The following is a 45,301-nucleotide window of genomic DNA, read 5'->3' as shown; positions in this document are numbered from 1 at the left end:
ACACTTAAGGCCGGTGACTGGATGACATCAGAGCGACATTGGCGCGCATACTACTAATAATTCTCATATCTGGGCGTAATGGGCTAACCGAGAAAATTTCGTGGCTGCTGCTTGGGGTGTTTATGAAATGTTCGGGTTAGATCTCGCCGTCGGCTGCCATCTGCATGTAGCTGTCGTTAAACCGCAGTTTCACGTTGGCTTCGTCGCCCATGATTGAACCATCCGGAAATTCGATGCCAACGAAATCCGGGCTCATGGCGCCCTGGCCAAGCAGGCCCTTGTCGAAAGAGAACTGGCGAACGCTGTCCATGGCTTCTCGGGCTTCCTCGCTGTTGATGAAGTCCACCGACATCTGCGGTTCCCAGAACATCTTCATGCCGGCCAGTTGGGCTTCATAGCCGGCTTGGTCGGTACCGGACAATTCACCCAGAAAGGCTCTTGCCTCCTGCCCTTTCTCGGAGTCTGAGGCCAGAATGCTCATGGTTTCATACCAGGCGCCGACAAGGGCCTTACCCAGGTTCGGGTTGTCTTCCAGGGTCTCGGAGTTCACCAGAGTCAGATCCTTGATGTGACCCGGAATCTGGCTGGAATCGAACTGTTTGGTGGCGCCCGGGTAGGCTGCCACCTCTGCCAGCAGCGGGTTCCAGGTGGCGACATGACGAACGTCGTCGGTCTGGAAGGCGGACACCAGGTCGGCATCAGAGATGTTCACCACGCTGATATCGCGCTCCTCCAGCCCAACCGTGTTCAACGCACGGACCAGGAGATAGTGGGAAACGGACAGCTCCACCAGATGCACGGTTTCGCCTTCAAGGTCCTCAATCGACTTGGCGTCCTTCGACACCAGGCCATCGTTGCCGTTGGAATAGTCACCCACGATCAGGGCGGTGGTGTCCACGCCTGAGGCCGCCGGAATCGAGAGGCCGTCCATGCTGGTGGCCACCACGCCGTCAAACTGGCCGGCGGTGTACTGGTTGATGGATTCGATGTAGTCGTTCACCTGCACGATATCCACTTCGATATCGTACTTGTCCGCCCACTTCTTCATGATTCCGTAGTCTTCGGCGTACTGCCAGGGTACCCAGCCGGCGTAGATGGTCCAGGCAATGCTGAAGGAGTCCTTTTCCTCAGCGAGAGCCCCCATGGCCAGGGAAGCGGTCAACACGCCGGCGGCCAGGCGTTTGCTCAGGTCAGTTGTTTTCATGGTGTCTCTCCTCGGGTCTTGCCCGTGTGTGCAGGTTTGGTCTTTTTCAGTTTGTGATGGTTGCTGGCATTACTCGTTTGTCTCTTCCACGATCACCACCGGCGTTCCGGGTGATACTGCCTGGCCGGCTTCCCGGCGCACGTCTACCACGCGACCGCTCACCGGGCTCAGTAGCTCGATTTCCATTTTCATGGATTCGATGACGGCCACCGGTCGCTGGGCCTCGATGGTGTCGCCGGGCTGGACCAGGCATTCCCACAGGTTGCCGGCCACGTGGCTTTCCACGGCGTGTTGGCCGGCTGGCAGGTTGGCGATATCGCCCTCGCCGGTGTCCTCGATGGGCGCCTCGGAGCTGAAATTGATCTGGCCGGATTCGATCCAGCGTTGCAGTTCCTCGTCGAAGGCCTGCTTGCGCTTGCCGGTGAAGGTCTGGATCTCGTCGTTGTTGTCGGCCAGAAACTGCTCGTAGTCCTTCAGGTTGAAGCGGGTTTCTTCGACCCGGATCGGGTAGTCGCCGTTGGGGAAGTCCCGGCGGATCTGTTGAAGCTCCTCGGCGCTGACTTCATAGAAGCGCACCTGATCGAAGAACCGGAGCAGCCAGGGTTTGCCGGGCTCGAACAAGTCCGTCGTGCGGTAGCGGTTCCACATCTGCAGGGTGCGACCGACAAACTGGTAGCCACCGGGCCCCTCCATGCCATAGATGCACAGGTAGGCGCCGCCGATGCCCACGGAGTTTTCCGCGGTCCAGGTCCGGGCCGGGTTGTACTTGGTGGTCACCAGCCGGTGCCGTGGGTCCAGCGGCGTAGCCACAGGAGCGCCCAGGTAGACATCACCCAGGCCCATCACCAGGTAGCTCGCATCGAACACGGTCTTTTTCACCTCGTCGATGCTGCCCAGCCCGTTGATACGGCGGATGAACTCCAGGTTGCTCGGGCACCAGGGTGCGTCCTTGCGCACTGACTGCATGTATTTGGCAATGGCGGTCTGGCAGGCCTCGTCATCCCAGGACAGGGGCAGGTGCACGACGCGCGCCGGCACATCCCATTCCGGCTGCTTCTCCAGTTCCTTTTCGGCGCTGATCAGCAGATCCAGCAGAGTACGCTGGTTCAGTTTCTGGCTGTCGTAGTGCACCTGCAGGGAGCGGATGCCCGGTGTCAGCTCCAGGATGGCGTCGTGATTCTGCTCACGCAGCCACAGCATCAGGGCGTGGGCGCGAAATCGCAGGCGGATATCCAGCTCCATGGGGCCGTATTCCACCAACACGTAATTGTCGCCGGCAGCCCGGTACTCCACGCCGGTTTCGTGTTCCTCGGGCGTCAACGCATCGAGGATCGGCGTCTCTGGTTTCATGGGGGTGATATGGGCGGTGGCCGACGTCAGTGTGGCCACGGATTCATCCAGCGCTGCCCGCAGGGCAACCGCCTGATCCTGGCTCACCGGCACAAACTGCACCTTGTCGCCGGCCTTGAGCTGGCCCAGCTTCCAGAGGTCGGCACTGATCACCGTCACCGGGCAGACGAAGCCGCCCAGGCTGGGGCCATCGGGGCCCAGGATTACCGGCATGTCGCCAGTGAAATCCACCGTCCCCACGGCGTAGGCATTGTCGTGGATGTTGGAGGGGTGCATACCCGCCTCACCGCCGTCGCTGCGGGCCCATTCCGGTTTCGGCCCGATCAGGCGGACGCCGGTGCGGCTGGAGTTGTAGTGGATCTCCCATTCGCTGGCGAAGAAGGTGTCGATGTCCGCGCCGGTAAAATAGTCCGGCGCACCATGGGGGCCGTAGGTGACGTGCAGCTTCCAGGTTTTACCGATGGTCGGTTTCAGGTCGGCGGGCAGGGTGGTTCTGGTCGTCGGTTCCGCATCCGGCAGGGCCAGCACATCGCCGGCCCGGAGCGCCCGGCCGCAATGGCCGCCAAACTGCCCGAGCGTAAAGGTGCTGCAGGAGGTCAGGTATTCCGGGCAGTCCAGGCCGCCACGGAACAGCACATAGGCCCGGGCGCCGTCGGCCGTCGTGGCGCCCAGTTTCAGGGTGGCGCCAGCGGGCACGTAAATCACCTGCCAGAAATCCACCGGCTCGTCGTTCAGGGTGGCCTCCAGCGTCGCCCCGGTCAGGGCAATCTGGGTGGCGCGGTTGAACGTGAGTATCGGGCCCTTGAGGGTGATTTCCAGCCCGGGTGCTCCCTCGGGGTTACCCAGCAGCCTGTTGCCCAGACGGAAGGAGTAGCTGTCGAACGGACCGGACGGCGGCACGCCGATTTCCCAGTAGCCGATGCGGCCCGGGTAATCCTGAATGGTGGTCAGGGTGCCGCCGCTGAGGACATCCACCGTGGCTGGCCGGTAATCGAATTCGTTGAGGGTACGGGTGAATAGCCGGCCTTCGGCAAAGCGCGGGTCGTCCAGCACCTGGCGCACGTACTTGAGGTTGGTTTCGATGCCATACAGCTGGCTGGCATCCAGAGCCTGCATCAGCCGCTGGCGGGCCGACTCGCGATCCTGTTCGTGCACGATGACCTTGGCCAGCATGGGATCGAACAGCGCCGAGACTTCTGTACCCGGCTGAATCCAGGTATCGATCCGAAGACCGTCCCCTGCAGGCCAGGTCACGTTGGTGAGCAACCCGGCACCGGGCTGGAAGTCCTTGTTGGGATCTTCCGCATAGATCCGGGCCTGGATGGCGTGGCCGGAGGCGGTGAGGTTACCGCCCAGTTCTGCCAGGTCCGGCAAGGTGCCGGCACCCAGTTCGACCATCCAGCGCACCAGGTCAACACCGTACACCTGCTCGGTGACGCCGTGCTCTACCTGCAGGCGAGTATTCACTTCCAGGAAGTAGAACTCGGTGGTGTCCGGATCGTAGATGAACTCCACGGTGCCGGCACTGCGGTAGGCGATGCTTTCGCCCAACTGGCGGGCGGTAGCGTGCATGCGGTTACGAACGTCGTCGGTCAGTCCCGGGGCCGGGGCCTCCTCAATCACCTTCTGGTTGCGGCGCTGGGCGGAGCAGTCACGCTCACCCAGAGCCAGCACCTGGCCTTCACCGTCGCCAAACAACTGCACTTCGATATGACGGGCGTGTTCCACAAATTTTTCCAGGAACACACCGCTGTTGCTGAAGTTGTTCTGGCTCAGGCGCTGAACCGATTCAAAGCTCTTGCTCAGATCTTCGGCGCTGTAACAGCGGGACATACCAATGCCACCACCGCCGGCGGTGCTCTTGAGCATCACCGGGTAGCCGATGTTGTCGGCAGATTCCAGGGCCGCGTCCAGATCGGTCAGCAATCCGGTGCCCGGAAGCAGGGGTACGCCGGCGTTCTCTGCGAGGGCCCGGGCGGTATGTTTGAGACCGAACTGTTCCATCTGTTCCGGTGTCGGTCCGAGGAATACCACACCTTCGGCGTCACAGCGCCGGGCGAAACCGGCGTTTTCGCTCAGAAACCCGTAGCCCGGATGAATGGCCCCGGCACTGCTCTTGCGGACAACCTCAAACAGCTTGTCCTGGTCCAGATACGTCGCGGCCGCCGAGCCTTCGCCCAGTGAGTAGGCCTCATCCGCCTGGCGCACGTGCAGGGAATCTGCATCCGCTTCGGCGTAGACGGCTACCGAGGTGAGCCCCATGGCACGCAGGGTACGTATCACCCGGCACGCGATGGCGCCACGGTTGGCGATCAGGACCTTGTTGGGGTTGTTGAGGGTGCCGGTCAGCTCCATACCAGCACCTCGATCGGTGTCGGGTTCCAGCCGTTGCAGGGGTTGTTCAGCTGCGGACAGTTGGAAATCATCACCAGCACATCCATCTTGGCTTCCAGTTCCACGTACTTGCCGGCGTCGGAAATGCCGTCGGCAAAGGTCAGGCCGCCGTCTGCGGTCACCGGCACGTTCATAAAGAAATTGATGTTGTGGGTGATATCCCGCTTGGACATGCCCAGTTCCTCGTGTTCGGTGACCGCTACCAGCCAACTGTCCCGGCAGGCGTGCATGCACTTTTTCTCAAGGGCATAGCGGGTGGTGTTGCTTTCCGCCGCGCAGGCGCCGCCGAGGGTGTCATGCCGGCCGCAGGTGTCGGCGGTGATCTCCAGCATCACGTTGTTTTCCGAGGACATCAGCTTCGAGCCGGCGGTCAGGTAGACATTGCCCTGCTCGCGGATGGTGTCCACGGCGCTGTAACGCTCGGTCGGATTGTGGGCGTTGTAGAACAGGGTGTCGGCGGCCTGGTTGCCTTCCAGGTCCAGGATGCGGACGGTTTCGCCGGCCTTCACCACTTTCAGGAAATACTCGCCCGCCGGTACGGTTTCGCGGAAGGCGGCGTTTTCAGGTTTCAATGCGCTTTGCTTGATCATCTCCGGCCTCCGTTACTGGAACAGGTGGTACAGGGCGTTATTGGCGAAGGCCCGGGTGGCCTCCGGTGAGGACGTCTTGCAGGGATCGGCATCGGTGACCGGTGCCGCCCTGAAGAGCTGGTAACGCACGGGATGGCTGGGGTACCCGGTGGCCGGATTCATCGGGTGCGGGCAGGTGTGCAGCACCACGATGGTGTCCATCTCGAAACGCAGGTCGACGGTGGCGCCGGCGTGGGAGTGATCGCTGACAAAGGCCATGTTGCCGTCGTCGTCGGTCTGCACCTTGCTGAACCAGTTCAGGTTGGCGGTCAGGTCCTTCTTGCCCAGACCGTATTTGGCCAGTTCGTTCAGGAAGCTGGTGAAGCCGTTGCGGTGGTAGTGGTTGTGGGCCTGCTGATAGGTCTTCCTGCCCCAGCGCTGTTCCACCAGATCGGCGGTGCAGGTGCCGGCAACGGTGTCGTGCCAGCCCAGGTCGTCTCGGATGATGGAGGCGAACACCCGGCCCATGTCGGAAAGCAGGACATGGCCACTGGTGAGCAGGAAGGTGTGCTGGTTTTTCAGGGTGTCCGGCATGTTGTAGCGCTCGAGCGCGTTCTCGGGGTTGTACATCAACATGCCGACGTTGGCACCGCCGGTTTCGTCAATCAGGCGCAGCACGTGGCCGCGGCGCATGATGAAAGACCAGTGGGATCCGCCGGGAATCAGATCGTCGTAGAGGGGGGTTGCGGTTTGCAACATGGCCTTTTCCTCCTGGTTAGGGCATTTAAAAAGCGAGAGGCGTCAGTAACTGAGCGATCCTCCCGGGCTTTTGTCCCGCCGTGTAACCTTGGAAAAGGTCGTCAACTCTCGGACCAGCCGTCTGCACGGATTGATGGCAGACCGGAACCCTAGTTGACCATTGGTCAGATTGTGGCGCTTTGATTGTGGTTTCAGTAACCGACTTCTCGCTGCGTAATGGATCAATTGCAGAGACTGTGCCAATCAGTAAGTTTCTGGTTTTAATAAGGTTTTGTTTTTTGAGCTCAACGCAGGTTGCTTCCTGCTTGGGCGTTCGCACTGTTTTTGTGCATCGGTTGGCGCGTCTGCAGTGCGGATTTCTGGCGGGTGTATTGCGCTTCAGGTCGCTGTTGGCATGGCGTTCCGGTCATCTACTACCAAGGGAGGAGTTTTTCGCCTCCATCGCATCATTCAACTTTCCGGGTTTGGCGTCTACATTGAATGGGTAAACGCGAAAGGCCGCGTTGCCTTGCGACAAACACAACAAGAGGTCGAAACCATGATCTACGCACAACCAGGAAAGGATGGCTCCGTCGTTTCTTTCAAATCCCGTTACGAGAACTTCATCGGTGGCGAGTGGGTTGCCCCGCTGAAGGGTCAGTATTTCGAGAACATCACACCGATCACCGGCGACGTTATCTGTGAGATTCCCCGCTCCGGCGCCGAAGACATTGATCTTGCCCTGGACGCGGCACACAAGGCCGCACCAGCCTGGGGCAAGACCTCTACCACCGAACGCTCCAACATTCTGCTGAAAATTGCCGACCGCATTGAGCAGAACATCGAGATGCTGGCGGTTGCCGAAACCTGGGACAACGGCAAGGCAGTGCGTGAAACCATCAACGCCGACCTGCCCCTGGCAGTGGACCACTTCCGTTATTTCGCCGGCTGTATCCGCGCCCAGGAAGACACCTCCAGTGCTATCGACAACAACACCGTGGCCTATCATTATCACGAGCCACTGGGTGTTGTAGGCCAGATTATCCCATGGAATTTTCCGCTGCTGATGGCAGTGTGGAAGCTGGCGCCTTGCCTGGCGGCGGGTAACTGTACCGTGATGAAGCCGGCCGAGCAGACCCCGGCCAGCATCCTGGTGCTGATGGAACTGATTGGCGACCTGCTGCCACCGGGCGTGGTTAATATTGTCAACGGTTACGGCATTGAAGCCGGCGAGGCCCTGGCCACCAGCAAGCGCATCGCCAAAATTGCCTTCACTGGCTCCACGCCGGTGGGCTCGCACATCCTCAAATGTGCCGCCGAGAACATCATTCCCTCTACCGTCGAGCTGGGTGGCAAGTCCCCCAACATCTACTTCTCCGACGTGATGCAGGCTGAGCCGGAATTTATCGACAAGTGTGTGGAAGGCCTGGTGCTGGCATTCTTCAACCAGGGTGAAGTTTGCACCTGTCCCTCCCGTGCCCTGATTCAGGAAGACATGTACGACGAATTCATGGCCAAAGTCATCGAGCGCACGAAGGCCATCAAGCGTGGCAACCCGCTGGATACCGATGTTCAGGTGGGTGCCCAGGCCAGCAAGGAGCAGTTCGACAAGATCATGTCATACCTGGAAATCGGCAAGCAGGAAGGTGCGGAAGTGCTGACCGGTGGTGGCCGTGAGGAAATGGAAGGTCAGTACAACAACGGCTTCTATGTCCAGCCCACGTTGCTGAAAGGCAAGAACGACATGCGTGTGTTCCAGGAAGAAATCTTCGGCCCGGTGGTGGGTGTAACCACCTTCAAGGACGAGGAAGAAGCCCTGGCCATCGCCAACGACACCGAGTTTGGTCTGGGTGCCGGCCTGTGGACCCGCGACATCAACCGTGCTTACCGCATGGGCCGAGCCATCCAGGCAGGCCGTGTGTGGACCAACTGCTACCACCAGTACCCGGCCCACGCCGCCTTCGGTGGTTACAAGAAGTCCGGTGTTGGTCGTGAAAACCACAAGATGGCGCTGGACCACTACCAGCAGACCAAGAACCTGCTGGTCAGCTACGACATCAACCCACTGGGTTTCTTCTGATTCTCTGAGCGGTAGGCGGGCTTCCCCACACGGGCCCGCCTGTGAGTCGGCACATCGGATGTGCACCTTGACCTCTTTTGGCCCTTCCCAGGGCCTTTTTTTCGTTCCAGCAGCCTGTCGGGCTTAAGGCTGCTAGGCAACGGGCAAGTCCGACTGCGGACTTATTACAACTTGGGGAGGCCCAAAAACAGTGCCAAAGTACCATATTGATCTCCTATCCCTGTCAACTAGGATGAGAAGTGGGTTATCGGCAATGTCGTTGATTCACCCGCAATGCGCTAACAATTACGACAACAGAGGTAAGCATTATGTGGACCAAACCAGCCTATGAGGATCTGCGCATCGGTTTCGAAGTTACCATGTACTTCGCCAACCGCTGAGTGCTGAAGCGGCCAGCCTGAGTGGCTGGCCGTTTTACTTCCGGAGTGTCCAATCATGTTCATCCACGTTCTGGGCTCCGCCGCCGGCGGTGGCTTTCCCCAGTGGAACTGCAACTGCGCCAACTGCGACGGCTTCCGTCAGGGCACCCTGAACGCCCGTGCCCGCACCCAGTCTTCCGTTGCCGTCAGTGAAGACGGCGAGCACTGGATCCTGTTCAACGCCTCTCCCGATATTCGCGCCCAGTTGGCTTCTTTTGAAGCCATGCAGCCGGCCAGGGCGCTTCGGGACACCGGCATCGATGCTATCCTGTTGATGGACAGCCAGGTGGATCACACCACCGGTCTGCTATCGCTTCGCGAGGGGCTGCCCATGGACGTCTGGTGTACCGAGCAGGTACACGAGGACCTCAGCGGCGGCTTCCCCCTGTTTACCATGCTCAGGCACTGGAATGGCGGCCTGAACTGGCGCCGGGTGGCGGCCTCTGAACAGTCGCCGTTTACGATTCCCTGCGCACCGTCCATCGAACTGACTGCCATTCCGCTGCTGAGCAACGCGCCGCCGTATTCGCCGCGCCGGGATAACCCGCACCCGGGGGATAACATCGGTATTTTTCTTGAGGACACCCGCACCGGGCAGACAGTGCTCTATGCGCCGGGCCTCGGAGAGCCGGACCCGCGCATCCTGGACTGGATGAAAAAAGCCGATGTGCTGCTAGTGGACGGCACCGTCTGGCACGACGACGAGATGATCCGCCAGGAAGTGGGCACCAAGACCGGGCAGGCCATGGGGCATCTGGCCCAAAGTGGCCCCGGAGGCATGATCGAGGTGCTCGACACCCTGCCGGCCAGCCGCAAGATCCTGATTCACATCAACAACACCAACCCGATCCTGAACGAGGACTCGCCGGAGCGCGCGGAACTGACGCGCCACGGGATTGAGGTGTCCTGGGACGGAATGCATATCGACCTGTCGGGGCCGCCATGAACGCCAAAGCCAACACCGCCATGAACCGCACGGATTTTGAACAGGCCCTCCGGGACAAGGGGCAGTATTACCACATCCACCACCCGTACCATAAAGCCATGTATGGCGGACAATGCACGCCGGAACAGATTCGTGGCTGGGTGGCCAACCGGTATTACTACCAGATCAGGATTCCCCAGAAGGACGCCGCGATCATGGCCAACTGCCCGGACGCCGGCGTGCGCCGGCTCTGGCTGCAGCGGATTCTGGACCACGACGGCCACGACGGCGATGCGGGTGGTATCGAGGCCTGGCTGTCCCTGGCCGAAGCGGTGGGTCTGACCCGGGAAGAAGTGATCGACCAGCGCCATGTGCTGCCCGGTGTCCGGTTTGCGGTGGATGCCTACCTGAACTTTGCCCGCCGGGCCACCTGGCAGGAGGCGGCCTGTTCCTCCCTGACCGAACTGTTCGCGCCGGAGATCCACCAGTCCCGACTGGACAGCTGGCCGGGCCACTATCCGTGGATTGACGAGGGCGGCTACCGCTATTTCCGCAAGCGGCTGTCGGAGGCGCGCCGGGATGTGGAGCACGGCCTGACCATCACCCTGGACCACTTCACCACCGGCGCCGGGCAGACCCGGGCCCTGGAAATTCTGCAGTTCAAGCTGGATATCCTGTGGACCATGCTGGATGCCATGACCATGGCTTACGGCCACCGTACGCCGCCCTACCATACGGTGACCGACCAGCAGGTCTGGCACCGGGGGCTGTAATGGGGGTTGCCATGCACCAGGTTCCGCGTTTTCGCCGTGGCTTCCGCTTCCAGTGGGAACCCGCCCAGGAAAGTTACGTTCTGCTGTATCCGGAAGGTATGGTGAAGCTGAACGGCAGCGCCGGTGCTATTCTCAACGAGGTGGACGGCCAGCGCAGTGTGGCCGACATCGTTGCCACCCTGGAGCAGCAATTCCCGGATGCCGGACCGCTCGGCAAGGACGTGAGTAATTTTCTGCAGGATGCGCAGCAACACCACTGGATCGACCTGTCATGAACACCTCGCACGCACCCACACCGGTCAACCCCCATAAGGCGGGGCCGCCCCTCTGGCTGCTGGCGGAGCTGACCTATCGCTGCCCGCTGCAGTGCCCCTACTGCTCCAACCCGCTGGACTTTGCCCAGACCGAACGGGAGCTAAGCACCGACGAGTGGGTGAGTGTGCTACGCCAGGGCCGGGCCATGGGCGCCGCCCAACTGGGCTTTTCCGGCGGCGAGCCCCTGGTGCGCCAGGACCTGCCGGAGCTGATCGCCGAAGCGCGACAGCTGGGTTACTACACCAACCTCATTACCTCAGGCCTGGGGCTGACCGACGCCAAGGTGGCTGCCTTTGCCGAGGCCGGACTGGATCATATCCAGGTCAGTTTCCAGGCCTCGGACCCCGAGCTGAACAACGCCGTGGCCGGCTCCCGCAAGGCCTTTGACCAGAAGCTGGCCATGGCCCGGGCGGTCAAGGCGGCGGGCTACCCGATGGTGCTCAACTTCGTGATCCACCGCCACAACATCCACCAGATGAACGACATCATGGCCCTGTGTGAGCACCTGGGGGCGGACTACGTGGAACTGGCGACCTGCCAGTATTACGGCTGGGCTTTTGAGAACCGGGAAGGGCTGATGCCCTCGAAAACGCAACTGGTGCAGGCGGAGCAGGAAGTGAACGTGTACCGTAAACGCCTGGACGCCACCGGCTCGGCCATGAAGCTGATCTTCGTCACTCCGGACTACTACGAAGAGCGCCCAAAAGCCTGCATGAACGGCTGGGGCAACCTGTTCCTGACCATAGCCCCGGACGGCACTGCGCTGCCGTGCCACAGCGCCCGCCTGCTGCCCATCGACTTCCCCAATGTCCGGGACCAGGATCTTCAAAGCATCTGGTACGACAGCCCGGGCTTCAACCACTACCGGGGTGACAGCTGGATGCCAGAGCCCTGCCGCTCCTGTGATGAGAAGCAACAAGACTTCGGAGGTTGCCGCTGCCAGGCCTATCTCTTGACCGGCAATGCCGATAACGCCGACCCAGTCTGCAGCAAGTCCCCTCACCATGATCGAATCCTGGCCGCGAGGAACGCTGCCGATCACGCCACGGCCGGCCTTACTGGACTCATCTATCGAAATGCGGACAACTCCCGACTGTTCTTCCGGGGCTGAGCATTGCCTTGAAGCCCGGGGATGTTGCCGATCAATAAGATGAGAGGGAAGTGCTGATGATGTACCACGCTCATGAAAATGCCCGTGCCGCGGTTGGTGATAGTCGTGCCCATGTCTGGCCATTTCCCAATATTACTGTGAGGCACGGTGCAGGAGTCTCACTCTCCATAACCTCGTACAGGTGACCAATGTTTCGAGCAAAGAACAATCCAGGCGCGTGTCGTCATCCAGTCCGACCGAAACAGGTCGTCTTGTGTTTGTTTTGGCCCTTTGCCGCCGAGGCGGAGCTCGCGGTGGATGAAATATACTCCCCCCGGATCACGGCAGGTGATCTCGAGATCGGTGTGGTTGGCGCGTTTCTGGACAGTCAGGGAAGCGAAGACGACAATCTCCGGTTTGATCAGTGGGAAATTGGTTACGGGATAACGGATCGCTTCAGTGCCGAACTCAACTTCAACGCCATTAAGAGCCCCGGGAGTGCCTATTCACTGGACGAATATGAAATTGAATTGGTTGGGAATTTTTTTCAGGACCATGAGAGCGCTGCGGGATTGTTTCTTGAACTATCAAAAGAACACCGGGGAACAGCCAGTGAGATAACCATTGGGCCGCTCTATGAAAGACAGTTAGCCGATCACTACCAGGTTCTGACCAATGTTCTGGTCGGCCGTTCATTTGGTGAAGACGACGAGCAGCTTGAGCTGACCGGCTCGATACAGGCTGCCTATACGAAGTCTGAAACTTTTCAGCCGGCACTGGAGTATTACGGGGCCCGAAACAACCATTTGCTGGGGCCCGCAATCCTGGCTGAGGTCAGGGTGGGCTCCAGCCTCCTGGAACTCCAGGCGGGCGTTGCGTTTGGCTTGAACGCGGAGTCCGACGATGTGATCTATCGCTGGGAACTGGGAATGGAGCTGTAATGACCTGCCCGGGTTCCCTCCCTAACCATTATTGCGGCGACAGCTGGATGCCGGAGCCCTGCCGCTCCTGTATCGAAATGCGGACAACTCCCGGCTGTTCTTCCGGGGCTGACGGCCCCTTCTGTGCATCCACGCCCGCAAGGTCAGCGCCTGACAATACCCCTATGAGCGCCTATGAGGCCTGTGCGGCCCACACTCAAAGAGGCGGGCTCGCGGTTTCTGCGGCCGGTGTTTTCTGGTTACAGAGCGATCCGGCCGAAGGCAACGCTAATCTCTGGTATCTGTCCGAACAGGGGCCCGCTCGCCTGGGCCCGGACGGGTTGGGCATCCGTAGCCGGGTGAACGGTTACGGCGGCGGCGCGCTGGCGGCTTCCGATACCGGTGTGTTCGTGGTCGGTGAGGATCAGCAGATCCGGTTTATCGATCTGGCCGACGGCACCTGCTCCTTGCTTACCGATGATCCCGGGGCCACCTATGGCGGACTGATCGCCGATGCGCCCCGGCAGAGGGTGCTGGCCGTTCGCGAGGCCGGTGGCGAGCAGCAGCTGGTGGCGGTCTCTGTGGACGGTGAGCTTCGGACTCTCCATTCCGGTCAGGACTTCTACAGTGCGCCCGCGCTGTCTGCCGACGGCAGGAAGTTGGCCTGGACAAGCTGGCAACTGCCGGACATGCCCTGGGTTCGCAGCCGGCTCTGGACAGCGGGCGTAGTGCAAGATGGTGGCCTCCGTGAGTGCCGCCACTGGCCGACGCCTTCAGAAGCCTCCGTTCAGCAACCGGTCTTCGATCGCGCCCGGTTGTGGGTGCTATCTGATCACGCCGGCTGGTGGCAGCCTTGGTACCTCGACACCCTGATCGGTGACGGACTCTGGCACTCGGGCCAGTCTGCCGAGCTGGACCATGCTAACGCGCCCTGGCAACTGGGGGAGTGCCATCATTGTCCGCTTGCCAATGGCGGCTGGGCTCGGGTGCAGTATCGCAACGGATCGGGAGAGCTGTGGTTGCTGTCACCGGAAGGCGGTGACGCTTTCCGGGTGGCCCGGGACTACAGCGATTTTCGTTACCTCCGGGCCTCCGGCGGTAGCCTGTATTGCGTTGCCCGATCAGCGACCCATCTGGATGCTGTCCTGCAGATCGAACTGCAAACCGGGCAGGCCAGGATTCTGGCGGGTGGCGAGAACCCCTTGCCGGGTTCAAGGCCTGCGCTGCCGCTGGATATTGAAGTGCCGGCACTTGAGCACGGCGAACAGCCGGTCCATGGTTTCTTCTACACACCGAAACTGGCCTCGCCGGAGTTGCCTCCGCTGATTCTCATGGCCCACGGTGGTCCCACCTCCGCTGCCTACCCGGTGTTCAGTCCCCAGGTGCAGTACTGGTGCCAGCGAGGCTTTGCGGTTGCCGAAGTGAACTATCGCGGCAGCAGTGGTTTTGGCCGTAAATTCAGGCTTGCCCTTGAGGGGCGCTGGGGTGAGGCAGATGTTGAGGATATGGAGCGGACCGCGGATCACCTGGTGTCTGTCGGCCTGGTGGACGGCCGCCGGGTGTTTATCCAGGGGCGGAGCTCCGGTGGTTACACGGCCCTGATGGCCATGATCCAGAGCCGGAAATTCACCGCCGGCGCCAGCATGTTCGGGGTGACAGACCCGCTGCGGCTGAGGGCCATGACCCACCGCTTCGAATCCGGATATCTGGATTGGTTGTTGGGGCCACCAGGAGCTAACCCCGAGCGCTGGCGCGAACGAACGCCGCTTTACCACGCCGACTGTATTGCCGCGCCCATGATCTTTTTTCAGGGTGGGCAGGACAAAGTCGTGGTGCCTGAACAGACCCGCGCCATGGTTGATGCCATGAAGGCAGCAGGACGCACATCGGAATTGCACTGGTTTGAGCAGGAGGGCCACGGTTTCCGGCATCAGGCGAACCAGGCGGACATGCTGGAAAGGATGTTCAGCTTTTATCGGAGGCATGGCCGCAAGGCCAATGAACGGGCGGAGAACATGAGTTAAACTCTCGGCTACGCCTATAACAACAAACGGTCGAGTAGAGTCTGATGAGCCACGACATCTCCGCCCTGCGAAAGTTCGTATCACCGGAAATTGTCTTCGGCGCCGGCTCCCGGAAGTCGGTGGCCAACTTCGCCAGTAACTTCGGTGCCCGGCATGTGTTTCTGGTGTCTGATCCGGGCGTGGCCGCGGCAGGCTGGGTCAACGAGATCGTAACCCTGCTGACCGACGCGGGAATTCGCTCTACCGTATTTACCGGCGTATCACCCAATCCCAGGGTCGACGAGGTGATGACCGGAGCCGAGCTGTACAAATCCAGTGAATGTGATGTCATCGTTGCCATCGGTGGCGGCAGCCCGATGGATTGCGCCAAGGGCATCGGTATTGTTGCCACCCACGGCCGCAATATTCTGGAATTCGAGGGCGTGGACACCATCACCAACCCCTCACCGCCCCTGATCCTGATCCCGACCACCGCGGGCACATCGGCGGATGTTTCCCAGTTTGCGATCATTTCCGACCCGAACCGCCGGTTCAAGTTTTCCATCATCAGCAAAGCCGTGGTGCCAGATGTGTCCCTGATTGATCCCGAAGTCACGGAAACCATGGACGCCTACCTGACCGCCTGTACCGGCGTGGATGCCCTGGTTCACGCCATTGAGGCGTTCGTGTCTACCGGCAGCGGGCCATTGACCGACACCCATGCCCTGGAAGCCATCAGGCTGATCAACCGGAATCTGGAACCCCTGGTGGAAAATATCGCCAATCCTTACCTCAGGGAACAGATCATGCTGGCCTCCATGCAAGCCGGGCTGGCGTTTTCCAACGCAATTCTGGGGGCGGTGCATGCCATGTCCCACAGCCTCGGCGGGTTTCTGGATTTGCCCCACGGGCTGTGCAACGCGCTGTTGCTGGAGCACGTGGTGGCCTACAACTTCCAGTCTGCGGAGGACCGTTTCCGCCGGGTGGCCGAGGCCATGAATATCGATACCCGGGGTATGAGCAAGCCGGAGATCAAGAAACGGCTGATGCAGCGAATCGTTGAGCTGAAACGCAAAGTGGGACTGGAAGCACGCCTGGCCCAGTTGGGAGTCAGCGTTTCGGATATTCCCCACCTGTCCGGCTTTGCCCTTCAGGACCCCTGCATTCTCACCAATCCCCGCAAGTCGTCGCTCAGGGACGTTCAGGTTGTCTATGAAGAAGCGCTCTGACGTTCAGGACGACGAACACGACAGTGGCTACGAAGTTGGCGATCTTCTTGGCCTCGGCAGCCAGTCGGTCCGCAAGAACTATTACCCGGCATTGCAGGAGCGGATTGAGGAGCTGGAGCAGGAGCGCAACCGCTACAAGTGGCTGTTCGAGAACGCCCTGCATGGCATCTTCCAGGCCAACCTGCGGGGTGGCTTCCTGGCCTGCAACCCCGCCATGGCGCGAATTTGCGGTTATGAAAGTGCCGAGGCCCTGACGCAGCGGGTTATCCGGCTGCGGGAACAGCTGTTCTGCAGTGCCAGTGAGTTCGATGCCATTCGCCAGGAACTTCTGAATGAAGGCCGTTTGAGCGCCCGGGAGACACGCTTCCAACGGGCGGACCGCAAGCCGGTCCATGTGGCCGTCACCCTGTTGCGGCGGCCGGATCTCGGGCCAGAAGTGGTGGAAGCCTTTGTGGCCGACATCACCGAGCGGGTGCTGGCCCGGCAAAAACTGGAACAGCTGAATGCGACTCTTGAGCGTCGGGTGGAAGAACGCACCGAGGCGCTTCAGAACGCCAACGTCGGCCTGCGCTACCAGATTGAGGAGCGGGAGAAGGTCGAGCGGGAACTGGTGGTGGCCATGGAGGCAGCCAGGGAAGCCAACCTTGGCAAGGATAAATACCTGGCAGCGGCCAGCCATGACCTGCTGCAACCACTGAACGCCGCCCGGTTGATGGTTTCCGCGCTTCAGGAGAGCAGCTTGCCGGAGCAGGAAACCCGGATGGTGCATCAGGTACACCGGGCGCTCGAGGGCGCTGAAGACCTGCTGGCGGATTTGCTGGACATCTCGAAACTCGACCAGCAGGCTATGAAACCGGATCTGGTGTATACCGATGTGGCCGCCCTCGCCAGGTCGCTGGCTGAGGAGTTTGAGGCGGTCGCCGCCAATAAAGGACTGGCCTTCCGGGTTCGGACCATCCCGGTCGTGGTCAAAACCGACCAGCGCATGCTGACGCGCATTCTCCGCAACCTGCTCAGCAATGCCTTGCGTTACACCCGAAAGGGGGGCGTTGTATTGGCCCTGAGAGCACGGGGTGACCAGTTGCGGATCGAGGTCTGGGATACTGGGGTGGGCATAGCGGAAGACAAACTCCGGGATATCTTCACGGAATTTCACCAGTTACTGCCCCATGACACCGGTGGCCGCCAGGGCGTGGGCCTGGGGCTTGCCATTGTTGAGCGTATGGTCCGGATTCTGGGTTATGACATTGACGTGTCTTCCAGGCCCGGGCGCGGCTCCCGGTTTGTGCTGACTCTGCCGCTGGAGCCGGCGCGAGCCCTGCCGGAAATGCCCCGTGCGGGTGCGCTTCAGGGTTTTTCCGATGGCTTCGGCGGACTCTCCATTCTGGTCATCGACAATGAGCCGGCGGTCCTTGAGAGCATGCAGGTACTGCTGGAACGCTGGGGCTGTGAGGTGCTCACCGCCGGCAGCAAGGTTCAGGCACTGGAAGTGCTGGAGCACGCCGACCGGATTCCGGCCATCATCCTCGCCGATTACCATCTGGACAACGAGCTGACCGGCTACGACGCCGTTCACGGGGTTCGTCGTTACCTTGGCCGGGACATCCCAGCCGCCATCATCACCGCAGACCGCAGTGACGATACCCGTAAACTTTTGCGGGCCCAGTACCTGCCGATCCTGAACAAACCGGTCAAGCCCAACCGGCTCAGGGCCCTGATGACCAGCCTTCTTGCCTCTGCCTGAGAATCTCCCTCCCGTGCCTGACCAGGGAATTGCCGCACAAAGCAGGGCATTACCGCACAAAGCAGGGCATTACCGCACAAAGAAAGATCCGCCGGACTACACTTACCAAAGGCAGACCTGAAGGGAGATTAGCCATGAGTATTCCGGAAAACAGCCTTACCAACCATGAAGTCACTGTATGCCTGGCCGGCGGTGCCGTTCTGGGCCCGTTCAACGCCACCTGGAACCAGGATTCCGGGGGCGACGTGCGGGAGCTGGTACGTGAATACGATGGTTTCCTGCAGGGTGAAAAGCAGCACCGGTACAAGTTTCACCTGCACGATACCTACACCAATACCGTTCATACCCTGATCCTGAATTTTGAGCAGGTAACCGGCATTTGCGACCATGTCCGGTTGAGATCCCAGGGCGGCGGCTGAGACACAGCCGGCAGCGTTACGTAAACGCCGGAGGGGCCAAAGTGCAAACGGACGGACAGGAGGGAGCATGAGCGAATACAGAACGGAAACCGACAGTCTCGGAGACATCCAGGTTCCCACGGACGCGCTCTGGGGCGCGCAGACCCAGCGTGCGGTCGAGAATTTCCAGGTCAGTGGCCAGCCGATGCCCCAGGCGTTCATTGCCGCAGTGGCGCAGATCAAGCGTGCGGCAGCGGAGGCGAATACCAGTCTCGGACTTCTGGACAACGATCTTCGGGACGCGATTGCAGAGGCTTGCCAGAATCTGGTGGACGGCGCGTACGCGGACCAGTTTCCGGTCGACCGGTATCAGACCGGTTCGGGGACCAGCACCAACATGAATGTGAATGAGGTGATTGCCAGCATCGCCCGCAACGCCGGTTACGAGGTGCATCCGAATGATCATGTCAACATGAGCCAGAGCTCCAATGATGTGATCCCAACGGCCATTCACGTCAGCACAGTCGCCGCCGTGAAGGAAAAACTTCTGCCGGCACTCTCGCACCTGCGCGGCGTGATCTATGAGCAGGAGGCGGCTTTCTCAAGCCAGGTAAAAACCGGACGAACCCACCTGATGGACGCCATGCCGGTTACCCTGGGTCAGGAACTGAGAACCTGGCGGGAGCAGCTTCTGGCCGCGGAGAAACGGGTGGAAGCGGCAGCGGACGAACTGTTGGCCGTGCCCCAGGGTGGTACCGCGGTAGGCACCGGTATCAACGCATTACCGGAATTTTCCGGCCAGTTCATCAAGTTCCTGCGTGCCAATACCGGCTACTCTTTTACCTCACTGGAACACAAGTTTACCGGCCAGAGTGCGGTGGATGGTCCGGTGGCGCTTTCTGCCCAGCTGCGCGGTGTGGCGATTGTGCTCACCAAGATCGCCAACGACCTGCGCTGGATGAACAGCGGGCCGATTCATGGCCTGGCCGAAATCAGCCTGCCGGCGCTGCAACCGGGCAGCAGCATTATGCCAGGTAAGGTGAACCCGGTGATTCCGGAATCGGTGGCCATGGTCGCAGCCCAGGTCACGGGCCTGGACAGCGCGGTGGCCATGGCCGGACAGTCCGGAAACTTCCAGCTCAATGTGATGCTGCCCCTGGTGGCCGGTAACCTGCTGGACATGACGGACCTGCTTACCAATGCGTCGATTATGCTGGCGAACAAGGCGATCCGGGATTTCACAGTCAACGCTGACAACCTGAATGCCGGAGTGGGACGGAACCCGGTGCTGGTAACCGCGCTGAATCCCGAAATCGGTTACAGCCTGGCGGCGGATATTGCGAAGGAGGCCTACCGCACCGGGCGACCGGTGATCGATGTTGCCGAGGAGCGCAGCGGTCTGAGCCGCGACAGGCTTGAAGAACTCATGGATCCGCTGAAGCTGACCCGGGGCGGCATCGCCTGACCGGTTATATGACCGACTGTACCAGAGGGAGCCCACGCGCTTGCTGATATCCCTGGAGCTGTTTGTCATGCTGGTGCTTGCCAATGGGGCACCGGTAGTTGCTGCCGGCCTGCTCAAGGGCATTTGGTCGGCGCCGGTTGATGGTGGCCGCCTGTGGAAAGACGGCCGCCCCATCCTGGGTAAAAGCAAGACCTGGCGGGGTGTAGTGTCTGGGGCCCTCGCCTGCGGGCTGTTTTCACTGATCACCGGGTTGGGATTCATTTTCGGGTTTATGTTCGGCGTTTTCGGGCTCATTGGTGACATGCTGAGCAGCTTCGTCAAGCGGCGGTGGGGCCTGGCTTCCAGCGCCAGGGCCCTGGGTCTGGATCAGATCCCCGAATCGCTACTGCCCATGTTGCTGGCAATGTGGTGGTTGCCTGTCAGTGGCTGGGTGGTCATTGGTGTGGTGGTGCTCTTTACCCTGTCGAACATCTTCGCTTCACCGTTGCTCTATCGCATCGGCATCCGCCGGCAGCCCCATTAATCCGGCCCTCGCGTCAGGGTATGGATGGTGACCTCCGGAGGGCAGTTCAACCGGGCGTTCACCACCGAAGTGCCGGAGCCGGGTGAGGTGTAACCCTGCATGCCATTCATCCGCCAGTAACCGCGCCCAAGGCTGCGCGGGCAATTAGAATCCAGGGTGACGGGAATGCCACCGGGCAGGCAGATCTGGCCGCCGTGGGTGTGGCCGCACAGAAATACGTCATAACCGGCGTGGGCGGCTTCGCGCCATATCTCCGGGGTGTGACTGAGCAGAATGCTGGTTCCCCCGGCCGGGATGTTGTCGCCGGCCCGATGCAGGTTGTGCACCTTGAAGAAGTGGGCATCGTCCACGCCCGCCAGGTACAGGGTCTGGCCCTTACGTCCAAGGGGGGCCATTTCGTTCATTAATAGCTGGTAGCCCATGTCTTCCAGTGCCGGCACCATGCGGACACTGTCGTGGTTGCCGAGCACGGCGTAGGCTTTGCCCCGGATGCCATCACGCAGTCGGGACATGCCGTCGAGGGCATCTTCGATGGGCCCGCACGTGAGCTTGCGGTAGTCACCGGTCAGTACACACAGATCGTAGTCCAGGGGCTCGATCTCGCGCAGAACTGCCTGCAGGTTGGCCTCGTCCATGTCCACATGCAGATCCGTCAGGTGCAGAATGCGGTAACCTTCAAAGGCGGCTGGCAGGTTTGGCAGGTGGAATCGATTGTGCACCGTGTTCAGGCGCCGGCTGTTGTTCTGGCCACGACCCCACATCCCCACCATTATCAGGCAGGTACGGATAAAACCGGGAGCCGTGGCCCAGTTTTCCAGATGGAAGGAGCTGTGATCCTGCCCGAAAACCTTCGCTTCGGCTTCCCGTTCAATGCCGAGTCTCTGGCGGGCATGAACGGGGCCAAGTCTCAGGCTCAGGCGGTATTCCAGGAGTTCGTCCTGGTTTTCCGGTGTGCGGGCCCTTGCCGTCATTTTTCTTCCTTTGTATGCCGAGCCGGGCATGGCCGATGTGCAAAGTGGCAAACCCTGTCTGTCATTATGGTTGGCCCTCAATGGTATGCAACCAAAACGACACAATGTTCATGTTTGATGCCAGAGCCGTGTTCAATACCCGATAACGAATATAAACAAGGTACTAATGATAGAGAGCGCAGGTAGTGAAAGGCTGTCTTCCCGGCAGTTGGCAAATCTGCCAATTTCCAGCCACAATCCATTCCTTACAGGCAGACAAACCCGAACGCAGAGGTCACCATGACGACATCGTGCAGTATTACAGGTCTGAGCGTACCCCGAAGCCGTTTTCCGGATCCCGGGCAGGATCTGCCAGCAGCCGGGGGTGAGCAGCGAGTCGTTCTGGCTGGCGGTTGTTTCTGGTGCGTCGAGGCGGTGTTCCTGGCCATTGATGGCGTAACCCGCGTGCAGTCCGGTTATGCCGGTGGGCATTCCAGCTCAGCCAATTACGAGGCAGTGTGCACCGGTACCACCGGGCACGCCGAGGTGGTGGATGTTCACTATGATCCGGCAAAGGTCGGTTTTGGCGAGCTGCTCAAAGTGTTTTTCTCCGTGGCTCATGACCCTACCCAGCTCAACCGTCAGGGCAATGACCGTGGCAGCCAGTACCGTTCTGCCATTTTCTACCAAACACCGGAGCAGAGACGGGTAGCAGAGGCCTATATCCACCAGCTCAATCAGGCCGGCGTCTATCCGGATCCGATTGTGACCACGCTGGAACCGCTGGAAGCGTTTTACCCGGCGGAGGAGTGCCACCAGAACTTTGCCGCCCGGAACCCGCACCAGCCCTACATTATGGCCGTCGCCGCGCCGAAAATGGAAAAACTGGTGGACAGTTATGGTGACCGCCTGAAACCTGAGTACACGGGCAACGGCACAGACAGCATGGCCTGAGGAGGCACATATGGGAGTTTCCGCTGCAGGTTATGACCTGACACCACTGACCAAGGCACAGGTTGAGGAGAAAGCCGCGGACCTGTCGGCTGATGAAAAACGTGTGCTGCTGGACCACGGTACCGAGCACCCGTTCTGCGGCACATTGCTGGACAACAAAAAAGCCGGCGTCTACCACTGTCGGCTCTGTGACCTGCCACTGTTCAGTTCCAGCTCCAAGTTTGATTCAGGGACCGGCTGGCCGAGTTTCTTTCAGCCCCTTGATTCAGACCATATCCGCTATATCGAAGACACCAGCCTGGGCATGAGCCGTACCGAAATCCGGTGTCCACGGTGCGATAGTCATCTGGGGCACGTCTTTCCGGACGGTCCGCCACCGACCGGGCAGCGCTACTGCCTGAACTCGGTCGCGATGGTGTTCAGGGAAAACGTATAAACCTTGCAAACGGGGGCGGTTCCGCCCCCGGAATCTTACTTATCCCCACCTGTGGCCCTGGCGACGTAATGCGCCACGGCCCTGATTTGTTCCGAGGACAGGAATTCACTGAACGCCGGCATGATGCCAACGCCACCGGTGACAGCGTTGATAACCTGTTCTCTGGACGGCTTCAGTTCGTCCAGATTCGGGCCGATAGCGCCAGCAGAGCCTGCGTCTGCAAGGGTGTGACACACAGTGCAGGATGGCTGCGCCTCCTGGGTGAAAACCTGTTTTCCCTTCTCGATATCACCGGCCTGCGCCAGAGGCGAGAGTCCGGTCAGGGGGGCCGCCAACAGTACTGCAAGTACTGCAGTCTTTCTCATGTTCTTGCATTCCGAGAGAGTCGGGGCGGCCGTTTTCCCTGGCCAGCCCCGTGGGTTATTAACTGACGGTGACCGTGACTCCGTGGTCGCCCCAGCCATTGTGGCCGTAGCCACGTTCGTTATCGATCCGGCCCTCCGGTTGACTGTTGCCATGAGTATCTGTTGCCCGGCTGACAATACGATGTTCGCCGGCAGGCAGCTCTGCAGCCATCACAAAGGGTCGCCAGGCATGGGGCCCCAGGTCCGGGCCCAGGAAGCGGGCCTGTTTCCAGGTTTTGCCGCCATCCAGGGACACGTCCACTTTTTCCAGGGCTACGGTGCCGCCAAAGGCCACGCCGTAGATCATGTTCCGGCCACTCCGCGCAGTTTCCAGTGGCGCCGTGACCCAGGATTTGACATTCATCTCCCACATGGACGGCTGGTCCGGTGCGCCTTTCACACCAACGGCGCGTATCCGGTAGCCGGAGGCCTGGATCTTGGCGTCGGTCTGGTTCTCGGTAAAGGCAATGTTTTTCACATACTTGACGTTGTTCACGCCGTAGTAGCCGGGCACTACCATGCGCAGCGGGCCGCCATGGGTGTGGGTCAGTGGTTTGTCGTTCATCTCCCAGGCCAGCAACGCACTTTGCATTGCCCGGGTGGGCACTGAACGCTCCACGATAATCGTCTTGGGATCAAGGCCATCAGGCAGTGTTTCACCGCCGGTGCTGGTGATGTAGCGGGCACCCTCTGCCGGGCCGCCCAGCGCTTCCACCACATCTTTCAGGGGTACGCCGGTCCACATGATGCAGCCTGCGGCACCAACAGACCACTGGGTGCCGCTGGCCCCGTGCGGGAAGAAGGCCCGGTCGTTACCGGAGCATTGCAGTACAGAGGCAACGGTGGTGACGCCCATCTTCTTGAGATCCCCGACCGTCAGGGTGCGAGGATTTTTGACGCCTTCGATACGAACTTCCCAGATGTCAGGATCTTCGGTTACCGAGGCCGGAGGGGCCGGCAGGTTATTGCGAATGAACAGGCGATCGCTGGGCGTGATGACGCCGTTTCCGATAGCGCCCCGCCGGGTTTCCATGGTGTTGGCGCTGTGCACAATCAGGGCGTTGCGTTCTTTCCATGCGGCGTAATCGGGCAGCGATTTCGGCTCCTCGGTCCTGGCCAGCGGCGTGAAGCCAAGCAGGCTCACTGCGGCCATGGCGCCGGCACTGCCGACCAGAAGGCTTCGGCGGGCCGGGTTCTCAGGGTCCGGATTATTCGGGCCTCGTTGTAGGGCTGTTTCGGGTTTCATGATCCGTCTCTCCTTGTTGGGCTTGTCGTTGGACGGCGATGGGCTGCCCGGTTGGCGCGAGCAGGTAATATCCTTATTACTTATAGGGCCTGGCTAATAATTGAGCAATTATTTTGTGCGTTATCCGGGGAGGTTCAGGTGGCTCCGGCGGTGACCACAGTGGAGAGCAGGTAGCCGGTGTACGCCACGTAAACCAGCACCAGGATGGTGCCGTCAACCCGGCTGACCTGTTTGCGCCGGCCGGCCAGGCCAAAGCCCATCAGGAACAGGCCCACCGTTAACGCCAGCATTAATGTCCAGTCCCGGTACAGGACTTCCGGATCAACAGACAGCGGCTGGATCGCGGCAGCCAGACCCACGACGGCCAGGGTGTTGAAAATGCCCGAGCCCAGGATATTGCCAATGATCAGATCGTGCTCGTTCTTTTTTACGGCAGCGAGGGCCGAGGCGAGTTCCGGAAGGGATGTGCCAATGGCAACGATGGTCAGACCGATCACCAGATCGCTGACTCCCAGGCTCTGGGCAATGGTGACGGCGCCCCACACCAGCAGGCGGGAGCTGACGATCAGCAGAATCAGGCCGATAACCAGCCAGATGATGGCGGTTTTCAGGGGCATGGGGTGGGCGATGATTTCGGCACCTGTCTCTCCGGCCAGCGGGTCGGCCTTGCCTTTCATGCCCTGATAGATGGACCAGCCCATTACCGCGGCAAAAACCGCCAGTAATACCCAGCCGTCCAGCCGTGACAGTTCGCCGTCGAGCAATTGGGCGCCGGCAATCAGCGTCAGCACGATCAGCAAGGGCAACTCTTTGCGAATGACCTGAGAGTGCACCGCAATCGGTGCGATGATCGCCGTCAGGCCGACGATCAGGGCGATGTTGGTAATGTTGGAGCCGTAACCATTCCCCAGGGCCAGACCGGGATTGCCGTCCGCGGCGGCCATGGCGGAAACCGCCAGTTCCGGGGCTGAAGTTCCAAAACCGATGATCACCATGCCGATCAGCAGGGTTGGCATACCCAGGTGCTTGGCGGTCGCCGCAGCGCCCTCCACGAACTTGTCAGCACTCCAGACCAGCAGAATCAGGCCGGCGATGATTGCGCCAAATGCCATTAGCATAGAAAAACCTCAGTTGATGAAACGTCCAAGCATGTAAACCCCTGTATAACCTAGGGTGTAAGCTGCGAGAAGATGTGCAAGATACCGCATGTAGGCCGCAAAGGTCAGCCCCGGAATCTTGCTCATGGCAACAATCCCGGCGGCCGAACCGATCACCAGCAATGAGCCGCCCACGCCGACCGCGTAGGTCAGCCCCATCCACTCGCCGGGGCTCATGTTGATGCCCGCCTTCAGCAGTGCTGCGGTCAGCGGTACGTTATCGATGACCGCCGAGAAAATGCCCATCAGGTAGTTGGCGTACAGTGGTGGCAGAATGTCGTATATGGCCACCAGGGAATCGAGCGCATGAATCTCCTTGAGCATGCCCACCAGCAGCAGGATGCCCAGGAAGAACAGCAAGGTCTCGAATTCGATAATACGGATGTATTCCAGAATCGGGTCCAGGTCGGAGTCATCGCTCATCAATCGCGACACCAGAAACATGATCGAGAGGCCAAACAGGAAGGTCAGAACCGGCGGAATGCTGAACAGGGCATTGCCGACAATGGTGCACAGGATTGTTAACAAAAACAGGCCGCTGATGATGGCGTCCACGGGCCGGACCGGGGTGGTGTTGGAGCGAAGTGTGACTGTTCCTGTCAGTCCTCCTGAAAGGAACAGGGCAAGGATGAAAACCGTGATCGAGGCCGGGATGGCCAGCGTCAGCAAGGTCAGTATTTCCACCTTGTCCGCCAGGAAAATCATCAACGTAGTGACGTCCCCGGTGATCAGTGATACGCCTCCGGAGTTGACTGCGAAAACCACCAGGGTGACGAACTGGATTCGCTTTTTCAGCTCAAGATCCAGGGAAAGAATCAGTGAGCATGAGACTAAAGTGGCGGTGATATTGTCTGCCAAAGAGGAGAAAATGAAGCAGAAAAGGCCGGTCAGGAACAGTAGCCGCCGTTCGCTCACCTGCTTCGGCATGATCAGGTAAATCACGTTTTCGATCATACCCTTCTTGTTCAGGTAAGCGACGAATGTCATGGCTGCAACAAGAAACAGCCAGAGCCCCGCGATTTCGGCAATGCTCTCTGAGAGTCCTGCGGAGATGGCTGAGGTCTGTTCGGCGTTATCGCTGAACAGAAACAGAACCACCCAGCTCATGGTGCCAAAGAACAGTGTAACCTTGGCCTTATTGATGTGGATGGCTTCTTCAAAGATGACGCCCAACAGCGCCAGAACTGCGAAAATAATCAGAATCGCTTCAAGGGCAGACATGGGAAATCCCGTCCTGGTTTTCAGAATAAAGGCCGGAGCCGGCCAGACAGATTACGCGGCCGGATTTTAGACCTTTGACCCGTAGCAAACCACTGTTCGTAAGTGGGACATACAGCCTCTGAACCATCGGCGATAGCCTGAAAAGCGCATCGATTGACAATCGCAATTTATTATTTCGGCGAAAATCGGGATAATCGCGCACACATTCAGACCGGAAGCAGACGGCGGCGCTCTTATACCTTGCGCCGGGCCGGCTTCCGACAGGCCTTCTTGCTGATCGTGAGGGGGCAAAAAAGCTCAACACTAGCTAGGGTGAAAACCAATGGCCGTTAGACAGGCAGACGTAGTGCTGGTCGGCGGTGGCGTCATGAGCGCCACTCTCGGCATGATGCTCAGGCAGCTGGATCCGTCCCTGGACATCGTCATGGTGGAGCGTCTCGACCACGTTGCCCATGAAAGCACGGACGGATGGAACAACGCAGGCACCGGCCACGCCGGCTACTGCGAGCTCAACTACACGCCCGAAACCGACGATGGCGATGTGGCCATCGAACGCGCCCTGCAGATCAATGCCCAGTTCGAGGTGTCGCTGCAGCTCTGGTCGTATCTGGTTGAGCAGGGCATTCTGCCAGAGCCCACCAGCTTTATTAATCGTACGCCGCACCAGAGTTTTGTCTGGGGTGAGAAAGACGTTGCCTTCCTGAAACGCCGGTTCGAGCGTCTGAGTGCTCACCACCTGTTCCGTGAAATGGAATACACCGAGTCCCCGAAGGATCTGGAAGAGTGGATGCCCCTGGTGGTCAAGAGCCGGGATCCGATGCAGCGCGTGGCTGCCACCCGGATCAGGCACGGCTCGGACGTGGATTTTGGTTCACTCACCCGCAGTATGGTCAAGTGGCTGGAAACCCAGCCGAACTTCGAGCTGATGACCAACTGCCCCGTGCATTACATCGACCAGCGTGATAACGGCCGCTGGAAAGTGCGTGTCAAAAACCAGAAAACCGGAGAGCTGATCAAGCTGGAGACCGGCTTTGTGTTTCTGGGCGCCGGTGGTGGTGCCCTGCCGCTGCTGCAGAAATCCGGCATTGATGAAGCCCTTGGCTACGGCGGTTTCCCGGTCAGTGGTCAGTGGCTGGTATGTCGCAAGCCGGACATCGTTGAGCAGCATCACTCCAAGGTTTACGGCAAGGCACCAATCGGGGCGCCCCCGATGTCCGTGCCGCACCTGGATACCCGTATCATCAACGGTGAGCCGGCATTGCTGTTCGGACCGTTTGCGGGCTTTACCACCCGGTTCCTCAAGCAGGGCTCCATCTTTGACCTGTTCGGTTCGGTGAAACCCACCAATCTGAGGCCAATGCTCTCGGTCAGCAAGAGCAATATGGACCTGACCCGCTACCTTATTGGTGAGGTGTTCCAGTCGCACCCGGACCGGGTTGAATCGCTGCGCAATTTCTTCCCGGAAGCGAAAGAGGAAGACTGGCAGCTTCGGATGGCCGGCCAGCGGGTACAGATTATCAAGCAGATTGATGGTGGTGGCGGCAAGCTGGAATTCGGCACCGAAATAGTGGCGGCCAAAGACGGCACCCTGGCAGCGTTGCTGGGAGCCTCGCCCGGAGCGTCCACGGCGGCCAATGCGATGATCAACGTTATCGAGCGTTGCTTCCCGGATAAGATCAGGACTCCGCAGTGGCAGGGGCGCATGAAGGAACTGGTGCCGTCCTATGGCCAGTCCCTGGTGAATGATGAAGCGCTGCTGACCAAAGTCCGGGAGCGGGCCCTGTCTACCCTGAAACTGGGCTGATATTCCCAAACGATCTAAGAAACCGGAAAGCACTGTGGTTGCTGGATTCGCTCCAGGCAGTCACAGTGCTTTTTTGGGTTAAGTAGGGCACAAAATTTGCGATTTTGTGCTGTCCGCGTAGGGTTATAAGGCAAACCCTGAGTAAAGGAGTGAGCCTATGACCGAGCAAAACTACAATCCTGAGAAAGGGTATATCGCGCTGTTGGGCTGGAGCCTGAATGCCATTGAAGCGGCTGACAAGTTCGACCGCCGCTATGTGGTCGTCGCGCCCGACTGGGCCGAGGCCTACTGCACAGAGCACGATATTCCTTACGTGCCCTGGAACTTCGAACGCCTGAATGACCGTTCCGTCGAGATTGCCCATATCCTCCAGGACAAGGGAGTGGACGTTGCCATCCCCCTGTTTGAAGAGACCGTAGAGTGGGCCGGAGCCATCAACTCGGTGCTGATGGGCAATCCAAGGCTCTTTGGCCAGGCCATGTTGCTGCGCGACAAGGCACTGATGAAACGCCGCGCCCAGCTGGGCGGTATCCGGGTGGGTATTTTTGAAGAAGCCCATGACCATGATGACGTCATCCGCTTCCTGAAGCGGGTGAACCAGACCCTGCTGAAACTGGACGGGGATCCGAACGACCCCATTCACCTCAAGGCCTTCGACAAGGCCGGCTGCCTGGGGCATCGGGTGATTCGTACCCCGGATGAGGTGGATACCATTCCTGATGAGGAATTTCCGGTACTGATGGAGTCCCACCTGGATGGCTGGGAGTTCGCTGTCGAGGCCTGGATCCACAACGGAAAGATCCGCTTCCTGAACATTTCCGAGTACGTCACTCTTGGTTATTCGGTATTCGTGCCAGCCACGCCGGACCTGGAAAAATACCGTGCCCAGATTACCGCTGAGATCGAAAAGCTGATCAAGACTTTTGATATTGAATTCGGCTTTGTCCATCCGGAGTATTTCGTGACCAGCGATGGCACCATGTACTTTGGTGAGGTGGCGTACCGGCCGCCTGGCTTCAAGGTCTTCGAGCTGCTGGAACGGGCCTACGGTTTCAACGCCTACCAGGGCATGATCCTGGCGTTCGATCCGAAAACCACCGAAGAGGAAATCGCCGCGTTCTTCCCGAAAGAAGTGGTGGATGCCAAAGGTTACGCCGGCTGTTTCGGTGTTTACCCGCGTCGCCGCGTGGTCAGCCGCCTCGAGATTCCGGAAGAAACCGAGAATCACGAGTACTTTGAATCCCATGAACTGACACCGCCGATGGAAGAGACGGTCACCAAGCGCACCGCATTCGGTACCCACTGGGGGCTGGTTTACTTCTTCGGTGAAGATCCCTACGTCATGCGGGATCTGCTCAAACATCAGGAAGAACTCGATTTCTATGTATAATCGAGGCATGCATTAATGAAATGGGTTTGATGCAGGCCCTGAGGAATCTCGTTTGAGTGAAAATCAACCGGTCAGTCATGCACCAGTGGTCAACTTTGACAAGCTGGTGCAAAAACTGGACGACTCCATTGTGGCGATGGAAGAGAGCCGGCCTTTTGCAAAGGCCGGCAAACTTCCCAAACTGTTTGATATTGCCCGGCGTGTGCTTTTGCAGCCGGACGGATGTCAGGCCATCGAGGCGCGAGCACAGCGGCTTGAAGAGGCCGGTGTGTTTGACGGCACCGACTGGGCCGATCCCGCCACCCTTCTGCCTTCACTCACCACCTTCTCGCTGCAGAGCCAGAATGCCGACACCGTGGTGATTGAAGCCTTCAGTGAGCTCCGTCTGTTATTGGTAGCCCGGGGCAGCTACCTGCATCCGAGCGTTTCGGCGGAGCAGGCCCATCATTACCTGACCCAGGTGCTGGCTATTAATCTGGGGCTGCTGTTCGGGATGACCGGCGAAGCGGAGCGGGAGCAGGGTAAGCTGGCGCTGATCAGTCAGTCCCTGGTTCAGTATGTGGCCAGTCATATCGGCTATGAACACGTCATCGATAGCCTGATCGAGGAGATCTGGCGCATTCTCGAGCAACGGCCGATCCGTGTGAGTGACGTGCGCCGGATGATCACCCAGATCGCAATCTGCCGGGCAGATCCGGATGCTGACCTGGGCAGTGCCGGCCGTGGTGCCGACCGGCTGATTTCCAGCCTGTACGGGCCTACGCGGGCCTGCAGCGAAGACCCGGGCACGGCGGTATACCAGCAACGGCTGGAATCCATGGACAGCGCTGCGTTACAGAACGAAGCTACCGGTTTTGCCCGGTCCATGCACGACACCGGCCTGGTGTCGCCTTACCACGCCTGTTTTGTTCGCTTTATCCTCGAGGATCGGAATTCGCTGCTCAGTGATGCTCTGGGGCTTTCAAGCACCGGGCGGGACTGCCTGCTTTGCTACAGCGAACTGGTGCGCACCCTGATTGAGGAATCCATTTTTCCCGAGACAGCCCAGGGCCTTTACGGCCTGGCCCTGCTCCTGGAGCGGGGTATTCTGTACCAGCCTCCGGTGGCGCCGGCGCTCTGGCGCCAGGTGCGGCTGTCGGTTTGCCCCGAGGCCCGGGAGCGTCTGCAGTTTGCCTATGGCTATCAGCCCCAGCCTGCTGCCTGGCTGATACAGGGCGTGCTGAACATGCTGGGGCAGCCACTGGGCGTGGGGCAGGGTAATAACCCCACCTGCCAGTCTGCCCGTGCCCTGTCAATGTGGGCCTACAACGACCCGGATTACCTGTTGCAGATGGTCGCCTGGGCGGCCCGGGACAATGAAATCGTCATGCATTTTGAGGGGCAGCCGGTTTCCTCTGCCCGAAGCGCGGGCGGCGTGGCTTCGGAAGTAACTCTGGACCTCGATCCGGTCTCTCTTGTGGTGGTACCACACCTGGACCGGATCTACGCTGAGATGGGCCGGTTATGCATCGGCCGTGAAGGCGACCCCCATAAATGGGTGAACCCTGAATTCCACGGCTGGTCCGCCGGGCGTGGCTTTGCCATCAATGTGGATGTGGCAACCGGCAAGCTCACTGACCTGGAAGGGTTTATCCGGCATTTTTACGCCAGTTACCATCCCTACTACAACGGCAATCAGCCGCTGATACACCCCCAACCGGCCGGCATCGCGGTTACCGACAGTGCCGCCCGGTTCATTGGCTGGCACGCCATTACCGTTCTTCGGGTGACGCTGGACCCGGAAGGCGAGATGCGGGTGTATTTCTTCAACCCGAACAACGACAGCGGCCAGAACTGGGGTGACGGAGTACAGGTGAGTACCTCCGGTTGCGGCGAGCGCTTCGGGGAATCGTCACTGCCCTTTGAAATGTTCACTTCACGGCTTTACATTTTTCACTATGATCCACTGGAACGGGGTGAGCCGGCAGGAGTGAGCGATGATGAACTTCGCCGCGTAACAGAGGGTGTGTATCGCAGTTGGGGTGCAGACCGGGTGCCCGCGGATGCCCATGCTCTCCAGGCGGAGCCACCCAGAACCGAGTGATTCCGAAATCTGCTGATCACCTGGAGCTCATGATCGAGAGGAAGCGCATGGCCAACGAGCAACATCCGGCCCGTAACGGAGCCGAGCTGTTTATCCGGGCGCTGGAAAATGAAGGCGTCAAATACATTTTCGCGGTGCCTGGTGAAGAAAACCTCGCGTTTCTCGAAGCGCTGAGGACCTCCAGTATCCAACTGGTGCTCAATCGCCATGAACAGGCGGCCGGCTTTATGGCGGCCACCTACGGGCGGCTGACGGGCCGGGTCGGTGTCTGCCTATCTACGCTCGGGCCCGGTGCCACCAATCTCGTTACCGCTGCGGCCTACGCCCAGTTGGGCGGCATGCCCATGATGATGATTTCCGGCCAGAAGCCGATCAAATCCTCCAAACAGGGCCTTTTCCAGATTCTGGATGTGGTGGACCTGATGCGGCCGCTGACCAAGTACACTCGGCAGATCAGTAACGCCAACACCATACCCGCCAAGGTGCGGGAGGCCTTCCGGCTGGCCTCGGAAGAGCGCCCGGGAGCCGTGCATCTTGAGTTGCCAGAAGATATCGCAGCCGAGAAGCCGGAATCTGATACCCACATCTTCAAACCCAGCGATGCCCGCCGGCCCACGGCCAGCCAGAAGAGCCTGGAAATGGCCTGCGACATGTTGCGTGAAGCCCGGTACCCGGTGATCATGATTGGCGCCGGTGCCAACCGGAAGCGAGTGTCCGAGGCACTGCTTCACCTGGTGAATGTAACCAGCATCCCGTTCTTTACGACGCAAATGGGCAAAGGTGTTATCGATGAACGGCATCCCCATTATCTCGGCAATGCCGCGCTCTCTGCCGGCGATTTTGTGCATTGTGCCATCGACCGCGCCGATCTGGTGATCAATGTGGGCCATGATGTGGTGGAAAAACCGCCATTTTTCATGACTCCCGGTGGCAAGAAAGTGATTCATGTGAATTTCAGCGCGGCCGATGTGGACCCTGTCTATTTCCCCCAGCACGAAGTGGTGGGGGATATCGCTAACAGCGTGGAATACATGGCGGAGAATTGTGGCCAGTGTTCCAATCATGATTTCACCCGGTTGATGGAGGTGAAGCAGGCGGTGGACTCTCACCTGCAGGAACGGGCCGAAGACCCCCGCTTCCCGGTGATTCCCCAGAGGATTGTCCATGACGTCCGCCAGGTGATGCCGGAGGACGGCATCATTGCGCTGGACAACGGCATGTACAAACTCTGGTTTGCCCGAAACTATCCAGCCTACGACAACAACACCGTCTTGCTCGATAACGCCCTGGCCTCCATGGGCGCCGGCCTGCCCAGCGGCATGATGGCCTCGATGCTGTACCCGGATCTCAAGGTGATGGCCATCTGTGGCGATGGCGGTTTCATGATGAACAGCCAGGAGCTGGAAACCGCCGTGCGCCTTGAGCTCAACCTGGTGGTGCTGATCATCAGTGATGGCGCCTACGGTATGATCAAGTGGAAGCAGGGGCAGGAAGGCTACACCGATTTTGGCCTGGACTACCGCAACCCTGACTTTGTCACCTACGCTCAATCCTACGGCGCCCACGGGCACCGCATTAACCGCACGGAAGAGCTGCGGCCGACTCTGGAAAGCGCCCTTGCCGGGGGCGGGGTGCATCTGGTCGAAGTGCCGGTGGATTACAGCGAAAACCGCCGGGTCTTTGACGAGGAATTGGCGGAGATGACCTGCAGGCTGTAAGTGGTTAAGTTTTATTGCGGAGTTCGGGGCTCACCGGGCCTGCTCTGCCCCTCTCAGCATCGCCTTAAGCAATTCTTCTGCATCGAACTTGGTGAGCGCCTCATTGGCGCCCACCTGGTTGGCATAGCTCAGGCTCATCTCGCTGTTCAATGACGTGTGCAGAATAATGTAGGGCTGTTTCAACGCCGAGTTATCCCGCACGTTGAACGTCAGCTCGTAACCATCAAGCCCCGGCATTTCAATGTCGCTGACCAGAATGTCCGTGGGTCGGCCCAGCTCGTCATCCCTCAGCAGGATCTGCAGGGCGTCATCGCCGTTGGAGGTTACCTGATAGGGAATGTCCTTGCTGTCCAGCACGTCTGACAACTGCTTACGGGCCACTTGGGAGTCATCCACCATCAGGATGTTCAGGGATTTGAGAGTCTCGCTCTGAACATCCGTCAGCATCACATCCTGCGTGTTCAGTGATTCCGGGTACACCTTGGCCAACAGCAATTCCACGTCCAGCAACTGGATGATATCGCCATCCAGGTCCAGCAGACCGGTAATAAAGGCCTTGCTGCCCAAAGCCTTGGGCGGCGCCATCACCGCTTTCCAGTTGGTTTCGATAATCTGCTGAACGCTGCGTACCAGAAAGCCGATCTCCTGGCGCTGGATGTCGGTGACAATAATCGAGGCCTTTTCCTGCTCTTCCCGGCTCAGCGGCGGATAGCCCACTGCAGCCGCCATATCAATCACCGGAACCGCGGAACCCCGGAAGGTCGCCGTACCGATCACCGCATGATGGCTGTGAGGCAGTTTGGTCAACCGCATGAAAGGCAGGATTTCGCGGATCTTCAGGGTGCCAATGCCGAACAGACGTTCGCCGGAAAGCCGGAACAGCAGAAGTTTCTGGGTCTGCTTCGCTTTGCTGGACATAAAGCCGGATCCTTTCAAATGCAAAAGCCCCCGGCGGCAGGAGCTTTTTCAAGGGGGTTGGTTCAGTGTGGCGCTTGCCGGAGGCTGCATAGCCCAGGGACTAAAGTTCTGTAGCAATAGTAGCAGCTTTATGGTGAAACGGAATTCAGGAGGTTTGTTTCAAATGGTGACAGAATCCTTCTGATACTCAGAATGCACAGTCAGACCCGTCCCAGGATTTAAAGCACCCGGTCCCGGATATCGTGAGCTTGTCAATCTGATTGCGAAGGCCCGGCACGGCTTCTTCCAACGTCAGATCTGCTGAATCGCCTCCCATGTCTGTCGCAACCCAGCCCGGATGGTAGATACCCACCGCTATACCTTCCCTCTCAAGGCTCACCGCCAGATTGCGCCCGAGATTTATGGCCGCGGCCTTGGAAGACCTGTAAATAAACCGGTTACCCGCCGGGGTACTCTGTGAACCCATCTGGCTGGCAATGATCGCAATTTTTGGAGCTTCGCCGGCGTCCCTGCTGGCTCGCAGGTTGGGGAGCAAAGCCTGAACCACCAGAAAGACACCGGTTACATTGACGGCAAACGACTGGGCCCAGAGTTGCGGAGCATATCCCGTTTCCAGATCATCGAATTTATCCAGAGAAACACCGGCATTGCAGATCAAGGTGGAGATTGGACGGCCCTCAAGCCGTTGGGCCAGCGCCTTGATGCTGGTCGGGTCGGCGACATCCAGCGGCTCCATGCCAGGGGAGTTCCGGGCCGTCGGAATAACTTCGGCTCCTGCACTTTGCCACTCCGTGGCCAGTGCGCTGCCAATGCCACGGTTGGCACCCGTAATCAGTATCGACATTCGCGAGTCTCCCTTAAGTTGGTGTTTACTTACCTTTTAGTGTTGAACTGACTACTCTAATTATTGGTAAGGATCCTACGATGCCCGGGCGCAGGGCCCATGCTTGCAAGCGTCGCACAAACGGGCCTGGAGTGCTCTATGAAGCTAAGCCAGCGGCGCAATCGTGCCACGTCTGCCCCGGTTTTCGAAAACCTTCAGGGTGTCTGGCGCTCGCAAGGTTATGGCAAGGTACTGCGGATCGAGAGTGACCGGTATACCTTGTTTGAGGAAACCGCCATCAGTTGCCGGAAGCTTTATGCGGGCAGCCTTGAGGAACTCAGTCATTATTACGAAGACCTTGAGGTCTCCCCTGGCGGACAGGCATTCAGTGCTCACCGTGTCAGTGGCGTGGCACGTATTGGCTTTCGGCGCCTGAAAGCATTACCAACGAGTGCCTCCGAAACCCTCAAGCATGACCCCAAGGACCCGGAGTACAACTTCGAGATCTTTTGGCGAACCTTCGCCGAGCAGTATGCCCTGTTTGAACTCAAAGGCGTGGCCTGGGATGAGGTGTACCGCACCTATCGCCCGCAAATTCACGCGGGCAGCTCACGAGAAACCCTGTTTGCCACCATGGCGGCCATGCTGCGGCCACTGAAGGACGGCCATATACGCCTGCACACACCTTCGGGCCACTACAGCGCCGGTGCCCACCCCGCGCTATACCAGCGGCTGACCCGGGAGCTGGAAGACGCCCGTGATGACCGGGAACTCACCAGTTATCTGGGCGACCTGAAAGAATGGCTGCACGATGTCATCCATGAGGAATATCTGGCGAATGGCGTAAGCCATGGCGGCAACCGGCTGGTGGAGTGGGGGCGGCTCAACGAGGCCATCGGCTACCTCAATATCCGCGCCATGGCTGGCCAGAGTGGCAAGACCGGCCAGCCAGCGGCAGACCTGAACGCCGTGGACGGTATAATGCAAAAGGTGCTCACCGATATTGGCGAGCTTCCCAATCTGGTGGTGGACCTCCGCGGCAACGGCGGCGGCTATGATGGTGTCGCGCTGCGGTTTGCCGCCTACCTGATGGATCGCAAGCGGCTGGCTTTCACCAAGGCAGCCCGCCATGGCAACGGCTTCACCGGTAAACAGAGCATCCATGTCGCGCCTGCCAGCAGGACGTTCCGTGGCAACCTGTTTGTGCTGACCAGCGAGTTGACGGCCAGTGCTGCAGAAATCTTTGTGCTCTCGTTGCTGCAACATCCCCGCCTCACCCTGATTGGCGAGCCCACCCATGGCATCCTCTCCGATACCCTTGAGCGCCACCTGCCTAATGGCTGGCACCTGACCTTATCCAACGAGATCTACCGGGCCTACGACGGCGAGTTGTATGAAGATGTCGGTATCCCGCCCCATATCCGCCTGTATTACCTTGGCCGGAAGGGGCGAGAGGAGGGCAAGGACCCGATGTTGGAGCGGGTGCTTAAGCTGGCCGGGGCGTGACGGGGGTGCTTTGGTGGTGGATATTCCGGACGGTGTAGAACGAAAAAAGCCCCTAAAATCAGGGGCTTTTCGGTTGGTTGGTGGAGACGGCGTCCCTATAAAAACATCTATAGGATTTTGATTTAGTTATAGTTGTTAAATAAGTTTTTTGCCGTTACCCGCAATGTTACCCACAATTTGGCTTCATGAGGAGCTTTTTACCGAACCAGCTTGTATCGGAATCCGGAAATATTAGTTAGCTACTAATTAGTTATGTGATCTATATTAGATCGATCTCCGGTACCCCAGCAGAGGTCAGCAGTTGGAAAAGCTCATCTACCTTTACCCGACCACCACGCTCTGAGCAAAAGGTAAAGATTGCTCTTTGTTTGGCTCGAGAGAGTGCTACAAAGAAAGTTGCAAGCCCTTCAGCGTTTCCTGGTGTATGTGACCACCATGTTTGATCATCAAGCCCGAGAAAGACAATTGTGTCGTACTCAAGTCCCTTGCTCTTATGTACTGTCATCAGAGGAATCTGGTCAACACCTTCGAATAAATCTACGCACGCCTCCCAAGATATTGCGTTTTTGGCAGATTCGGCAAGATACTCGCAGAAGGCTTCTACCATGATTTCCAGAAGATCCCCTGTAGAGTACTGAACGTAAGAGCGTGCAAATTCCTTCAGGCCCAAGAAGTCAACGATCTTATTCGATATCAGGTGGGCGTTGGTCTCAGTCGGTGGTAGGCCCTCCATTGTTTCGCGAAGGTCTTTTAAAAAAGATTCGAATTCAGATTCAATGCGTCTTTCTGCAACATCGTCAGATGGAGGAACAGCTCGGAGCTCCCTCACCGCGTTAACGCATAGCTCCCATGCCCTTGGTGCCTGGCGTGAAGCCCCTAGTCGCATCAAGGCGATTGCAGTACAGGAAAAATGGTCGGATAAAAGATCTTGGAGCGTCGTTTTGCCTATTGCTTTGCTTTCGTTCCTTACCTGTAGACCTTGTTTCATAAGTGGGGTAACAAGGTTTTTCTCGAAAATGTCGGCCCTTTGTTTTACCAGGATGGCGTAATTTCGAGGAGTATTTCCTCTATCCCTCATATCGGTGACTAGCCAGCTGGCCAAGTACTCCACCTCATCGCTGATTCGAGTTGAGCACCATACCTGAGCGACGTCCCCATCTATTCTATTGACTGATTGAGACTTGGATTCGGTAACACCTTGATCGAGAGCTTTGGCAACAACATGTTGAATCTGAACAAGTTCTGGAGAAGAGCGAAAATTGAATAACAAAGGAATGCTGGTCGCATTGAAGTCGTGGCTGAACTGTTCAAAGGCATCAATTCTGGCGCCTGCCCAAGTCATTATTCTCTGTTTGTTGTCTCCCACTGCGGTGACGCTGATTTCTCCACCACTGAATGCTGAAAGAAGAAAATCGTACTGTGCATATGTCGTATCTTGGAATTCATCAACAAAGACAAAAGGGTACGTTAGCTGCAAAGCACGCCTTACATGAGGTACCGCGCGCAACAAGAGCTCTGCTAGACGGTTCAGCGCAACAAAAGTCAGCTTGGAGGAGTGGTAGGACCGCAAAAGTTCGTCCCACCAACACTGAATAATAAATTCGGTGGCCGTTTTAGGTGTATGACGAGCAATGGGAAGTCTATGAGCTCCGACCCAACGCGACTCGAAGGTATTTGGGCTGAAATCCGGTACCTCACCTGGCCATTGAGCCGCGGAGCCCGCAAGGAACTGTTCGATCTTCCGGCGTGGTGGAAATTCAATGTCATATCGTTCTGTCGGACGCCAATCGGCCGGTATGGCCGCAAGGAAGCGATCAACTAGGCTTTTTGTGAAGGCATCAAAGGTCACCGAGGAAAATCGGTTCGATAATTCCTCCGGACACCGCTTTTTTACACGCTCTCCTAAATTCGAGGCTGCGTCACTTTTAAATGAAATTGCGAGTATTCGATATGGTGCAGGGCATATTCCTGTCTCAAGTAAGTAGGCAGCCCTTTGAGCCAGAAATTCCGTCTTGCCTGCACCGGGCCCGGCAAAAACGCACGTTGAGCTATCGTTTTTTAGCGCCTGCCACGCAGCTGGTTCCAAGTCTGCTATGCCTCGCGGGTGCCATTGATGCGGTTGGGTGAGCAACATTCGAGCCGACCTTCGATTATTGGGGTGTTAGGTTGTTAGCCACTGTTGCGATGAGAGCCTTCAGCTCCTCAGGCGCTTGCGCTGACAGTTGCTCGGTGGGAATGCTGCTCAATACACGAACATGTGTGCTGGGCTTTCCCCTCCCCAGGAAGAGGTAGCGGTACCAACGCAAGGACTGATCGTGGTCTGCGCTATAAAGGTTCCCGTTTCCCCCTTCTCCTAGGACAGCGGTCCGTGGGTCCCCTTGGGAAGACGGGCCGTTTCGTCCATCCTCAACAACCTGATAATGCATGGGGAGTGAGCGGAGCATCGAATAGTCAAGGTCAAGAGGGTCACAAAAGAACACGCTGTGCCTTCTTAAAAAGCCTAACCATTGATTCAGTCCTGCTAAATCGTCATCCGATCGCGCATCGAACGTTGCGAGATCATGAGAGGGCCCATTAGGTGATGGAGATTGAAAAATCTGTTGCGGAGTGACCCCGATTTCCATCAGCTGAGAGCATGCGGTTTTGATTCGACCCCAACCCCCGCCTTCTCTCCCCCGGTCAAGATCAAGGAGCGTGGCATAGGGGATTTCCAGGCCGGCAAGAAGGCGCCAGAGGTGGTTTACGTGCCTCCCGCCCAATGGAACCACTGACACTACTGAGCGGTCAATGTCGCACCCCATTGCTTGGCTGACCCTCGGGATGACGATTTCTTCAGAGGCTCCCTCTCCAAGAACTACGAAGCGGGCAAAATATAATTCGGGGTAACTGCGAACGGCCTCACGTACGAATTTCGAGGCGTCCTCCTGGTTTTCCGGCAATGTTATTGCCTTAACTTGCGCTGTTCTATCAGGTGATTTTAGCCGGAAATGTCTTACTTGGGAGGGATCGACTCGCGCAAGAATGCTTGCAGAGTGGCTTGATAGGACTGCTTGTGCATGATTACCGCCGGTTAAATTTACGATTTGCCCGACTATCCGTGATAGATAGAACGGTGCGAGATTGTTTTCGGGCTCTTCGACGGCTATCAAAGTGAGCGCAGGAAGGGGTATGCCGCCAGGCTGGAATCCCGAGTTAGTGGAATCGTTTGAAATGCTGGCCTCGACATCAAGGGTTGATGCCGTCATTGCTAGATGAAAAAGTGAGCGCTGGCCATCACTTAGATCATCAAGTGCTCGCTCTCGACCCGCTTCATCCGGATGGAAGACGACCTCTACTTTGCGTATGAATTCTTGGAATCGCAGATCGATAGGCCGAAATATCGGTGTGGTGTCGGTGCCGGCAGTATGGACCTCTTGCCATCGCCGTTTCACAGCATTTGCCACAGTATCTACAGCCGTCTCTCCCGTGAATGCGGCATTGAGAGTCGAACCCGCTTCAGCAAATGTACTTCTTACACCATCTGACCAGTTAATTGCCCGCCAAAGCCGACCTCGCAGAAATGCGGTCACTTGGGATGCCCCGTCTCTTGAAGCCGGTACATAGATCAGTTGGATTCGGCTTCGGTCTGCAGCTTTTACGTCCATGCAGTCCGCGTCTTCGAATTCTCCAAACTTTTTGACAGCAAAATACCTTTGCTCGATGGCTCCGTCGAGAGAGCCATCATCTATCCATGTTGCTTCTAAGCGGATTCTGCATTTCAGGTTTCCGTGTTGATCAGCAGCCATCTGATGGAAGAATTCAGGAACAGAGCGTGCGCTAACTTCGTCAGACGACAGCTCTGGAAATGCTATAACGGCTTCAATGGCAAGGTTTCGTTCGCTTGGAGATATGCTTTCGTCGCTCGGAATATGAAAATCTTGACGGCGAAGTCTTCTTTGATCTCCGGTGATGCCGAATAGCCGTTGGAGCGCCTGCATTAATGCTGTTTTTCCCGAACCATTGAATCCCACTAGCGCGGTCAGGCCTGGGTCCAAATCAATACTTTGTGAATCCGGGCCGAAGCACCGAAAGCTGGTAAGGCTGATGCTCTCTATAAACATAAAACTCCCTAGGTGGCTCGTATCATCGAGCTGCAGCGCGCAATTAACTCCGGAAATGTCTGTTCATATTGGCTGAAATCTTTCTGTATGTCAGGGCAGAACTTATTCAAATAAATCTGACACATATATCACCTCTGTGAGCTAGGGCACTGACTGTGCCTCCCCTCCCAATTCACAGAGGTAATTCCAATGTCTGAAAAATGCCCCAACTGCCTGTCCATCCGGATCGGTATGAACAATTACGGCAAGAAAACCGCTGGCGTGGTCGGTGCGTCTGCCGGTACCTATGGCGGTTTTGCCGCCGCAACAGCTGGTGCTAAGGCCGGTGCCGCCCTGGGAATCGTCGGCGGTCCGATAGGCGCGACTGTCGGTGGTATTGGCGGTGCTGTTATCGGTGCGTTGCTTGGCGGCGCAACTGGTGCTTCCGCTGGTGTAATCCTGGGCGACGTTCTCGATGAGCGTGTGCTCGACAACTACCGCTGCCTTGATTGCGGCTATTCCTTCAGTGTCGACCCTGACTCCCCAGACGACATCCGTTAATTCCCCTCGCGCATTTCAAAGGAGAACAACCATGGCTCATCTCATCGAGCAAATGGCCTATGTTGGCCAAACCCCGTGGCATGGCCTGGGGAACGAACTCACCTCGAATCAGCCCCTGGAAGTCTGGGCAAAGCAAGCCGGCCTGGACTGGCAGATCCAGGAAAGCCCGGTCCGCTATGTCACTAATTCTGGCGGCACCCTGGGCGAGATCCTGTCCTACCCGGATTCCAAAGTGCTTTATCGCTCGGATACAAGAGCACCGCTATCGGTGGTCGGCAACCGCTTCAAAGTGGTTCAGCCTGAGGAGATTCTGGAGTTCTATCGGGACCTGACCGAAGTCTCCGGTTTTGAGCTGGAAACTGCAGGTGTTCTGAAAGGTGGCCGGAAAATGTGGGCACTCGCCCGTACCGGCCAAACCGGAATGCTCAAGGGCAACGACCAGACCAACGCTTACGTGCTGCTGGCAACCGCCTGTGACGGCACGATGGCAACGACTGCTCAGTTCACCAGTATTCGAGTGGTGTGCAATAACACTCTCGCCGTTGCCTTGAAGGGCGCTACTGCCAACGCCGTGAAGGTGAAGCACAACACCGCCTTCGACGCCGACCTGGTGAAGAAACAGCTAGGAATCTCGGTCTCAGCTTGGGACCACTTCATGTATAGCCTGAAGACCCTGAGTGAGCGAAAGGTGAAAACCACAGAGGCCAGGAACTACTTCCTGAAGGTATTTACCGATGATTCCGGAAGTGGTGTCGGTAAAACCAACGAGCGATCCATGGCCAAAGCGCTGTCCCTCTATGAAGGCGAGGGCATGGGGGCCACGTTAGCTTCGTCTGACGGCACAGCCTACGGGCTGCTCAATGCGGTGACGGAATTCATCGATCATCAGCGCCGTGCCAAAACTGTGGACCATCGACTGGATTCAGCCTGGTTTGGCACCGGTGCAACCTTGAAGAACCGTGCATTAGAGCAGGCGATGTCACTTGTGGCCTGAGCCAATCTTACAAATCTCGAAACCGCCATAAAGCCCACCGGAGCCTGATGCTCTGGTGGGCTTTTTTATGTCTGGAGGAAAACACCATGGGCATGAGTGAAAAGGTAATTCAGAAACAACGGCCAGCGTTGCGCCTGGTCTCCACCAAGGGTCTCAGCCGGGATGAATGGTTGAAGGTACGTAAGCAGGGCATTGGCAGTAGCGATGCGGCTGCAGCGGTAGGCATGAACCCTTATCAATCCCAACTGGAACTCTGGATGGTCAAAACCGGCAGGGATGCTGGTTTGCCTAAACCGGATTCTGACGATCCCACCTCGCCGGTCTACTGGGGCCATATTCTTGAGCCGATTGTGGCAGAGCAGTACAGCCAGCAAACGGGCCGGAAGGTGCGTCGGGTCAATGCAGTGTTGCAGCACTCCGATCCGGAAAAGCATTGGATGTTGGCCAACCTGGATTATTCCGTGGTGGCCAATGACGACGTGCAGATCCTGGAATGCAAAACGGCAGGGGAGTTCGGGTCACGGCTTTGGAAGGAGGGGGTGCCGGACTACATCCAGTGCCAAGTTCAGCATCAGTTGGCTGTCACCGGGAAGCAGGCGGCGGACGTGTGCGTTCTGCTGTGTGGTCAGGAGCTGAAGATCTACCGCATTGAACGGAATGAGGAGCTCATCGAGGCGCTGTACGTGCTGGAGCGCCAGTTCTGGGACTTCGTTGAAACGGATACACCGCCACCGGTCGATGGAACCGATTCTTCTGAGCGTGCATTGCGCCATCTGTACCCAGTGGACAGGGGGGAGACCCGGGACTTCAGCCAAAGCAAGGAACTGTCCGATGCGTTCGACGAGCTGCTGGCTATCCGCTCGGAAATGGAAGCCCTCAGTTCTACCGAATCCCACCTGAAGCAGCGAATCGAGAGCCAGATGGGCGAAGCCTCAAAGGCCACCTTCCCAAGCGGCAGTGTGAGCTGGAAACGGAGCAAGGATTCCGTCGGGCTCAATGTGAAGCAACTGCTGAAGGATCAGCCAGGGCTTTTGGAGCAGTACCCCCTCACTAAACCGGGCAGTCGTCGGTTCCTCATCCAAGCATGAATACCCCATTGGCCACGAGAGCATGACGAGTGCCCCGTGGCCCTTTTTCTCAGGAGAGTCATCATGATTAAAGGTTTAGCCATCACGCCTCCCGTACTGGGGCGTATCAGTATCGGTCGGGTCGTTGAAAAGAACGGTATCCGGCTGCCACAGAAAGACGATCAATTTACCATCACCTCCCAGATCCAGGAGAAGGACGCCGGGTGGGTCTTGCATCCGTTAGACGCGGAGTTAAGAAAGGAAGCTACAAACGGAAAATTGCGGACCATCCCAGTTCGCATGTTGTTCAACGAAGCGGACCTCAACCTCCGGGCCGAATACACCATGTTCGACCGCAAAAGCGGGCGGCCTATGTGTGTAGGCAATGGCGACACCTGTAAGCGTCTGACGCAGTCAGGAGTGCAGTCTTTGCCATGCCTGGGGCCAACGTTGTGTGAGTTTGGCAAAGGTGGTCTGTGCAAGCCGTATGGCCGTCTGAACGTGAAGGTCGGTGACGACGATGATCTCGGCACTTTCATCTTCCGGACGACCGGTTACAACAGCATCCGGACGCTTGCAGCCAGGCTTAGCTACTACCAGGCAGTCTCTGGTGGTCTGCTGGCTTACATACCTTTGGACTTGAAGCTGAGAGGAAAAAGCACGACGCAGAGCCATCGCACGCCGATTTACTACGTGGATCTGGTGGTTAAGGAGGGGATGTCACTGCAGGAAGCGGTGGTTGAGGCAAGGGAAAAAGCCAGGCAGGCGAAGGAGGAGGGCGTTGATCAGGCTGCGTTGGATGCTGCGGCTGCAAAGGGGTTCGGCAATGCGCTGTTTGAATATGATGAAGATGAGATGAGTCAGGTGGTTGAGGAGTTTTACCCAGTGACTAAAGATGCAGACAAGGGGCCAGTGGACGGTTCCTCTGTCGTATCAAAGCTACAAAGGGGCCTCGAACCTGCGACGTCGGCTTTCGGACGAAATTAAACGAGTGGCCCTACATGGGCCACTCATCTGGACTGCTACCTGTTTATTTTTTGGTTTCGGAGGGATGATGCTGAAGTAAAAGGTGGTGTCCTGATCAAATCAGATGGTAACGAACGTTGGGTTGGACCAGCCTGCTGCATAATTGAAGGGAGTCGCAACGCATTGGAGTCTGAACTAACTCCTGTTCGGCCTATAAGCAAGGAAGCGGGGTAGTAGCTTTGAAAACCAACTTCGTACTGACCGACTTTAAAGACGTGCAGGTCAGAAAACCTCGAGTTGCTCAAGGAGCATGGCTTTAACGTCATTGTTTTAATCAGCTCTGAGGGTTTTTGAAACCATAACTTGGCCGATTTGCGCTTACACATGAATTTAATCGTGGGCGCCCGAAATGTTGTCTTTTTAAACAAAAGCGAACATTCACCGCACCACAAATTCCTGGCTTTTATGCCCCTTTAACGGGTAAGAAATAGCTCATCAAGAACTTAGCAAATGATCAAAAGGGCTGACCGTTCCAGCACTTCGATCGCCAATGATATGTGTGTAGGTTTCGGTCGTTCGAATGTCGCTATGCCCGAGAATTTCCTGAACCGTCCTGATATCTCTCCCCGATCTCAATAACTCTATCCCTCCGTGGCCAAACACTACATGTGCGTACAGTTAAATGAAAAACAGTAAAAACGCCAAATTTCTTACGTTTTAATAAGAATTCAAACCAATAAGCTCTTAGCCCGAACATTTCATAAACACCCCAAGCAGCAGCCACGAAATTTTCTCGGTTAGCCCATTACGCCCAGATATGAGAATTATTAGTAGTATGCGCGCCAATGTCGCTCTGATGTCATCCAGTCACCGGCCTTAAGTGTT

37 protein-coding genes, 1 pseudogene and 1 riboswitch are annotated in these 45,301 nt (G+C 58.1%); of the genes and pseudogenes, 24 read left to right on the top strand and 14 right to left on the bottom strand.

Annotated elements, in window-relative coordinates; translation table 11 throughout:
- Window positions 1-136: 136 nt before the first annotated feature.
- From AC13C0_RS01865 to AC13C0_RS01850, 4 genes are all read right to left on the bottom strand, one after another.
- Window positions 137-1,204 carry a putative urea ABC transporter substrate-binding protein gene (locus AC13C0_RS01865; protein WP_117618489.1) on the bottom strand — a complete coding sequence of 356 codons (1,068 nt, stop codon included), beginning with the start codon at window positions 1,202-1,204 and terminating at the stop codon, window positions 137-139.
- 69 nt (window positions 1,205-1,273) lie between these two features.
- A complete protein-coding gene (gene uca / locus AC13C0_RS01860) occupies window positions 1,274-4,909 on the bottom strand; it encodes an urea carboxylase (protein WP_482953863.1) in 3,636 nt (1,211 codons plus the stop codon).
- The gene (locus tag AC13C0_RS01855) at window positions 4,900-5,538 is read right to left on the bottom strand and encodes an urea amidolyase associated protein UAAP2 (protein ID WP_341580726.1); all 639 of its coding nucleotides are present in this window, start codon (window positions 5,536-5,538) and stop codon (window positions 4,900-4,902) included. Before AC13C0_RS01855 ends, uca begins: the two co-directional genes overlap by 10 nt.
- Before the next feature lie 12 nt (window positions 5,539-5,550).
- Window positions 5,551-6,276, bottom strand: a complete 726-nt coding sequence (locus AC13C0_RS01850; RefSeq protein ID WP_482953862.1) for an urea amidolyase associated protein UAAP1 — start codon at window positions 6,274-6,276, stop codon at window positions 5,551-5,553.
- A gap of 57 nt (window positions 6,277-6,333) precedes the next feature.
- Window positions 6,334-6,440, bottom strand: a riboswitch (guanidine-I (ykkC/yxkD leader).
- 374 nt (window positions 6,441-6,814) lie between these two features.
- Between AC13C0_RS01850 and exaC the strand changes: the two genes are divergently transcribed.
- The 13 genes from exaC to AC13C0_RS01785 all read left to right on the top strand — a co-directional run bounded on the left by exaC (window position 6,815) and on the right by AC13C0_RS01785 (window position 20,139).
- On the top strand, window positions 6,815-8,335 hold the full coding sequence (gene exaC, locus AC13C0_RS01845; protein ID WP_341580724.1) for an acetaldehyde dehydrogenase ExaC: 1,521 nt from the start codon (window positions 6,815-6,817) through the stop codon (window positions 8,333-8,335).
- 308 nt (window positions 8,336-8,643) lie between these two features.
- A complete protein-coding gene (gene pqqA / locus AC13C0_RS01840) occupies window positions 8,644-8,715 on the top strand; it encodes a pyrroloquinoline quinone precursor peptide PqqA (RefSeq protein ID WP_007153157.1) in 72 nt (23 codons plus the stop codon).
- Window positions 8,716-8,770: 55 nt separating this feature from the next.
- On the top strand, window positions 8,771-9,700 hold the full coding sequence (gene pqqB, locus AC13C0_RS01835) for a pyrroloquinoline quinone biosynthesis protein PqqB (RefSeq protein ID WP_341580723.1): 930 nt from the start codon (window positions 8,771-8,773) through the stop codon (window positions 9,698-9,700).
- Window positions 9,697-10,452 (top strand): pyrroloquinoline-quinone synthase PqqC, encoded by a 756-nt coding sequence (pqqC, locus tag AC13C0_RS01830; protein WP_341580722.1) that lies wholly within the window; start codon window positions 9,697-9,699, stop codon window positions 10,450-10,452. The genes pqqB and pqqC overlap by 4 nt, the downstream gene beginning before the upstream one ends.
- Window positions 10,452-10,727, top strand: a complete 276-nt coding sequence (gene pqqD, locus AC13C0_RS01825) for a pyrroloquinoline quinone biosynthesis peptide chaperone PqqD (RefSeq protein WP_341580721.1) — start codon at window positions 10,452-10,454, stop codon at window positions 10,725-10,727. Before pqqC ends, pqqD begins: the two co-directional genes overlap by 1 nt.
- The gene (pqqE, locus tag AC13C0_RS01820) at window positions 10,724-11,878 is read left to right on the top strand and encodes a pyrroloquinoline quinone biosynthesis protein PqqE (RefSeq protein WP_341580720.1); all 1,155 of its coding nucleotides are present in this window, start codon (window positions 10,724-10,726) and stop codon (window positions 11,876-11,878) included. Before pqqD ends, pqqE begins: the two co-directional genes overlap by 4 nt.
- A gap of 293 nt (window positions 11,879-12,171) precedes the next feature.
- Window positions 12,172-12,798 (top strand): hypothetical protein, encoded by a 627-nt coding sequence (locus tag AC13C0_RS01815; protein WP_341580719.1) that lies wholly within the window; start codon window positions 12,172-12,174, stop codon window positions 12,796-12,798.
- Window positions 12,799-12,962: 164 nt separating this feature from the next.
- Window positions 12,963-14,801, top strand: a complete 1,839-nt coding sequence (locus AC13C0_RS01810; protein ID WP_341580718.1) for a S9 family peptidase — start codon at window positions 12,963-12,965, stop codon at window positions 14,799-14,801.
- A gap of 44 nt (window positions 14,802-14,845) precedes the next feature.
- Entirely contained in the window at window positions 14,846-16,009 is a 1,164-nt protein-coding gene (gene ercA / locus AC13C0_RS01805; RefSeq protein ID WP_117618478.1) for an alcohol dehydrogenase-like regulatory protein ErcA, read from the top strand.
- Window positions 15,993-17,753: a PAS domain-containing hybrid sensor histidine kinase/response regulator gene (locus AC13C0_RS01800; protein WP_117618477.1), complete on the top strand. Its 1,761-nt coding sequence runs from the start codon at window positions 15,993-15,995 to the stop codon at window positions 17,751-17,753. The genes ercA and AC13C0_RS01800 overlap by 17 nt, the downstream gene beginning before the upstream one ends.
- Before the next feature lie 134 nt (window positions 17,754-17,887).
- Window positions 17,888-18,172: a hypothetical protein gene (locus AC13C0_RS01795; RefSeq protein ID WP_117618476.1), complete on the top strand. Its 285-nt coding sequence runs from the start codon at window positions 17,888-17,890 to the stop codon at window positions 18,170-18,172.
- A 67-nt stretch (window positions 18,173-18,239) separates the two neighbouring features.
- Complete coding sequence (locus tag AC13C0_RS01790; protein ID WP_117618475.1) at window positions 18,240-19,616, top strand: class II fumarate hydratase; 1,377 nt, start codon at window positions 18,240-18,242, stop codon at window positions 19,614-19,616.
- Between the two features lie 40 nt (window positions 19,617-19,656).
- The gene (locus AC13C0_RS01785) at window positions 19,657-20,139 is read left to right on the top strand and encodes a CDP-archaeol synthase (protein ID WP_117618474.1); all 483 of its coding nucleotides are present in this window, start codon (window positions 19,657-19,659) and stop codon (window positions 20,137-20,139) included.
- Here the strand turns inward: AC13C0_RS01785 and AC13C0_RS01780 are convergent.
- Window positions 20,136-21,110, bottom strand: a complete 975-nt coding sequence (locus tag AC13C0_RS01780; RefSeq protein ID WP_117618473.1) for a metallophosphoesterase — start codon at window positions 21,108-21,110, stop codon at window positions 20,136-20,138. The two genes, AC13C0_RS01785 and AC13C0_RS01780, sit on opposite strands and share 4 nt — an antisense overlap.
- Before the next feature lie 279 nt (window positions 21,111-21,389).
- Here AC13C0_RS01780 and msrA point away from each other — a divergent pair, with 279 nt between their 5' ends.
- Window positions 21,390-22,043 (top strand): peptide-methionine (S)-S-oxide reductase MsrA, encoded by a 654-nt coding sequence (gene msrA, locus AC13C0_RS01775; protein WP_117618472.1) that lies wholly within the window; start codon window positions 21,390-21,392, stop codon window positions 22,041-22,043.
- A 10-nt stretch (window positions 22,044-22,053) separates the two neighbouring features.
- A complete protein-coding gene (gene msrB, locus AC13C0_RS01770) occupies window positions 22,054-22,479 on the top strand; it encodes a peptide-methionine (R)-S-oxide reductase MsrB (RefSeq protein ID WP_341580717.1) in 426 nt (141 codons plus the stop codon).
- 35 nt (window positions 22,480-22,514) lie between these two features.
- On the opposite strand, the gene sorU is transcribed toward msrB, so the two are convergent.
- From sorU to nhaD, 4 genes are all read right to left on the bottom strand, one after another.
- Window positions 22,515-22,844 carry a SorU family sulfite dehydrogenase c-type cytochrome subunit gene (sorU, locus tag AC13C0_RS01765; RefSeq protein WP_117618470.1) on the bottom strand — a complete coding sequence of 110 codons (330 nt, stop codon included), beginning with the start codon at window positions 22,842-22,844 and terminating at the stop codon, window positions 22,515-22,517.
- A gap of 58 nt (window positions 22,845-22,902) precedes the next feature.
- Entirely contained in the window at window positions 22,903-24,129 is a 1,227-nt protein-coding gene (gene sorT / locus AC13C0_RS01760; protein ID WP_341580716.1) for a SorT family sulfite dehydrogenase catalytic subunit, read from the bottom strand.
- Between the two features lie 134 nt (window positions 24,130-24,263).
- Window positions 24,264-25,247, bottom strand: a complete 984-nt coding sequence (locus tag AC13C0_RS01755) for a calcium/sodium antiporter (RefSeq protein ID WP_341580715.1) — start codon at window positions 25,245-25,247, stop codon at window positions 24,264-24,266.
- Window positions 25,248-25,256: 9 nt separating this feature from the next.
- On the bottom strand, window positions 25,257-26,507 hold the full coding sequence (gene nhaD / locus AC13C0_RS01750) for a sodium:proton antiporter NhaD (RefSeq protein ID WP_341580714.1): 1,251 nt from the start codon (window positions 26,505-26,507) through the stop codon (window positions 25,257-25,259).
- A gap of 322 nt (window positions 26,508-26,829) precedes the next feature.
- Between nhaD and mqo the strand changes: the two genes are divergently transcribed.
- From mqo to AC13C0_RS01730, 4 genes are all read left to right on the top strand, one after another.
- Window positions 26,830-28,311, top strand: a complete 1,482-nt coding sequence (gene mqo / locus AC13C0_RS01745; protein ID WP_341580713.1) for a malate dehydrogenase (quinone) — start codon at window positions 26,830-26,832, stop codon at window positions 28,309-28,311.
- Between the two features lie 157 nt (window positions 28,312-28,468).
- Window positions 28,469-29,701, top strand: coding sequence for an ATP-grasp domain-containing protein (locus tag AC13C0_RS01740; RefSeq protein WP_117618467.1), 1,233 nt, complete (start codon window positions 28,469-28,471; stop codon window positions 29,699-29,701).
- 136 nt (window positions 29,702-29,837) lie between these two features.
- Window positions 29,838-31,784, top strand: a complete 1,947-nt coding sequence (locus AC13C0_RS01735) for a hypothetical protein (protein WP_446685826.1) — start codon at window positions 29,838-29,840, stop codon at window positions 31,782-31,784.
- 47 nt (window positions 31,785-31,831) lie between these two features.
- Complete coding sequence (locus tag AC13C0_RS01730; protein ID WP_341582795.1) at window positions 31,832-33,502, top strand: acetolactate synthase large subunit; 1,671 nt, start codon at window positions 31,832-31,834, stop codon at window positions 33,500-33,502.
- Between the two features lie 30 nt (window positions 33,503-33,532).
- On the opposite strand, the gene AC13C0_RS01725 is transcribed toward AC13C0_RS01730, so the two are convergent.
- Entirely contained in the window at window positions 33,533-34,420 is an 888-nt protein-coding gene (locus AC13C0_RS01725) for a chemotaxis protein (protein WP_117618465.1), read from the bottom strand.
- 187 nt (window positions 34,421-34,607) lie between these two features.
- The gene (locus tag AC13C0_RS01720; RefSeq protein WP_117618464.1) at window positions 34,608-35,264 is read right to left on the bottom strand and encodes an SDR family NAD(P)-dependent oxidoreductase; all 657 of its coding nucleotides are present in this window, start codon (window positions 35,262-35,264) and stop codon (window positions 34,608-34,610) included.
- Between the two features lie 138 nt (window positions 35,265-35,402).
- Between AC13C0_RS01720 and AC13C0_RS01715 the strand changes: the two genes are divergently transcribed.
- Window positions 35,403-36,749 (top strand): S41 family peptidase, encoded by a 1,347-nt coding sequence (locus AC13C0_RS01715; protein ID WP_341582752.1) that lies wholly within the window; start codon window positions 35,403-35,405, stop codon window positions 36,747-36,749.
- Window positions 36,750-37,008: 259 nt separating this feature from the next.
- Here AC13C0_RS01715 and AC13C0_RS01710 read toward each other — a convergent pair whose 3' ends face one another.
- Complete coding sequence (locus AC13C0_RS01710; RefSeq protein ID WP_482953861.1) at window positions 37,009-38,835, bottom strand: UvrD-helicase domain-containing protein; 1,827 nt, start codon at window positions 38,833-38,835, stop codon at window positions 37,009-37,011.
- 64 nt (window positions 38,836-38,899) lie between these two features.
- Window positions 38,900-40,849: an ATP-dependent nuclease gene (locus AC13C0_RS01705; protein ID WP_482953860.1), complete on the bottom strand. Its 1,950-nt coding sequence runs from the start codon at window positions 40,847-40,849 to the stop codon at window positions 38,900-38,902.
- A gap of 189 nt (window positions 40,850-41,038) precedes the next feature.
- Here AC13C0_RS01705 and AC13C0_RS01700 point away from each other — a divergent pair, with 189 nt between their 5' ends.
- The 4 genes from AC13C0_RS01700 to AC13C0_RS01685 all read left to right on the top strand — a co-directional run bounded on the left by AC13C0_RS01700 (window position 41,039) and on the right by AC13C0_RS01685 (window position 44,437).
- The gene (locus AC13C0_RS01700) at window positions 41,039-41,389 is read left to right on the top strand and encodes a hypothetical protein (RefSeq protein WP_482938051.1); all 351 of its coding nucleotides are present in this window, start codon (window positions 41,039-41,041) and stop codon (window positions 41,387-41,389) included.
- A gap of 31 nt (window positions 41,390-41,420) precedes the next feature.
- Window positions 41,421-42,383 (top strand): DUF932 domain-containing protein, encoded by a 963-nt coding sequence (locus tag AC13C0_RS01695; RefSeq protein ID WP_482938052.1) that lies wholly within the window; start codon window positions 41,421-41,423, stop codon window positions 42,381-42,383.
- A gap of 86 nt (window positions 42,384-42,469) precedes the next feature.
- Window positions 42,470-43,471, top strand: a complete 1,002-nt coding sequence (locus AC13C0_RS01690) for a YqaJ viral recombinase family nuclease (protein WP_482953859.1) — start codon at window positions 42,470-42,472, stop codon at window positions 43,469-43,471.
- Between the two features lie 63 nt (window positions 43,472-43,534).
- Window positions 43,535-44,437 (top strand): recombination directionality factor, encoded by a 903-nt coding sequence (locus AC13C0_RS01685; protein WP_482953858.1) that lies wholly within the window; start codon window positions 43,535-43,537, stop codon window positions 44,435-44,437.
- 474 nt (window positions 44,438-44,911) lie between these two features.
- Here AC13C0_RS01685 and AC13C0_RS01680 read toward each other — a convergent pair.
- A pseudogene (locus AC13C0_RS01680) lies at window positions 44,912-45,055 on the bottom strand (tyrosine-type recombinase/integrase); the annotation flags it as partial.
- Between the last annotated feature and the right edge of the window lie 246 nt (window positions 45,056-45,301).

Source organism: Marinobacter sp. B-21 (assembly GCF_056857895.1).
The sequence above is the reverse complement of the archived record's forward strand: the minus strand, read 5'-3'. Positions and strand labels throughout refer to the sequence as shown.

Bases quoted from the DNA above. Each gene is read 5' to 3' on its own strand.
- AC13C0_RS01865 (WP_117618489.1), bottom strand. From the start codon at position 1,204: ATGAAAACAACTGACCTGAGCAAACGCCTGGCCGCCGGCGTGTTGACC.
- uca (WP_482953863.1), bottom strand. From the start codon at position 4,909: ATGGAGCTGACCGGCACCCTCAACAACCCCAACAAGGTCCTGATCGCC.
- AC13C0_RS01855 (WP_341580726.1), bottom strand. From the start codon at position 5,538: ATGATCAAGCAAAGCGCATTGAAACCTGAAAACGCCGCCTTCCGCGAA.
- AC13C0_RS01850 (WP_482953862.1), bottom strand. From the start codon at position 6,276: ATGTTGCAAACCGCAACCCCCCTCTACGACGATCTGATTCCCGGCGGA.
- exaC (WP_341580724.1), top strand. From the start codon at position 6,815: ATGATCTACGCACAACCAGGAAAGGATGGCTCCGTCGTTTCTTTCAAA.
- pqqB (WP_341580723.1), top strand. From the start codon at position 8,771: ATGTTCATCCACGTTCTGGGCTCCGCCGCCGGCGGTGGCTTTCCCCAG.
- pqqC (WP_341580722.1), top strand. From the start codon at position 9,697: ATGAACGCCAAAGCCAACACCGCCATGAACCGCACGGATTTTGAACAG.
- pqqD (WP_341580721.1), top strand. From the start codon at position 10,452: ATGGGGGTTGCCATGCACCAGGTTCCGCGTTTTCGCCGTGGCTTCCGC.
- pqqE (WP_341580720.1), top strand. From the start codon at position 10,724: ATGAACACCTCGCACGCACCCACACCGGTCAACCCCCATAAGGCGGGG.
- AC13C0_RS01810 (WP_341580718.1), top strand. From the start codon at position 12,963: ATGAGCGCCTATGAGGCCTGTGCGGCCCACACTCAAAGAGGCGGGCTC.
- ercA (WP_117618478.1), top strand. From the start codon at position 14,846: ATGAGCCACGACATCTCCGCCCTGCGAAAGTTCGTATCACCGGAAATT.
- AC13C0_RS01800 (WP_117618477.1), top strand. From the start codon at position 15,993: ATGAAGAAGCGCTCTGACGTTCAGGACGACGAACACGACAGTGGCTAC.
- AC13C0_RS01795 (WP_117618476.1), top strand. From the start codon at position 17,888: ATGAGTATTCCGGAAAACAGCCTTACCAACCATGAAGTCACTGTATGC.
- AC13C0_RS01790 (WP_117618475.1), top strand. From the start codon at position 18,240: ATGAGCGAATACAGAACGGAAACCGACAGTCTCGGAGACATCCAGGTT.
- AC13C0_RS01780 (WP_117618473.1), bottom strand. From the start codon at position 21,110: ATGACGGCAAGGGCCCGCACACCGGAAAACCAGGACGAACTCCTGGAA.
- msrA (WP_117618472.1), top strand. From the start codon at position 21,390: ATGACGACATCGTGCAGTATTACAGGTCTGAGCGTACCCCGAAGCCGT.
- msrB (WP_341580717.1), top strand. From the start codon at position 22,054: ATGGGAGTTTCCGCTGCAGGTTATGACCTGACACCACTGACCAAGGCA.
- sorU (WP_117618470.1), bottom strand. From the start codon at position 22,844: ATGAGAAAGACTGCAGTACTTGCAGTACTGTTGGCGGCCCCCCTGACC.
- sorT (WP_341580716.1), bottom strand. From the start codon at position 24,129: ATGAAACCCGAAACAGCCCTACAACGAGGCCCGAATAATCCGGACCCT.
- AC13C0_RS01755 (WP_341580715.1), bottom strand. From the start codon at position 25,247: ATGCTAATGGCATTTGGCGCAATCATCGCCGGCCTGATTCTGCTGGTC.
- nhaD (WP_341580714.1), bottom strand. From the start codon at position 26,507: ATGTCTGCCCTTGAAGCGATTCTGATTATTTTCGCAGTTCTGGCGCTG.
- mqo (WP_341580713.1), top strand. From the start codon at position 26,830: ATGGCCGTTAGACAGGCAGACGTAGTGCTGGTCGGCGGTGGCGTCATG.
- AC13C0_RS01740 (WP_117618467.1), top strand. From the start codon at position 28,469: ATGACCGAGCAAAACTACAATCCTGAGAAAGGGTATATCGCGCTGTTG.
- AC13C0_RS01735 (WP_446685826.1), top strand. From the start codon at position 29,838: ATGGAAGAGAGCCGGCCTTTTGCAAAGGCCGGCAAACTTCCCAAACTG.
- AC13C0_RS01730 (WP_341582795.1), top strand. From the start codon at position 31,832: ATGGCCAACGAGCAACATCCGGCCCGTAACGGAGCCGAGCTGTTTATC.
- AC13C0_RS01725 (WP_117618465.1), bottom strand. From the start codon at position 34,420: ATGTCCAGCAAAGCGAAGCAGACCCAGAAACTTCTGCTGTTCCGGCTT.
- AC13C0_RS01720 (WP_117618464.1), bottom strand. From the start codon at position 35,264: ATGTCGATACTGATTACGGGTGCCAACCGTGGCATTGGCAGCGCACTG.
- AC13C0_RS01715 (WP_341582752.1), top strand. From the start codon at position 35,403: ATGAAGCTAAGCCAGCGGCGCAATCGTGCCACGTCTGCCCCGGTTTTC.
- AC13C0_RS01705 (WP_482953860.1), bottom strand. From the start codon at position 40,849: ATGTTTATAGAGAGCATCAGCCTTACCAGCTTTCGGTGCTTCGGCCCG.
- AC13C0_RS01700 (WP_482938051.1), top strand. From the start codon at position 41,039: ATGTCTGAAAAATGCCCCAACTGCCTGTCCATCCGGATCGGTATGAAC.
- AC13C0_RS01695 (WP_482938052.1), top strand. From the start codon at position 41,421: ATGGCTCATCTCATCGAGCAAATGGCCTATGTTGGCCAAACCCCGTGG.
- AC13C0_RS01690 (WP_482953859.1), top strand. From the start codon at position 42,470: ATGGGCATGAGTGAAAAGGTAATTCAGAAACAACGGCCAGCGTTGCGC.
- AC13C0_RS01685 (WP_482953858.1), top strand. From the start codon at position 43,535: ATGATTAAAGGTTTAGCCATCACGCCTCCCGTACTGGGGCGTATCAGT.